We start from the raw sequence: 55,771 nt of genomic DNA, 5'->3' as shown, positions 1-55,771 counted from the left end.
GCGCAGGATCGGCAGCGACAAGAGGGTGCCGACCAGCAGCGCGATGCCCATCAGCTTCCAATAATCGGGGTTCTCGACCGGACCGGTCCAGGCGAATTTCGGCTCGCCGCTGGCGTTGAGGATGCCCCAATAGGGACCGACGCCGCCTTCGTAGAACTTCCAGGGCCGATCGATGGCTTCGACGATGTTGTAGTCCATGCCCATCGCTTCGGCGCGGCTGACGAAATTGCGTAAGGTCAGGGCCTGCTTGAATGGACCGGGGTCGGCATTGCGCAAGTTGTAGCCCGCGCTCGGCCAGCCGAACTCGGCAATCACGATGCGCTTGCCGGGAAACAACTTGCGCAGAAGTTCGTAACGATCGACCGCCTGATCCACAGCCTGGTCAGAGCGGAAGTTTTCCCAATAGGGCAGCACGTGAGCGGCGATGAAGTCGACGCTGGAGGCGAGGTCCGGAAAATCGCGCCAGATGTTCCAGATCTCGCCGGTGGTGACGGGAACGCGGACCGCGCTCTTGACCTTCTTGATCTTCTCGATGAGGTCCTCGACCTTCTGCTCGCCGCGGAAGATCACCTCGTTGCCGACCACGATGCCGATCACGTTGCTGTTCTTGCGGGCGAGCTCGATGGCGGCCTTGATCTCCCGCTCGTTGCGATCCTCGTCCTTGTCGATCCAGGCGCCTACGGTGACCTTGAGGCCGAACTCGGCGGCGATCGGCGGCACCAGCTCGCTGCCCTCCGTCGCGGTGTAGGACCGGATCGCTCGCGTGAGGGTCGAGAGCTTCTTCATGTCCGCGCGAATCTTGTCGGGGTCGACGTTGATGTCGACGACGTGTCCCGGTTCGAACGGCGTATAGGACAGACTCGGCACCAAGCCCTTGAAATCGGGCGCGGGTTCCTTGTCGCGGAGGACTCCCCACAGTCCCGCATGGAGCGCAGACACAAGCAACAGAACGGCGGCGACAACGCGCATCGCGGCTAACCAAAAGGGGCTGAGGTGGCAGGGAAGCGGATCCGACCCCGAGATCCGACCGAGTCCGCGGCAAAGGGAGCATACCTCTGCTGCGCGGTTTCACAACTGTCATGGCCTCATGTCCTTATGAGGGCATGGCCTTTTTCGAACGACGCGCGGCAGTGCCAACCGTGTCTTGGCCGATCGTTCCTGAACGACAGCTGAAACGACGCTTGGCTATTTCTGGGGCGCGGGCGTCGGGCTTGCCGCAGGCGAGGGGCTTGCGGCTGGCTGGGCGGCCTGCGCATTGCCCGGCGTCGGCGCTGGGGTTTGCGAGGCGCTCGCCGCCGCCTGCTGCGGCTGGGACGCCGGGTTGATCCAGCAAGCGTGCACGCGGCTATCCAGGGTCTCGGCGACCTTGGGATCGATTTGCCCGCCGAAGCGGGTCAGGCAGCGGAACGCAGCCTGGATGTGGCCGCCGGGGCAGCCGAAACGGTCGTAGAGGTCGAGATGGCGGAATGCAGTATCGAGATCATCCCGCCACATCAGCCGCACCACGCGCCGGCCAAGCCAGACGCATTCGGGATTGCCGGCGGGGCCGTTGATGACCTGGGCCGCTTCCGCGAATTCGTCGGTGCGGCGCTGGTTCTGGGCAGCGTCCTTGGCCGCGTCCGCGGGCTGGGCCGCGGCCTTCTGGTCGGGGGCGGGCGTGCCGCTCTGGGCGGAGGCGCCACCGAGGCCGGCGAGAACGAGAAGGGAGGAGACGGCCAAGGTGGCGGCGAACTGCCGCAGGACCGCATTTCGTAACTCGAACACCCGTTGCCGCATGAATTCCCCAATGTATCTGCTGGTCGTCCGCGTCAGGATCCCGCAGACGCGTCGGTGATGGCGTCCAAATGGGTCTCCAATGCGGCGGAAAAGTCTTTCCGAGTCCATGACCTGTATTTGGAATTTTGTCCAGCAAAGTCACAATCCTAGGCCCCGGTCGAACGGCCGCAGCCAGATTCCTGGGAGCAGCGGATCCACACCCGGGCGCACCCCCTTGGCAGACGGCGTGCAAGCAGGTAATCGACGGACCCTTCGCGGAGGACGGAACCGATTTCTCTTCGTACGCCACTGGCGCTTCTGCTCGTTTCACTGGGTGCGATTGCTGCCGTGTGGTGGTGGTTGGCGACGCCAATCACGCTCGCGCGCGCGCCGATCGATCCCGCCGAGAAGGTCCAATGCGTCTCCTACGCGCCGTTCCGCGGCGAGCAGTCGCCGCTGGAGACGTGGACCCATATCGAGGCGGACCAGATCGAGCAGGACCTGCGCCAGCTCAAGGAGATCACTGACTGCGTCCGCACCTATTCGATGGAGAACGGGCTCGACCAGGTGCCGGCGATCGCCGCCAAGGTCGGCGGCCTGAAAGTGCTCCAGGGCATCTGGCTCTCCAGCAACCGCACCAAGAATTTCGAGCAGGCCGCGCTCGCGGTTCGCCTCACCAAGGAATTTCCTTCCATCATCACCACGGTCATCGTTGGCAACGAGGTGCTGCTTCGCGGCGAGATGACGACGGCGGACCTCGTCTCCATCATCCGCTCGGTCAAGGCGCAGGTTAGCGTGCCCGTCACCTATGCGGACGTCTGGGAGTACTGGCTGAAGAATCGCGAGGTCTATGACGCCGTCGACTTCGTCACGATCCACATCCTGCCCTATTGGGAGGATTTCCCGGTGAAGGCGAAATTCGCCAGCGCCCATGTCGAGTCGATCCGCGAACGCATGGCGGTGGCGTTTCCGGGCAAGGAGATCCTGATCGGCGAAACCGGCTGGCCGAGCGAGGGACGTATGCGCGACGGCGCGCTGCCGTCGCGCACCAACCAGGCGCGGGTGGTTTCCGAGATCCTGAGCCTTGCGAAGGCACAGAAGTTCCGTGTCAACCTGATCGAGTCCTACGACCAGCCGTGGAAGCGCAAGCTGGAAGGCACCGTCGGTGGCTATTGGGGCCTGTATGATTCGGTGCGCCGCGGCCTGAAGTATCCGCCGGGCGAGCCGATCAGCAATTTCCCGTACTGGAAATGGTACATGGGCGCGGGCATGGGCCTCAGCGTGCTGGTGTTCGCGGTTGCCGGTCTCACGCTGCGCCGGCGGCCGTGGACGCCGCGCTTCTCGGCCTGGCTCGGCGTCGGCATCTCGGCGACGACGGCGGGCATCCTGCTCGGCATCGGCGCCGATAAGATGTATTACGAGAGCTACGGCATCGGCGGCTGGCTGCTCTGGGGCGCGCTGCTCCTCGCCGGCATCCTGTCGCCGATCTTCTGCGCGCAGGCGATGGTGATCGGCCGCAGCCTTCCCACCTTCCTCGATCTGCTCGGCCCGCGCGAGGGCCGGAAATGGTCCAAGCTCACCGCCGTGCTCGGCCTGACGCTGGCCGTGGCCGCGGTGATCGCGGCGCAGACCGCGCTCGGCTTCGTGTTCGACCCGCGCTACAAGGATTTTCCCTACGCCGCGCTGACGATGGCCGTGGTGCCATTTGCGCTGCTGATGCTGAACCGGCCGCAGATCGGCCAGCGTCCGATCGCGGAGGCGGTGTTCGCGGGCCTGCTGGCGCTGTCGGCCGTCTATGTGCTGTTCAACGAGGGCCGCGACAATTGGCAGTCGCTGTGGACCTGCGCGATCTACCTCTTGTTCGCGCTCACGCTGTGGCGGGCGCGGGCCGAGCAAATCCAAGAATGAACAGGCCAATCGCAAGGCCCGACAGCACGACATTGTAGAGCACGATGCCGAGGCCGGCGGCGATGACGCCGACGGTGAGCAGCACGATCGACGGCCGCATCAGGTTCAGCGTCGCAACCACCAGCGCGACGATCCCGAACACCGAATTCTTGAACAGCACGGTCGAGACCGAGCGCGCCTTGCAGAGCAGCGTCTGAAGGCCGGCATCGCAGGCGAGCGCGACTTGCGACAGTTCGATCGCGAGGTAGCGCAGATAAAGCGCATAGCCGACGGAGGCGAAGCCGACGACGATCAGGAACTGCACCTGGTAGGGCGTGAGGCGGAAGGGCTTTTTTGTCATGGCGGCAATATGGTCGGGATGGCACCGGCAGGCAACAGGGCAGGCGAAGTTTCTGCTGACCGCATCCCCCAGGAACACAAGAGGGGCGGGCTGGTTCTGATGTTGTGACGCCTAACGCATGATGTCTTCGAGGAGTGAGCATGGACAAGCCAACCCAGGAGCAGCTGAAAGAGCTCAAGAGGCTGAGCAAGGAAGCGCGGGTCGACGATTGGTCCGAGGTCGTACAGTCCAAGGATGAAGCGGAGATGCGTATTCGCGATCTGAAGGAAAAGGCGCGCATCGAATAGTGATTGCCTGCGCGGAGATCCATCAAGGTCAATTTTGCGCCTTTCGGCTCTGTTCTGAGGGACGGCGCTCGTATTTCTCGGCCAATGCGAGCAGCCCCTTAACGCGGAGCCGAGGGCCCAGCGCCAGGGTCCGCATTCCCATCGGCTTGTCGTTCATATCGCGGTCAATGCCGATCAGCAGACCTGTTCCCGCCGCGACGAGAAGCCTCAGCACGTGATCCAGTTCGTTCATCAAAGCACGCGAGGTTTCGGATGGGCGACTCTTGAGGCGGCGTTGGACGAGCGCGAACTTGCTGCGAAAGAGCGTCTCAGGTCCAAGCGTCCGATGGTCGCATGCGCGCGCAACGCCGGATTTCATCGCTGATCTTGCGGCGAGTCCGCGCGCCGCCCCCGACAAAGCGCCCGCGAATGTTTTGGCGCCTATCGCCTGAAGAACGAGGACAGCGTCGATCCTGCAGACGTTGACGCCGCCTCCGGCTTCGGCGGCGCGGGCTGCGCCGCAGGTGGGGGTGCAGGCGGCGGCTCCTCGCGCTTCGAGCGTTTCGAGGAATAGTTGCGCCGGCGCTTGTCCGGCTTTGCAATTGGCGCGGGCGCCGAGGCGCTCTCGGCCTGCGGCACCGCCTCTTGGCTCTTCTCGGCGTTCTTGTCTTGAACCCTGTCTTGAGTCTTCTCCGGCCCCTTTTCTTGAGCCCTCTCTTGACCGCCGCGCATCGATAAGCGCTGGCCGTCGAACACGGTGGTCTCGCAGTGGCGGTCGTTCTCGGTCAGGCCGGCGCACAGTTTTGCGGCGGCGGCGGCGTTGATCAGGGGCCCGGCACCCAAACGGAGCTGCATGCCGAGGCCCGCGGCGCCCTCCTTGATCATGATGATCGGCCGCAACGCTCCAACTTCCGGATGGGATTTGGTCACGCCGCGCCAGAGTGCGCGCAGGCCATCGATCGAGTTGGCGCCGCCGAGGTCGATGGCAAAGCGCGTCTGCTGGACTGCGATCGCGGGCGCTTCGGTCTCGGCTGCTTCCGGGGGCTTCGTTGCTGTCGCGACGACCTCGGTTGGAGTAGGAGCCGGCTCGGGCTTCTTCTCGGCGGCCTTCTCGGCTGCCTCAGGTTGAATCAGTTTCGACGCGGCTGTATCCGGCGGCGCCATGATCGACTTGGACGGCACCAGCGGAATGGTCGGCAGCGCCGAAGTCATGGCCGGTGACTGCTGCACGAGCGAAGCGGCGGCCGCCGTCTGCGGCGGCGGGCTCGACGGCTCCTTCGCAGTCTCCTTCGGCGTATCCTTCTGGGTATCCTTCTGGGTATCCTTGGCGGCTTCGGTGCGCGGCTTCTCGCTCGCCGGAGCTGGCGTCGAGACGACCGGCGCGACGCTGGGAGCTGCGGTCGCTGGCGCGACATCCTGCGGCTTGGCGCCTTGCGGCGGCGTGGCGTTCTGCTTGGCGATGGCACCGGTGACGGAATCCAGACCCTGCTCGAGCACCGTGACGCGTGAATAGAGCCGGTCGCGGTCGCTGTTCAGCGTCTCGATGGCGGCGGCGAGGCGGCGTGCCTCGTTCTGGCTGTCCTTGGTCAGCATTTGGAGCCGGTCGGCCTGGCGCGCGAGGTCAACGGAGGCAATTTGGTCACGGCGCCAGCCAATATGGGCCTGGTTGGCCACCACCGCGATGACGACGGCCCCGACGGCCGCGACGCCCCACGAGCCCAGCCGCCACATCATGCGGCGGTCGAACGCGCTTTCCTCGGCCAAAAGTCCGGAGAACAGCCCGCCGGTCTCCTTGGTGTCGAAGGCATCCGCCAGTGGGTCGGAATCCTTTGCCATGAACGTTAAGTGCCCAGCCCCGTCTGGCTTCCCCGAATCAATCAGGGAACATTAACAGGAAAAGCGTGCCGCACTTGAATTCCGGGCGTTTGCGGGGGTAGCAAGGCGAGAGCATCTGGGCGGCCTGCCGTCCGCCGCACCATTGATCCGGCCGTATCTGACAGGATTCCGATGACCGCCCGTTCCAGCCTTACGATCGTGCTCGCCGCCGGCGAAGGCACGCGCATGCAATCGAGCCTGCCGAAGGTGCTGCATCCCGTCGCGCATCAGACGCTGCTCGCCCATGTGCTCGCCGCCGCACCAAAGGGAACCGGCACGTCGCTCGCCGTCGTGATCGGTCCCGATCACCAGGCCGTCGCGGAGGAGGCGAGGCGCAGCCGCCCCGACGCACTCACCTACGTGCAAGCCGAGCGGCTCGGCACCGCGCATGCGGTGCTGGTGGCGCGCGAGGCGATCGCGCAGGGGGTGGACGATCTCTTGATCGCGTTCGGCGACACGCCGCTGATCTCGGCCGAAACCTTCGCGCGGCTGCGCGAACCGCTCGCCAGGGGCGCCGCCATCGCCGCGCTCGGTTTTCGCGCCGCCGATCCCACCGGCTATGGCCGCTTCATCGTCGAGGGCGATCACCTGGTCGCGATCCGCGAACAGGCCGACGCCAGCGAAGCGGAGCGCAAGATCGATCTCTGCAACGCCGGCGTGATGGCGATCGATGGTCGCCGCGCGCTCGAAATCCTCGGACAGGTCGGCAATGCCAATTCCAAGAGCGAATATTATCTGACGGACGCAATCGGCATCGTCCGCGACAAGGGATGGGAGTCCGTGGTGATCGAGACCAGTGAAGACGAGGTGCGCGGCATCAACACCAAGGCGCAGCTCGCCGAAGCGGAAGGCGTGATGCAGGCGCGCTTACGCAAAGCGGCGATGGAGGCCGGCGTCACGCTGATCGCGCCGGAGACGGTGTACCTGTCCGCCGACACCGTATTCGGCAAGGACGTCACAATCGAGCCGTTCGTGGTAATCGGCCCGGGCATCTCGATTGCCGACGGCGCGGTGATCCATTCCTTCTCACACATCGTGCAGAGTGCGATTGGCAAGAACGCGTCTGTCGGTCCGTTCGCGCGCATGAGGCCGGGCAGCTCGCTCGGCGAAGGCGCCAAAATCGGCAACTTCGTGGAGACCAAGGCCGCGACTCTCGAGGCGGGAGCGAAAGCCAATCATCTTGCCTACATCGGTGATGCGGTCGTCGGCGCCAAGTCCAACATCGGCGCCGGCACCATCACCTGCAACTACGACGGTTTTGGGAAGCACAAGACGGTGATCGGGCAGGGCGCCTTCGTCGGCACCAACTCCTCGCTGGTCGCGCCCGTGAAAATCGGCAACGGCGCCTATATCGGCTCCGGCTCGGTGATCACCCGCGATGTACCCGACGATGCGATGGCGCTGGAGCGCAACCAGCAGACCATCCGGGAAGGCGGCGCGGCGCGCTATCGCGAGATGAAGACCGGCGGCAAGACTCCCGAAAAGAAGCCGGAGACGTGAGCGAGGCTATTCGTCGTCGGCGAATTCGGAGAAGATGGCGCGGGTCAGGCGCCAGCCGCGCGGCTTGGCGCGCTTGGCCGGCTCGCCTTCGGGATGCTTGATGAAAAGCGGCTTGTTCTCCTTGCCGCGCAGGGGCGGCGGCCAATGCGCAAGGTGCGTGCCCGAGGTCTCGCTGGCGCGCAGATACATCGACGACCGGCCTTTGCGGTCGGATGAGCTTCTCATGGCCGTCTCTCCTGGGCGGGAATCGTTGGCCAAACATGTTGACAGTGAGTTAACGTGCGAGGTTAAAGGCCGGCCAAATCGACGCAGGCGGGGCTCGGTGTGATCGGTGCTGTCTCAATCAGCAATAATTATTGAGTACCTGGTTCCGTAGGAGTTTCGCTAAAACCAACCGCGTCGTTTAGGCGATTTTTCGGCGATTTGGGGGATAGTGATCCGCATGTGCGGGATTGTCGGCATTCTCGGGCGCGAACCGGTTGCAGAGCAATTGGTGGAGTCGCTCAAACGTCTCGAATATCGCGGCTATGATTCCGCGGGCGTCGCCACACTCGAAGGCAAGCACCTGGAGCGCCGCCGCGCCGAGGGCAAGCTGAAGAACCTGGAGAAGCGGCTCGAGGCGGAGCCGTTGCAGGGTACCACCGGCATCGGTCATACCCGCTGGGCCACCCATGGCAAGCCGACCGTCAACAACGCGCATCCGCACGCGACCGAACGCGTCGCCGTGGTCCACAACGGCATCATCGAGAATTTCCGCGAGCTGCGCGAGGAGCTCGAGACGAAGGGCACGGTATTCCACACCGAGACCGACACCGAGATCGTGGTGCACCTCGTCGACGATCTGCTCGCGCGCGGCAACAAGCCGGTCGAGGCGGTCAAGCTGACGCTGGCGCGCTTACGCGGCGCCTTCGCCCTCGGCTTCATCTTCGCCGGCGACGACGACCTCATGATCGGCGCCCGCAACGGCCCGCCGCTGGCGATCGGCTATGGTGACGGCGAGATGTATCTCGGCTCCGATGCCATCGCGCTCGGCCCCTTCACCGACACGATCAGCTATCTCGAAGACGGCGACTGGGTCGTGCTCACACGCAAGAGCGCTGATATCTTCGACAAGGACGGTCACGCCGTCCAGCGCGACAAGATCAGGCACGCGGCCTCGACCTCGCTGGTCGACAAGGCCAATTACCGCCACTTCATGGCGAAGGAGATCCACGAGCAGCCCGAAGTGGTTGGCCACACCCTCGCGCGCTATGTCGACATGGCAACCGAGCACGTCGCGCTGCCGGTCAAGCTGCCGTTCGACTTCAAGACGATCCAGCGCATCAACATCACGGCCTGCGGCACCGCGAGCTATGCCGGCTACGTTGCAAAGTACTGGTTCGAGCGTTTTGCGCGCGTGCCGGTCGAGGTGGACGTCGCCTCCGAATTCCGCTACCGCGAAGCGCCCCTGCGCAAGGGTGATCTCGCCATCTTCATCTCGCAATCCGGCGAGACTGCCGACACGCTGGCGGCGCTGCGCTATGCCAAGGCCGCGGGCGTGCACACGGTCGCCGTCGTCAACGTGGCGACCTCGACGATCGCGCGCGAGAGCGAGACCGTGCTGCAAACGCTCGCCGGTCCCGAGATCGGCGTCGCCTCGACCAAAGCCTTCACCTGCCAGTTGATGGTGCTGGCAAACCTTGCCATTGCGGCCGGCAAGGCTCGCGGTGAATTGTCCGACGAGGACGAGACCAAGCTCGTCCATGGCCTCGTCGAGATCCCGCGCTTGATGTCGGATGCGCTCACCACCGAGGTGGAGATCGAGCGTCTGGCGCGCGAGATCGCAAAGTCGCGCGACGTGCTCTATCTCGGCCGCGGTACCAGTTTTCCGCTGGCGCTCGAAGGCGCGCTGAAGCTGAAGGAAATATCCTACATCCACGCCGAAGGCTACGCTGCCGGCGAGCTGAAGCACGGACCCATCGCGCTGATCGACGAAGCCATGCCCGTCGTCGTCATCGCGCCGTATGACCAGGTGTTCGAAAAGACCGTCTCAAACATGCAGGAGGTCGCCGCGCGCGGCGGCAAAATCATTCTGATGACCGACGCCAAGGGCGCGGCGGAGGCGACCGTCGATTCTCTCGTCACCATCGTCATGCCTGACATGGCGGCGGCGTTCACGCCGATGGTCTATGCCGTTCCGGTGCAGCTGCTCGCCTATCACACGGCCGTGGTGATGGGCACCGACGTGGACCAGCCGCGCAACCTCGCAAAATCGGTGACCGTGGAATAGGCACAAGGGATATCGGTTGGTCGCAGTCTTCCCAAACCTGCTAGAAGCCCCTAGCTTGTGTGCTGCGACCCACCTGGAACCCTAATGACCCCCCGCGACGACGCGCCTGCGCCACCTGATCCCATTCCGGAACCACATACCGGCCTGATCGGCCGTTTCCGCAATTATTTTCTGACCGGCCTCGTCGTGACGGGGCCTATCGCGATCACGCTCTATCTGGTCTGGTGGTTCGTGACCTGGGTCGATGGCGTGGTGCGGCCGTTCGTGCCGCTGGCCTATCGGCCTGAAACATATCTGCCCTACGTCATTCCCGGATGGGGACTGGTTGTCGCGTTTTTCACGCTGACGCTGGTCGGCTTCCTCGCGGCCAACCTGATCGGCCGGACGCTGGTCGATGTCGGCGAGACCTTTCTCGGCCGGATCCCGGCCGTGCGCGCCATCTACCGCGGCCTCAAGCAGGTGTTCGAGACATTGTTCTCGGGCAAGGGCTCGAGCTTCCGGAAAGTGGGCCTGGTCGAGTTTCCTTCGCCCGGCATGTGGTCGATCGTGCTGATCTCGCAATCGCCGAACGAAGACATTGCGCGCAACCTGCCCGGACAGGAGGAACACGTCTCGGTATTCCTGCCGTGCTCGCCGAATCCGACCACCGGTTTCTTCTTCTATGTCCCCAAAAGCAAGATCATCGAGGTCGATCTCACCGCTGAGGACGCGGCCACGCTGATCATGTCGGCCGGCGTGGTTCAGCCGGGCTCGGCGCCAGATCCGAAGAAGGCCGCCGCGCTCGCGGGCGTCGCCAACGCCGCACGCATCGCGAATGCGTCTGCGCTCCAGCCTGCGAAAGTGGAGTAGGGCCATTCCGGCGGGATGGCCACATTCACGCAGGCGTTCGCGTCCTCTGCTAGTGTCGGGTCGACTGAGCGTATCGTTCGGAATTCGGCCTGGAGTGCATGATGTCCAAAACCATTGCGATCCTCGCGCCGGGTGCCATGGGCAGTGCCGTGGCTCGCCGCCTCAGCGAGAATGGCGCGCGCGTGCTGACGTCCCTGAAAGGGCGAAGTGAAGCCACACTGAAGCGCGCGGCGGACGCTGGCATGGTCGGCACCGAGGACGACGCGCTTGCTGAAGCCGACATCATCCTCTCGATCGTGCCTCCGGGCGAAGCAGTGGCGCTGGCTGAACGGCTGGCCGCGCTGATCATCCGGCGCGAGAAGAAACCGGTTGTGGTCGACTGCAACGCCGTCAATGTCGATACCGTGCAAAGGATCGCAGAGATCATCGGTTGGGCGCAGGCGCCATTCGTCGATGCCGGCATCATCGGCTTTCCGCCGCAGCCGGGGGGCAAGAGCCCGGCCTTCTACATGTCCGGCGAGTACGCCAAGGACGTCGCCGTTCTGAATGACCTTGGTCTCGATGTGCGGATCGTTGAAGGCCCGGTCGGCGCAGCCTCTGCGCTCAAGATGTCCTACGCCGGCATCGTCAAGGGTCTCGCCGGCATCGGCTCGGCCATGGTAATCGCGGCAACGAAAGCGGGCGCGGCCGAGGCGCTGCGCGACGAGCTCGCGCTCAGCCAACCCGCGATCCTGGCTCGGCTCGAGATCGCGCTGCCCGACATGATCCCGAAAGCCTATCGCTGGGTCGCGGAAATGCGGGAGATTTCCGGATTCCTCGGCCCCGATCATCCGGCCACCCAGATCTACGAGGGCTTTGCGCGGTGGTTCGAGCATCTCGCGGAGGACGCGAAGGGCGAGGCGGCGGATGCGGAGCTGTTGAAGGCGTTCGCCGCGCGCATCGCGCAGAAGAAATCCTGATCGCCTGATCTCACGTCACCACAATCATTCACTCGCCGTGCGCTGAAACGGATTCCAGAAAACCCTGGATATCCCGGTCGCGTCTCAGGCGCACGACCGGGACATCAGGGCCATATTGAATGCGCTCGGCCTCGATGGCGGGCACGCGCTCCGTGTTGTAGCGCCACGCCTCTTTCATCAGTTTCCAGTCGAACTGTTCCGGACATCCCTCGGGCAAATCGGGCCGTGCGGTAGCGCGATCGAAAGCCGAGCGCCAGAGAATACGCCATTGGCAAAGCCAGCGCGGACGGTCGATAACGACCAGCGTATCGGCGCGCGCGAGCGTGAGATCGAAGGCCAGCCCCGAGAAGCTGCCGTCGACGACCCACGCATCGCCCGCGATTGCCTCAGCGACGCGCGAGCGAAAGCTTGCCTTGTCGGATGGCTTCCAGCCCGGCCGCCAGTAGAGCACGTCGAGATGCACCACCGGCAGCTCGAGCTTTCGCCCGAGCTTCAGGGCGAGGCTCGTCTTTCCGCTTCCTTGGGAGCCAACGACGATGATCCGGCGCATGGCCGAAGGTTTTCACGAAAACGCTCGCAACGAAAGATAGCACTCTTGGCCGAGACCGAGGCGGCCGCATCCTTCGCTGCCGCGATAGCTCAGCCCGCCCCGATCAGCGGAATCGCCTCGTCCCGCTCATACAGATACAGCAGGCACCGCAACGCTTCGCCGCGCTCGCCCTTCAGCTTCGGATCGTCCTTCAGGATGCGCAGCGCCTCGTCGCGCGCCTGGGTGATGAGCTGGCCATGGACTTCCGAACGCGCGATGCGATAGCCGGGCAGGCCGCTCTGGCGCACGCCCAGCACGTCGCCTTCGCCGCGCAGCTTTAAATCTTCCTCGGCGATGCGGAAGCCGTCGGTGGTTTCGCGGATCACCTTCAGCCGCGCCTTCGACATCTCGCCGAGCGGCTCCGAATACAGCAGCAGGCAGGTCGAGGCTTCCGAGCCGCGCCCGATCCGGCCGCGCAGCTGATGCAATTGGGCAAGACCAAATCGTTCGGCGTTCTCGATCACCATGATGGTCGCGGCCGGCACGTCGACGCCGACTTCGACCACGGTGGTCGCGACCAGAAGCCCGATCTCGTGGGCAGCGAACTGGCCCATCACGCGGTCCTTCTCGGTGCCCTTCATCTGGCCGTGAACGAGGCCGACGCGCTCACCGAAGCGTTTTTGCAGGCTTTCGAAACGCTTCGTCGCGTTGGTCAGGTGCTCGGTGCCCTCGGCCTCGGATTCCTCGACCAGCGGGCAGATCCAGTAGACCAGCTTGCCGGATTGGAGCGCGCGGCCGATGCCGTCCATGACCTCCTCGATCCGGCTCACCGGCACTGCGCGGGTGTCGATCGGCTGGCGGCCGGCCGGCTTTTCGCGCAGCTCGGAGATGTCCATGTCGCCGAAATAGGTCAGCACCAGCGTGCGCGGGATCGGCGTTGCACTCAGCACCAGCACATCGACGGATTCGCCCTTCGAGGTCAGCGCGAGGCGTTCGCGCACGCCAAAGCGGTGCTGCTCGTCAACGATGCCGAGCGCGAGGTCCTTGAAGATGACATCGTCCTGGATCAGCGCATGCGTGCCGACGAGGAGGTCGATCTCGCCGGCTTCAAGCTGCGCCAACAGCTCCCGACGCTCCTTGCCCTTTTCGCGGCCGGTGAGGATCGCAACCCGCATGCCGGCGCGCTCGGCGAGCGGGGCGATGGTCTTGATATGCTGGCGCGCCAGGATCTCGGTCGGGGCCATCAGCGCGGCCTGTTTGCCGACCTCGGCGACCGCGGCGGCAGCTAACAGCGCCACCACGGTCTTGCCGGATCCGACGTCGCCCTGGAGCAGGCGCAGCATGCGCACGGGCTGTTTCAGGTCCTCGGCGATGGCCGCAGCAGCGCTGCGCTGCGACGGCGTGAGCGCGTAGGGCAGGGCGTCGATGATGTTGTTGCGCAGGTGCCCGTCGCCGGCATTGCGCACGCCGGCGGGGCGGCGCAATTGCGCGCGGATCAGGGCGAGTGCGAGCTGGCCGGCGAGCAGTTCGTCGAAGGCGAGACGCGACCAGAACGGCTGGTCCGGCAGGACGTCGGTGAGCTCGACCGGCTGGTGCACGCGCGTGAGCGCCTCGGTAACCGGAGGAAAATTGCAGCGGCGCATCACCTCCGGACTGATCCACTCCGGCAGGGCTGGCAGCTTTTGAAGGGCCTGCGCGATCGCGCGGCGCAGCGAGCCGAGCGCGAGGCCCTCGGTCAGCGGATACACCGGATCGATGCCAGAGAGCTTTGCAATCGCCTCTTCGTCGAGCACGCGATCGGGATGCACGATCTGCGGGATGCCGTCATACATCTGCAGCGTGCCGGAGACGTAGCGCTTCTCGCCTACCGGCAGCAGCTTTTCGACATAGCCGGGCTTGGCGCGGAAGAAGGTCAGCACGACCTCTCCGGTGTCGTCGCTGGCGTAGACGAGATAGGGCGCGCGCGCGTTGCGCGGCGGGGGCGGGCGATGGCGGTCGACGGTGACCTCCAGCGTCACCATGGTTCCCTGGACGGCGTCGCGGATTTTTGGCCGGGTCCGGCGGTCGATGACGTGGCTCGGCAGGTGCAGCAGCAGATCGACCAGCCGCGGCGTCTCGTTGCGGCTGAGCAGGTACTGCAACAGCTTGTCTTGCTTCGGACCGACGCCGGGCAGGCTGGTCACGGGAGCAAACAGCGGATTGAGCAGACTGGGGCGCATTCTCGCAACAATCGTCACGCGGGCTCAACCCGCGCATCCATCTATTCAAGAGGATGGATTGCCGGGTCAAGCCCGGCAATGACGACCACAAACAATTGCAACAACAAAGGGCTGACACGGCCGGTCCGAGTGGCTATATCCACCCCGCCCGGCACGTCCGGGCTTTCTGCGTTTGACTGGATTTGAGACATGACGGGAACGACACGATCGAGCAGCGGGCTCGACGACCGCCGCAAGCGGCTTCTGTTCCGCTGCTGGCACCGCGGCACGCGCGAGATGGACCTGATCCTCGGCCGCTTTGCGGATGCCGAGATCGGCAATTTGTCCGAGCCTGAATTGATCGAGCTCGAGCGCTTGCTCGAGGTCAACGATCCCGATCTCTATGCCGCGGTCACCGGCGACAAGGTGCTTCCGGCCGATGTCCCCGGCGCGCTGTTTGCCCGCATCAAGGCATTCCCGATCGCGGACGGCGACGCATGAAGCAGGGCATGAAATCACCGGCCGAGCTGCTGACGCCCGGCCGCGCGCTGACGCTTGCCAATGTCGCCGAGGGCGCCGAAGGCCTCGTCGTCTCCGATCTCGCCCGTGCCATCGCGGCGCGGCCGAAGAAGCCGGCGGTCAGCCTTGCGGTGGTCTGCCGCGACGGTCCGCGCATGCAGCAGCTCGAACGGGCACTGCAATTCTTCGCGCCCGATCTGCCGGTGCTGACCTTCCCGGCCTGGGACTGTCAGCCCTATGACCGCGTCTCGCCGCATGGCGGCATTTTGGCGCAACGCCTGACGACGCTGGCGCGGCTGGCTTCGCTCGCCGGCAGCGACAAGCCGCTGATCGTGCTGACCACGGTGAACGCCGTGGTGCAGCGCGTGCCTGCGCGCGACCTCGTCGCGGCGCAGGCGCTGTCGGTTGCGCCAGGCAACGTGGTGCCGATGGACACCATCGTCGCCTGGCTCGAGCACAACGGCTACAACCGCTCCTCGACCGTGCGCGAGCCCGGTGAATACGCCGTGCGCGGTGGGATCCTGGACCTGTTTCCGGCCGGCCTCGATCAGCCCGTGCGCTTCGACTTTTTCGGCGACAGCCTGGAGTCGATCCGCTCGTTCGACGCCGAGACGCAGCGCACGCTGCTCGACATGCGCGCGCTCGACCTCGTGCCGATCTCGGAATTTCAGCTCGTCACCGACACCATCCGCCGTTTCCGCATGGGCTATGTCGCCGAGTTCGGCGCGCCCGAGCGCGAAGACGCGCTGTACGAGGCGGTCAGTGAAGGCCGCCGCCATCCCGGCATGGAGCACTGGCTTCCCCTGTTCCAGGACCGGATGGACACGCTGTTCGACTATCTGCAAGGCGCGGCCGTCGCGATCGAGCCGCAGGCCGAGGATGCCGTCCGCGAGCGCTTCAAGCAGGTCCTCGACTATTACGAGGCCAGACGCGAGGCGCTGGAGCATCCCGGTGGCGGCGCCATCTACAAGCCGCTGCCGCCCGACCGGCTCTATCTGACCGAGGAGGAGTGGGGCAAACGCCTCGGCGACGTCCCGGTGGCGCGGCTGACGCCGTTCTCCGTGCCGACCGACGGCACGAGTGTCGTCGATGCCGGCGCGCGCAAGGGCCGCGACTTCGCGCCGGAACGCAATGACACCACCGTCAATGTGTTCGAGTCCGTCGTCGCGCATGTGATGGCCTTGCAGGCCCAGCGCAAGAAGGTCGTGATCGCGCTGTGGACCGAAGGCTCGCGCGACCGCATGACCTCGATGCTGCGCGACCACAAGCTGGCCCACACAACCAGCGTCAACAGCTGGCGGACGGTGCAGGCGACGCCGCGAAACGAGACCATGCTCGCCGTGCTCGGCCTCGAAAGCGGCTTCGAGACCGACGAGATCGCACTGATCAGCGAGCAGGACATCCTCGGCGACCGTCTGGTGCGGCCGCGCAAGGCGAGCCGCAAGCTTGACAATTTCATCTCGGAAGTGACGAGCCTCGCCGCCGGCGACATCGTCGTCCACGTCGATCACGGCATCGGCCGCTTTATCGGCCTGCAGACCCTCGACGTCGCGGGCGCGCCGCACGACTGTCTCGAGCTGCATTATGCCGCCGAGACCAAGCTGTTCCTCCCCGTCGAGAACATCGAGCTGTTGTCGCGCTACGGCTCCGACCAGACCACCGTCGAGCTCGACCGCCTCGGCGGTTCGGGCTGGCAGACTCGCAAGGCCAAGCTGAAGAACCGCATCCGCGAGATCGCTGGCGAGCTGATCAAGATCGCGGCCGAACGCATGCTGCACGAGGCGCCGAAGCTGCCGGTGCAGCAGGGCCTCTACGACGAGTTCTGCGCGCGCTTTCCCTATGACGAGACCGAGGACCAGCTGGGCGCGATCGAGTCCACTCTGAAGGATCTCGAAAAGGGCCGCCCGATGGACCGCCTGATCTGCGGCGACGTCGGCTTCGGCAAGACCGAGGTGGCGCTGCGCGCGGCCTTCGCCGTGGCACTCGACGGCAAGCAGGTCGCGGTCGTGGTGCCGACCACGCTGCTCGCCCGTCAGCACCACAAGACTTTCTCCGAGCGGTTCAAGGGTTTTCCGGTCAACGTGGCGCAGGCCTCACGCCTCGTCCCGACCAAGCAGCTTAACCAGGTCAAGAAGGGCCTCGCCGACGGCTCCGTCGACATCGTCGTCGGCACCCATGCGCTGCTCGGCAAGGCGATCAAGTTTCGCGACCTCGGCCTGCTCATCGTGGACGAGGAGCAGCATTTCGGTGTCAGCCACAAGGAGCGGCTGAAGGCGCTTCGCGCCGAGGTGCACGTGCTGACATTATCGGCGACCCCGATTCCGCGCACGCTGCAATTGGCGCTCACCGGCGTGCGCGAGCTCTCGATCATCGCCTCGCCCCCAGTCGATCGGCTCGCGGTCCGCACCTTCGTCGCCCCGCACGATCCCTTGATGATCCGCGAGGCGCTGTTGCGCGAGCGATATCGCGGCGGCCAGGCGTTCTACGTGGTGCCGCGCATCGACGACCTCGCCGAGGTCAAGGATTTCCTCGACAAGAACGTGCCGGAGATGAAGGTCGCGGTCGCGCACGGCCAGATGCCGCCCGCCGCGATCGAGGACATCATGACGGCATTCTACGACGGCAAGTTCGACATCCTGCTGTCGACCACGATCGTGGAATCCGGCCTCGACATCCCCAACGCCAACACGCTGATCGTGCACCGCGCCGATATGTTTGGCCTGGCCCAGCTCTACCAGCTCCGCGGCCGCGTCGGTCGCTCCAAGCTGCGGGCGTACGCACTGTTCACGCTGCCGGCGCAGCAGAAGATCACCGCGCAGGCCGAGCGCCGGCTCACCGTGCTGCAATCGCTGGAGACCCTCGGCGCAGGCTTCCAGCTTGCCTCGCACGATCTCGACATCCGCGGCGCCGGAAACTTGCTCGGCGAGGAGCAGTCCGGCCACATCAAGGAGGTCGGCTTCGAGCTGTATCAATCGATGCTGGAGGAGGCGATCGTCAACCTCAAGGCCGGCGTCTCCGAACCCGCCGCCGACCGCTGGTCGCCATCGATCACGATCGGCATGCCCGTGCTCATTCCGGAGGACTATGTCAACGACCTCTCGGTGCGGCTGTCGCTGTATCGGCGCCTCGCCGATCTCGACACCGAGGAGGAGATCGAGAATTTTGGCGCCGAGATGCGCGACCGCTTCGGCGTCTTGCCCGACGAGGTCCGCTATCTGTTCAAGGTCGCCGCGATCAAGGCGTTCTGCCGCCGGGCCAATGTCGAGAAGATCGATGCAGGTCCCAAGGGCGCCGTCATCGCCTTCCGCGACAATTCCTTCGCCTATCCCGATCGCCTGGTGACGTTCATCCGCAGCCACGGCAAGGCCGCGAAGGTGCGGCCCGACATGAAGGTGGTGTTTCTCCAGGACTGGGAGACGCCCGAAGAGCGTCTCGCCGGCACCACGGAGATCATGCGCCAGCTGGCGCAGCTCGCGCAGAGCAAGAAGGCGGCGTGAACCTCCGGTCTCTCCGCGTCATTGCGAGGAGCCCTTGCGACGAAGCAATCCAGAATCGCTCCGCGGAGAGAGCCTGGATTGCTTCGCGGAGCCTGTCATCGGGCCGCGCTTCGCGCGGACCCGTTGGCTCGCAATAACGGGGCTTGTTGAAGCGGCTCGCTAAAAACTACGACGCCGCCCGCGACGCATCGGCGGACAGCCGCCCAAGGAGCGAGCGCGCCGTATCCGATGCCGACAGCGAATCCACGCTGACCACGGGATCGCTGCGCATCTCGTGCTTGCCGTTCGCGGTGTGCCGCATCACCGCCGACAGACGACGCGCGATCATATGCGCGGTGCGGAAGTCGGTCTCCGCGAACACCACGATCACCGAACCGTCCTTCTGCGCCGCGCCAAAATCCATCTGCCGCATCAGGCGGCTGAGGATCCGCGCGGCATCGAGCTGGGCACGGGGATTATTGGGATCGAAGGCGAAGCGGGCAACAGAGAGGCCGCCGCCGCGGGCCAAGGTCTGTTCGACCGCCTTGGCAAAATCTCGGGCGAAGGCTTCCACGGTGAGTAGGCCGCTGCGTGGATCGATCCAGCCGCCGGCGTCGATCGAGCGCAGCGTGCGGCTCAGCTGTGCTTCCATCGCATGCTGGCGGATCAGTGGCAGTGCATTGGCAGCGACCCTCACCGGCTCGCCGGAGATCAGTTCGAGATTGGGCAGATCGTAACTTTGCGCGAGCTGGTGTGCGGTGACGACGACGGGCAGGCTACGGAAGCGGGTGTCCTCGGCGAGCACCGTCAGGAAGGCATCGGTGACGCGCGCCGTAAAGCCTTCGGCGAGCACGACGCCATCGAGGTCGCGGGTGTTGAGATGCTTGGCGGCGGCTTCGATCGAGAGCGCGCCGATGACGCCGATGCGTTCGCCGAGCGCGACCGACAGCGCAGGATAGGCCGCGCCGCGGCCGATCAGGAGCACGGTGGCATCGCGTGCGGGATCGGCCGCCGGCAACGGGACCGTCGCTTCCGGCAGCCGGCGCAGCACGGTGGCGTGAAGGGTGCGCACACGCAGCGCGGCGCGGAGCCGCGCGATCAGGCGGTCGGGATTGGCGCCGCGTGAGGCGAAGGGCAGGGCGTTGTGCGGCAGCGTGCCCGCGGCATCCATGGCTACGAAGGGAAGGTAGGGTGACTGGCTCGCAATCTTCTTCGCGAGCGGAGCCATGTGCGGCTCGTGTCCGGCATGCATCGCCGCGAGAACGGCGGCCGGCTGCACCTGCTCGACCGCGCGTGCGACGCTGGCCCAGTCGGTGTCGACCACGGGAAAGAGCCGGGCCTCGTCCAGCGCCGCAATGAAGGGCGGCCGTTCGGCATTGGACACAAACAGGATCGGGCCCGCCTGGGACATTGCAAACTCTGATCACGCGACAGATGCCGCACAATCTAGTTTGGCTGCCTTAATGCAGCGTCAACGGAACGGCTGAAACTGATCCTAGACCTGCCCCGAGCGGTCGCGAAAAGCCTCGACCATCAGGGGGTTGAGCCCGAGCTCGCTGAGCGCGTCGCGGGCGCGGGCGTTGTCGTGGGCCCGGCCTGCCAGCCGATGGCCGGAGAGGCGGTCGGGCAGGGCGGTGAGCAGGGCACCCTGACCGAGGCGGCGAGCCCATTCTTGGAGATCGTTGGAGAGGAAGCGGTAGCCGCCGACGGCCATGATGCCGGAGGGCGGCGCGGTGATGCAGATTGCGCCGCTCGGACGGTCGAGCCGCGCGGCATAGCCGGTATCGACATAGTCGCGCGGCGGCTGCGCGACCAGCGTGTCGCCGACCGGCTGCGGCGGCGCGTAGGCTGCGATCGGCACCATCGGCCCGCGCAGGCCGAGCGTGCCCTTCGGGGTCAGCAGGATCTCGCCCGCGATGGAGGAGCCGGACTGCTCGCGCGGGGCGCCGTGCGGCCCCGGCATCACCGCGACAGGCATGCCGTCCTCGCCGCGGCGGGCGCCGAACAGGCCAGCCTCGCCGAACAGATAGACATCCGTCAGCCGCGCATGCGGCGCTATCCAGGCATCGCTTGCGGCGACCTGCTCGGGCGCGCGCCAGAGGCCGATGACGTTGCGCAAGGTCGGCATCCGCGCGGCGAGATCGGAATCGCCGAGGCGTAGCGCGAGCTGGGCAGGCGCGATCAGCACCTCGCATTCGTGCTGGTTGATCTGCTGCTCCAGCACCTCGCTCTCGAAGGGATGATGCAGCGCCAGCGTGCCGCCCGAGAGCAGCCAGACCGCCAGCGAAGAGGCTAGCCCCGCGAACGACATCGGCGCGAACGCCGCCATCACGGTCGCGCCCTGCTTGACGTCGGCCTCGAGCGACATCGCGAGGCCACCGGCGATCAGGCTGAAATGCGGCCGCGGCACCGGGCGAAAACCTTCCGCGGTGACGTCGAAAGAGATCATCGCCGCCTTGCGGCCGTCCTGGATCACGGTGCGCGTGCTGCCGGGCGGGCGGGCCAGCACGTCGTCGAGCGAAGCCATGCCCTCGGGCAGATCGGTGCCGAAGCCGCAGACGTGACGGATCGAGAATGCTTCTGCCGCTGCTTGCATCGCCAGGTCGGCATAGCTGACGCCATCGACCGTGCTCATGGTGACGATGGCGCGCGCCGCGGTGCGGTTGAGCGCGGCGGTCAGTTCCGCATGCCGCCACAGCAGCGGCAGCACGGCGACGACGAGGCCCGCGCGGTGGGCGGCGAGCACCGTCAGCACGAATTCGACCGTGTTGGGCAGCTGGATCGCGATGACGGTATTGGCCGGCAGGCCGGATTCGACGAAATGCGCCGACAGCGCCTCGATCGCCGTATCGGCCTCGGCGTAGCTCATCCGCCGCGGCTGGTGCCCGGTCACGTGCGTCTTGTTGAGGGGATCGAGCAGAGCCGGCGCGTGCGGCTGCCGGGTCAGCGTGCGCTGAAACAGCGTGTCGAGCGTCGGCGATATTGCTGGCTGGTTCACGGCGTCACTTTGCTTGATGAGCTTCCGGCTGCCCCTTCGACCACCAGGTCTCCGGCAGATAGCCGGACAGCGAAGTGGCCTTGGGCCGTTCTATCCGATTCCAGCGCGCGATCCATTGCTCGGATACGTTAAACAAGGGGATTGTGTAGAAGCCCGCGACCAAGGAGCGGTCGAGCGCGCGCACCGCCGAGACGAAATCCGCATGTTCACGGGCCTCCAGCAGAGCGGCTATCATGGCATCGACGGCGGGATCCCTGGCGCCCATGTAGTTGCGGGTCCCCGGATTGTCGGCGGCAGCGCTGCCCCAATAGAAATACTGCTCGTTGCCGGGGGACAGCGACTGGTCCCAGCGGTTCTGGATCATGTCGAACTCGTAAGCGAGTCGGCGCTGATCGAACTGCACGGGATCGACCGAGCGCACGGTCGGCTCGATGCCGGCGCGCTTGAGGTCGCGCTGGAAGGAGAGCGCGATGCGCTCCTGGTCGCGGGTTGTGACCATGATCTCGAAGGTGAAGGGCGCCTTGGTCGCGCGGTTGCGCAGCACGGTTCCGTCGAGATCGTAGCCGGCCTCCGACAACAGTTTCAGCGCGGCGCGCAGTGTCGCGCGGTCGCGACCCGAGCCGTCGGTGACCGGCAGGCGGTAGCTGCCGTCCATGATGTCGGGCGGGATCCCGGCGGCGAAGGGATTCAGCAGCTCACGCTCACGCGCATCCGCAGGCCGGCCGTAGGCCGATAGTTCCGAGCCGGCGAAATAGCCGGCGACGCGCGAATAGAGGCCGAAGAAATAATTGCGGTTGACCAACTCGAAATCGAACAGCAGCGTCAGCGCCTTGCGCACGCGGATGTCGGCGAAGATCGGTCGGCGGGTGTTGAATACCAGGAATTCGGAAGGCTGCGGCACCCCCGGCTTGACGGTATCGCGGATCACTTCACCGCTTCGTGCAGCGGGAAAATCATAGCCGTCGTGCCAGCGCAGCGGCTCGTGCTCGACACGGAAATCATAGAGGCCGCGCTTGAAGGCCTCGAACTGGCCGTTGGCCTCGCGAAAATAGTCGAGCCTGATCTCGTCGAAATTGTAGAACCCGCGATTGATCGGCAAATCACGGCCCCAATAGTCGGGATTGCGGGTCAGCGTCACGCTGGCGCCGGGCCTCACCGCCGTGACGCGATAGGGGCCCGAGCCGATCGGGCCCGTCAGCGTTGTCTCCTCGAAGCTGGCGAGGTCCACCGCATGCTTGGGCAGGATTGGCATCAGGCCGAGGATCAGTGGCAACTCGCGGTCATTGGCGCCAGAGAGGTCGAAGCGGACGGTGAGGGGGTCGGGCGCCTCGGCCTTTGCGACCTTGGCGTAATATTGCCGGTGATTGGGACGGCCGTGGTCGCGCAGGAGCTGCCAGGAGAAGAGCACGTCTTCAGCCAGCACGGGTTTGCCGTCGGAGAAGTGGGCGCGCGGATCGAGGTGGAACGTGACAAAGGTCCTGTCGTCGTTGGTTTCGACGGTCCTGGCGAGCAGGCCATAAAGCGTGAACGGCTCGTCCTGGCCGCGCGCGAGCAGGCTCTCGACCAGGTAGCTCCGCACCTGCTGCACGGCCAACCCCTTCACGATGAAAGGATTGAGGCTGTCGAAGGTGCCGAGAACGCCCCACGTCATGCGTCCGCCTTTGGGGGCATCCGGATTGACGTAGGGCATGTGGGTGAAATCGGCAGGTATCGCCGGCTTGCCGTGCATGGCAATGGCATGGGCTTCCTCGGCACACGCGCCGCCTGCCGACAATCCGACGGAGAGGGCCAAAACGAGGGCCGGGGCGAGACGGCAAAGGCGGAGTCCGGGGCCCTCGAAGAGGCGCTGGAACATGAACATCGGCACACGTTGATTCGAGGACCGGCAGGCCTGAATCCTATCACAGGGAATTTCCCCTGGGCGCAGCTGTGGGTGTGGCCAAAGATGGCTGTCGGCATTGATCTTTTCGTCGGCCACGTTAAGAAGGCGGTCAATCGCGCAAGAGCGCCGAGCCCGTCACTTATCCGCCTCAATTGACGGGAAGAGAGCCGCGCCCAAGGCGGCCAGGTTCGGCGCTTCGGAGCGGTTCGGGCACTTCCCGTTCAGAAAGGGTTTTCCGCAATGAATTTCCGTTACTTGGCCGCGTCCGTCCGGCCGCGCGGGCGACTTCTCGCCCTGTTGACGGCGACGGCGTTGGCCGTTCCGTTTGCCGCTGAGGCCCAAGCTCCCGCACCAGCTCCTGGCGCGCCCGCGCCCAAGGCGACTCCGGCCCCGAAAGCGGCGCCGAAGGCTGCCCCCAAGGCTCCGGCGCCGGCGGCCTCACCGCAGGCCCAGCAGGCTCCGGCGCAGGGCGGCCAGCAGCAGGGCGCAGCCCAGCCGGCCGATCAGCAGATCCAGCTGATCTATGCCCCCTGGACCAAGTTCTGCCTGAAGGGCCAGGACGCCAACGCCAAGCAGGTCTGCTTCACCGGCAAGGACGGCCGCATCGAGTCGGGCCAGCCGGTCATCGCCGCCGTGATCATCGAGCCCGAAGGCGAACCCAAGAAGATTCTGCGTGTGACGCTGCCGCTCGGCATGCAGCTCGTGCACGGCACCCGCATCATCGTGGACAGCAACGCGCCGCTGCAGCAGCCCTACGTGATCTGCTTCCAGAACGGCTGCATGTCCGATTACGAGGCCACGCCCGAGCTCATCAACAGCATGAAGAAGGGCCAGAACCTCGTTGTCCAGGCGATCAATGCCAACGGCGCGCCGCTGACCCTGCCGCTGCCGCTCGCCGGCGAATTCCAGAAGGCCTATGACGGTCCGCCGACCGACCCGAAGGTGTTCGAGGAAACCCAGAAGAAGCTTCAGGAAGAGCTTCAGAAGAAGGCGGAGGAGCAGCGCAAGAAGCTCGAGCAGCAGGGCATGCCTCCCGGCACAGCTGCGGCTGGTCAGAAGTAATCGGGACCACATCCCAAACACGAAAAAGGCGCTCGGTTTGAGCGCCTTTTTTGCGGGCCGCTTGCTGGCGGCGAATTTCAGTTCAGCGACGGATTGCGCGGGCGATAGCCGCCGGCTTTGTCCTTGATGAAGATCTCGGCAACCTGTGAATGCCGGACCGGCTCGCCGGAATCGTCGGGCAACAGATTCTGCTCCGAGACATAGGCGACGTATTCCGATTCCGCGTTCTCCGCGAGCAGGTGATAGAACGGCTGGTCCTTGTGGGGCCGCACCTCCTCGGGAATCGAGAGCCACCACTCCTCGGTGTTGTTGAATTCCGGATCGATGTCGAAGATCACGCCCCGGAACGAGAAGATCCGGTGGCGCACGACCTGTCCGATCTGGAATTTGGCGGTCCGCGCTTTAATCATCCCCCGTCGATAGACCAGGATTGTGGCCGATGCTAGTGGCGTCACCGGAATTAACCTTCGCGTCAGGGACGGGTAGCCCCCAAGTCTTCAGAAAACACTTCATCAATGCTCAATATCCTCAATCTGGCTCTGCCTTATTTCGGCTTGATCTTCGTCGGATTCGCGTGCGGCAAGGCCAAGTCCCTGCCGGAATCGGGCCTCGCCTGGATGAACTTCTTCCTGCTTTACGTCTCGCTGCCAGCGCTGCTGTTCGCGATCATGTCGAAGACGCCGTTTGCGGAGCTGAATAATCCACCGTTCCTGATCGCGACCACGCTGGCGACGGTTGCGGCGTTCACGCTCGCGCTGGTCGCCGGCAAGGTTCTCGGCCGGCTGACGCTGCGCGAGGCGACGCTTGCGGGCCTCTCCGGCGGCTACGGCAATATCGGTTATATGGGGCCGGGCCTGGCGCTCGCAGTGCTTGGGCCGAAGGCATCGGCGCCAACCGCGCTGATCTTCTGCTGCGACAGCATCTTCCTGTTCACGATCGTGCCGCTCTTGATCGAGTTGTCCGACCGCGACCATCCCTCGCTCGTCCACGCCTTCGGCGTCGTGCTGAAGCAGATCGTGCTCAACCCGCTGATCATGTCGGCCTGTTTTGGTGCAGCGGTTGCAGCGCTGCATATCGAGCTGCCGGTTGCGCTCGACCGCACCATCACCTTCCTCCAGAACGCAGCTGCGCCGACCGCGCTGTTCGTGCTCGGCGTGACCGTGGCGCTGCGCCCATTCGACCGCGTGCCTTGGGAGGTGCCGGGCGTGATCGCGGTCAAGCTCCTGATCCATCCGCTCACGGCATTCGGCCTGATGCTGGCGTTCGGTCCGTTTGCGCAGCCCTGGGCCGCGACCGCTGTACTGATGGCTTCACTGCCACCGGCCCTGAACGTGTTCGTGATCGCTCGGCAGAACGATGCCTGGATCGAATCCGCCTCCGTTGCGGTACTGCTCGGCACCTTCGCATCGGTGGTCACGCTGACCAGCGTGATGTGGGCGATCCAGAGCGGCCGGCTGGCGCTCCCGTGAGGCGGCTTACCTTCGCCATGTCGGCGCCAGGCCCTCGCGCATCGCAAAGCGACGGAGCGGGCCGATGGCGCCGAGCAGGCGCATGCCAACGGCGCGGACCGGCTGCAGCGGCAGGAAATCGTTGAGCAGGGAGCGGTTGGCGATGTCGATCGCAAAGGTCCGGCTCAAGACGTCCGGACGCCGCGCCCGGTCGTAGCGCTTGAGCACGTCGCTCGCGCCCGGATCCCGGCCCGCTGCGAGGGCCTCGCCCGCGACCCGGGCGATGTCGGCGGCATCGCGCAGGCCGAGATTAAGGCCCTGGGCGCCGATCGGGGGAACCACATGGGCCGCTTCTCCGACGAGCGCGATACGGTCACGGCCGAAGGATCTTGGACGCTCGATCGCCAGCGGGAACAGGTTGCGGCCGGGCTCGACCGTCATGCGTCCCAGAATCGAATGCGACTGCTTCTCGATCGCGGCGGACAACTCCTCGTCGCTCAGGCCGCGAAGCCGCTCGGCCTCCGCCGGCGCCGCGACCCAGACGATGCTGGAGCGATCGCCGGGCAGGGGCACGAACACGCAAGGACCGTGCGGCGTGTGGAACTCGGTCGAGACATTGCGATGCGGCCGTGCATGGCAGACGTTGAAGGTCAGTGCGGTTTGCGTCAGCTCGCGCCGCATCACCGCGATGCCGGCAGCCTCGCGGCATAGCGAATGCCGACCATCGGCGCCGACCACGAGCCGGGCCGAGAGGAATTGTGCCGCGGCCGTGCGAATGGCGACCGCGTCGGCTTCGATCAAGACGCTTTCCGCCTCGTCGTCGCAACGGACGAGGTGGGGGAGTTCGGCCGCGCGTTCTTCGAGCGCCAGCATCAGCGAACGATTGTCGATGTTGTAGCCGAACGCGTCGAGACCGATTTCGTGACAGGAGAAGCGGACCTCCGGGGCACGGAAAAGCCGGCCGGTGTCGTCGACGAGGCGCATCACCTCGAGCGCGGCCGCCTTTTCCTTGCAGTGCGACCAGACGCCGAGGCTCTCCAGAAGATCGACGGAGGCCCCCAACAGTGCGGTGGTGCGGTTGTCTGCATAGGGCACGCGGCGCGCCACCAGCGCGGTCCGCGCACCCGCCTGCGCCAACGCGATCGCCGCTGCAAGTCCTGCCGGTCCGCCGCCGATCACGGCGGCGTCATGGAGTGTCGATGCGTCTGTCATGGAAGGACAATTGACACGCCCCGCGGCAAATTCAAGCCCGCTGATTTTGCCTGATTTTATGACGAATTGTGCAACGGCGCGCCGCAATGGCGGATGTGCAAATCGGTCTCATTCTGGTAGCAGAAGCCATGGACAGCCAAGAGGATTCCCTGAAGCCCAGCCCCGCGATCCGCGCCGCGGCGTTCTCGGTCCACATCTTCACCGCGTTCGGTGCGGCGATCGCGCTGCTGGCGATGCTGGAGGCCGTGCGCGAGCACTGGGCAGCGATGTTTCAGTGGCTGGGCGTTGCCCTGATCATCGACGCGATCGACGGTCCGATCGCGCGCCGGCTCGACGTCAAGAAGGTGCAGCCGAACTGGTCGGGTGACGTGCTCGATCTCGTGGTCGACTTCGTCACCTATGTCTTCGTGCCGGCTTACGCGATCGTGGCCAGCGGGCTGTTGCTGCCGGTCGCAGCTCCCTTGCTCGGCGTCGCCATCATCGTCACCAGCGCATTATATTTCGCCGATCTGCGCATGAAGGCGGACGACAATCATTTCCGCGGCTTCCCGGCACTGTGGAATGCGGCGGCGTTCTATTTGTTCCTGCTGCACTGGCCGCCGCTCTGGTCGACGTTGCTGGTCGCCGTGCTCGTGGTGCTGACCTTCGTGCCGTTTCACGTGCTGCATCCGGTCCGCGTCGTGCGGCTGCGCTGGCTGACGATGTCGTTGATCGCTATCTGGGCGCTGCTCGGCCTCTATGTGCTGCAGATGGATTTCCGCGTCGGCACCGGCGTGACAATAGTGCTTTGTGCCATCGCGCTCTGGATCAGCTTCAGCGATGCCCTGATACGACTGGTGAGATCCTTCGCATGATCGATCTCCTCACCAGTCCCGAAGCCTGGGCTGCGCTGCTGACATTGACGGCGCTCGAGATCGTGCTCGGCATCGACAACGTCATCTTCCTGTCGGTGATCGTCTCGCGCATTCCGGAGAAGCAGGCGCATCGCGCCCGCCAGATCGGGCTGGCGCTGGCGCTGCTGTTCCGCATCGTCCTGCTCAGCCTCCTGGTCTGGCTGATCGGGCTGACCGCGCCGGTGTTCGCCGTCAAGGGTTACGACTTCTCCTGGCGCGATCTCATCCTGATCGCCGGCGGCCTGTTCCTGATCGCCAAGGCGACGCACGAGATTCACGGCGAGGTCGAAGCCGATGACGGCGAGGGCGACGAGAAGTCCGCCGGCAACGCCTTCTTCTGGGTGATCGTCCAGATCGTGATCATCGATGTCGTGTTCTCGCTGGACTCGATCATCACCGCGATCGGCATGGCGCAGGACATCGAGATCATGATCGCGGCCGTCGTGATCGCCTGCCTGATCATGTACATTTCGTCGGGGCCGGTGTCGCGATTCGTCGCGGAGCATCCGACCACCAAGATGCTGGCGCTGGCATTCCTGGTGCTGATCGGCGTCGCGCTGGTCGCGGACGGATTCCAATTCCACATTCCGCGCGGCTACATCTATTTTGCGATTGCGTTCTCGGCGGCGGTCGAATTCTTCAACGTGCTGGCCAAGCGCAACCGCAGGAAAGCCGGCACGCCGTCCGTCTAGCCGTTCCTAACTGGGTCGAGTTGACAAGGCGGGCGCGATGCCGTTCGCTGAGCCGCGAGAAGAGGAGGTCAGGTGATGACCAAAGCCGTCCGTGTGCACAAGGTCGGAGGCCCCGAAGCCCTGGTCTATGAGAGCGTCGACGTGCCGGCGCCCGGGCCCGGCGAGGTGCGCATCCGCCAGCACGCGGTCGGCCTGAACTTCATCGACGTCTATTACCGTACCGGCCTCTACAAGGCGCCGGGATTGCCTTTCATCGCCGGCAACGAGGCCTCGGGTGAGGTCGTCGCGGTGGGACCGGGCGTCACCAATTTCCATCCCGGCGACCGCGTGGCCTATTATCACAATCTCGGCGCCTATACCGGCGAGCGCAACATCCCCTGGGAGAAGCTGGTCAAGCTGCCCGACCACATCACCCACGAGCAGGGCGCCGTGCTGATGCTGAAGGGGCTCACGGTCTGGTATCTCCTGCACAAGACCTTCAAGGTCGAGCCGCATCATCGCGTGCTGATCCACGCAGCCGCCGGCGGCATCGGCTTGCTTGCCTGCCAATGGGCGAGGGCGCTCGGGGCCCACGTCATCGGCACGGTGGGTTCGCGCGAGAAGGCCGAGCTTGCGGAGGCCAATGGCTGCGACCACGTTATCCTCTACAACGAGGAAGACTTCGTCGCGCGCGTCAAGCAGATCAGCCGCAACGAGGGTTGCGACGTGGTCTATGACGGCGTCGGCAAAGCGACCTTCCCGGGCTCGCTGTCCTGCCTGAAGCCGCGCGGCATGTTCGTCTCGTTCGGCAATGCCTCCGGTCCCGTGCCGCCGTTCTCGATCGCCGAGCTCAACAATCACGGCTCGCTGTTTGCGACGCGGCCGAAGCTCAACGACTATGTCGGCAAGCGCTCGGAATTGCTGGAAGGCGCCGACACGCTGTTCGCCGCCGTCATCAATGGCAAGCTGCACGTGCCGATCAACCACGCCTACGCGCTCAAGGACGCCGCGAAGGCGCATATCGAGCTGGAAAGCCGCAGGACGACGGGCGCGTCGATCTTGAAGCCGTAGTTTCTTCCGTCATCACCTGCTCCGGGGTCCCGGACAAGCTGCAGCGCGCAAGCGCTGCGGCGTAGATGCGCACCATGCAGAGAGATGGGGCCCCGGCTCTGCAGCGCATCGCCGAAGGGGCGCTGCGCTGCGTCCGGGGCACGAGACGTGTCTTACGCCACCCGCCGTGCCGCGCCGGCCTTGGTCAGAATCGCGTCGAGACAATCGATCATCTCGGCGATCTCAGCCCGCGTGACGTTCAGCGCCGGCATGAAGCGCAGCGTGTCGACCTGCGGCGCGTTCAGGAGCACGCCGGCCTCGAACGCCTGCGCGACGATCCCCGGCGCGATCGGCAGCTTGAGGTCGAGCGCCAGCAGCAAGCCTCGGCCCCGCACGCCGCCAAGCCCGTGCCGGGCCGAGACTTTCTGCAGCTCGCTTTCGAGCAGCAGCCCGGTCTCGATGACCGACTTCAAAAAGTTCGGCTTGCTGACCGCTTCCAGCACCGCAAGCCCCGCCGCGCACATGATCGGGTTGCCATTGAACGTGCCGCCCTGATCGCCATGCGCGAAGCAGGAGGCGCGTTCGGCCGCAAGCAGGGCGGCGAGCGGCACGCCGCCGCCGATACCTTTGCCGAGCGTCATGATGTCGGGCGAGATCCCGGTGTGCTCGTGGTGGAAAAGTTTTCCGGTCCGGCCCATGCCGGTCTGGATCTCGTCGAAGATCAGCAGAAGACCGTGCGACTCGGTGAGCGCGCGCAGCTCTTGCAGGAACTGATCACTCGCCGGCCACACGCCGGACTCGCCCTGGATCGGCTCGAGCATCACAGCGACGGTGTTGTCGTTGATCAGCTTCTCGACGGAGGCAATGTCGTTGAGCTTGGCCTTCTTGAAGCCAGCGACTTTTGGCTCGAACAGCGGCTCGAACGCCTTCTTGCCCGAGGCCGACATCGTCGCCAGCGTCCTTCCGTGGAAGCTGCCTTCGAAGCTGATGATCTCGAACGCACCGCCCTTGTGGAGGCTGCCGTATTTTCGCGCCAGCTTGATGGCGCCCTCGTTGGCTTCCGCGCCTGAATTGGCGAAGAACACCTGGTCGAAAGCGCTGCCTTCGACCAGAGCCTGGGCGAGCCTGAGGCTCGGCTCATTGTAGAAGGCCGGGCTGGGCGTCAGCAGCCGCTTGGCCTGCGCGGCGAGCGCATCGACGATCGCAGGCGGCGAATGGCCGAGGCAGTTCACGGCCCAGCCCTGCACGAAATCGAGATAGCGCTTGCGGCTGTCGTCCCAGAGATAGGAGCCGGCGCCCCGGACGAACACGGCCTTGGGTCGTGCCGTGATGTCCATCAGCGCGTCATACGGATGGGTGGCGGTGGTCATGTCGAACTCCTCTGGAGGCGGATGGAAAAGACGCGCGAAAGCAAGAAGGCCGCACTTTGCGGGTGCGGCCTTCTCGAAAACTCTGCTGAATTCAGGCGATCAGCGGCGTCGTCGGACATGGCGCAACCCATCATCGTCGCGGGTGCGACGACGGAAAGCTGCGCGGCGGTGGGTCCGAGAGTTGATCATGGGGCGCGTCCGTACAGCCGAACGGCTGGACTTGTCAAGCAGACGTTCTAAAAAAACACGCGCCTGGCGTGTATCGGTCAGGTACGAAGCGCGGCTTCCTCGCTGCTTCCGGACGCAGGTCAAGTTTTGACGAGCCGTCAGAATCCCGCGACGCTGCCGTACAGATCGTATGCGTCGGCGCGCTCGATCTTGGCGGTGACGATCTCGCCGACGCGCAAGGGGCGGCGGCTGGAGAGATAGACGGCGCCGTCGATCTCGGGCGCATCCGCCTTGGAGCGGCCCTTTGCCACCGTCGGGCCGACCTCGTCGATGATGATCTGCTGGCGTGTGCCGACCTTGCGCTTCAGCCGCCGTGCCGAGATCTTCTGTTGGCGGGCCATCAGCGCATTGTAGCGCTCCTGCTTGATCTCTTCCGGGACCGGGTTCTCGATCGCATTCGACGTGGCGCCCGCGACCGGCTCGTATTTGAAGCAGCCGACGCGGTCGATCTCCGCTTCATCCAGCCAGTCGAGCAGATAGGCGAAGTCGGCATCGGTCTCGCCGGGGAAGCCGACGATGAAGGTGGAGCGCAAGGCGAGATCGGGACATTCCTCACGCCAGCGCTTGATGCGCGCCAGCGTCTTGTCCTGCGCCGCCGGGCGCTTCATCGCCTTCAGCACCTCGGGGCTCGCGTGCTGGAACGGGATGTCGAGATAGGGCAGCACCTTGCCCTCGTTCATCAGCGCGATGACATCATCGACATGCGGGTAGGGGTAGACATATTGCAGCCGGACCCATGCTCCGAGCTCGCCGAGCTCGCGCGCGAGATCGAGGAATTTGGCACGGACCTGGCGATCCTTCCACGGGCTCTCGGCGTATTTGAGATCGATGCCGTAAGCGGACGTGTCCTGCGAGATCACCAGCAGCTCCTTGACGCCGGCGCCGACCAGGCGCTCGGCCTCGCGCAGCACGTCGTTGGCGGGGCGCGAGACGAGATCGCCGCGCAGCTTCGGGATGATGCAGAAGGTGCAGCGGTTGTTGCAGCCTTCGGAGATCTTCAAATAGGCATAGTGCCGCGGCGTCAGCTTGATGCCTTGTGGCGGCACCAGGTCGAGATGCGGATTATGGGCCGGCGGCAGCGCGCGATGCACGGCGTCGAGCACGCTCTCATATTGCTGCGGGCCGGTGATGGAGAGCACGCCCGGATAGGCCTGCTCGATCTGCTCGGGTTCCGCGCCCATGCAGCCTGTTACGATCACCTTGCCGTTCTCGGCCATGGCCTCGCCGATCGCCGAGAGCGATTCCTGCTTGGCGCTGTCGAGGAATCCGCAGGTGTTGACGATGACGATGTCGGCCCCGTCATGCTTGCGGGCGAGCTCGTAACCCTCGGCGCGCAGGCGCGTGATGATGCGCTCGGAATCCACCAATGCCTTGGGACACCCGAGCGACACGAAGCTGACCTTGGGCGCAGCCGTCTGATCCATATCTGAACTGCCTGATTGACCGGCCTGAGCTAGTCCCAATTGCCCACAATTACAACCCTTTGCAGGGCGTTCCGGCGTGCTATGGATGAATCACTGGTGGTGAGTGAGCTATGAGCGCCGAACAGTCGCCCAAAATCGTGATCGTCGATGAAAGCCCGATCCGGGCTGCGATCCTGGAGGAAGGATTGCGGGAGGCCGGATTCACGCAGGTCGTCCATATCCGCGAGATGCAGAGCCTGCTTGCCCGTATTTATGCGGTCGACCCCGACATCATCCTGATCGATCTGGAGAACCCCAGTCGCGACGTGCTGGAGGCGATGTTCCAGGTCAGCCGCGCCGTGAAGCGGCCGATCGCGATGTTCGTCGACCAGAGCGATTCCGCCTCGATCCAAGCCTCGGTCGAGGCGGGGGTATCCGCCTACATCGTCGACGGGCTGAAGAAGGAGCGCATCAAGCCGATCCTCGACCTCTGCGTGTCTCGCTTCAACGCTTTCGCCAAGCTCCAGGAGGAGCTGGAACGCACCAAGTCGCAGCTCGAGGACCGCAAGATCATCGAACGCGCCAAGGGCATCCTGATGAAGGTGAAGGGCCTCACCGAAGACGAAGCCTATGTGCTGCTGCGCTCCACCGCGATGCGCGAGAAGAAGAAAATCGGCGAGATCGCGCAGTCGATCATCACCGCGTCGGAGATGCTGAAATGACCGCGCCCCTTCGCATCGGGTTCATTCCGCTGGTTGATGCCGCCGCCCTGATCGTCGCCGTCGACAAGGGCTTTGCCGCTGCCGAAGGGCTCGAGGTCGAGCTGGTGCGCGAGGTGTCCTGGTCCAACGTCCGCGACAAGCTCAATATCGGCCTGTTCGACGCCGCGCATCTGCTCGCGCCCGTCGCGATCGCGTCCTCGCTCGGGCTCGGCCACGTCAAGGTGCCGATCGCCGCGCCCTTCAATCTCGGCATCAACGGCAACGCGATCACGGTGTCGCCGGCGCTCCACGCCGCGCTGATGGAGGAGATCGACGGCGACCGCTTCGATCCGCTTGTCACCGCCAAGGCGCTGGCGAAGGTGGTCGCCAAGCGCCGCAAGGCCGGGGCCGATCCACTGACCTTCGGCATGACCTTCCCGTTCTCGACCCACAATTACCAATTGCGGTTCTGGATGGCGGCGGCCGGCGTCGATCCCGATGAGGACGTGCGCCTTGTCGTGCTGCCGCCGCCCTACATGGTCGACAGTCTCAAGAGCGGGCACGTCGACGCATTCTGCGTCGGTGCGCCCTGGAACTCGATCGCGGTCGATCTCGGCATCGGCCATATCCTGCATTTCGTCTCCGACATTTTGGTGCGCGCGGCGGAGAAGGTCCTGGCCGTCCGCCAGGTCTGGGCCGACAAGAATCCGGACGTGGTCGCCAGCCTCGTGCGCGCGGCGGTGAAGGCGGCCGAGTTCATCGAGCATCCGGAAAACCGGATCGAAGCGGCGCGGATACTGGCGCAACCCGAGCGGATCGGCGTCGATGCCGAAGTCATCCAGCGCACCCTCACGGGACGTCTGAAGATTTCGCCGGACGGGACGTTCCGCGAGAGCGGCCGCTATCTGCTGGTTGGGCGCGAGGAGGCTGGGCGCCCCGATCCGGTTCAGGCCGCCTGGCTCTATGCGCAAATGGTACGTTGGGGGCAGGCGGCGTTGAGCCCGGACGGCGCCAAGACGGCGATGGCGGTGTTCAGGTCCGACCTCTACGATGCCGCCCTCGGCCGCCGCCCGCCCGACGAAGCCCCGGCGGCATTTGGGGCCTTCGCCGGGCCGGCGTTCGATGCTGACAACATCCTGCAACATCTAGAGGCCTTCGACGTGGGGCGTTGGAAGGCCTGATCGTCTCTGCATAATTTTAAGGCAATCCATCTCATCGACTAAATTTTGAGCTGACTGCTCGAATTTCATGAGGTGATCCGCGACCGGAATGTTCCGGAGCTGCTGCTAAGTGATTGAATTCTCAATTTTTCTTATTTCGTCGAAGCTGGCACGCAACTTGAATGTTGCACTGCGGCCAGCTTGTCACAGGTGCCTGCTGAGCCGAAACCCGCAGCAACGAAGCTGATCGGACCGCTGGGTCACGAGGCCGGCTCTTGGAGCCAGCCGAGATACCTCGCGGGTCGTGCCAATTTCCGTCGATACCACCTCGGTGGCCGCAGGAGCTTCGTTACCGACCATGAAAATCGATACGCTCGCAGTCGACTTTACCGACGAGCAGAAACGCTATCTCGAAGGCTTCACGACCGGTCTGCAGATCAGCCGCGTCGGTCGCGGTCTCGGCGGCGGCGCCGCCAAGGCGAGCGCCGAGCCCACCGGTCCCGATGCCGTGCACATCAAGGCGCAGGACAAGGTGATCGCGTCGGGCAAGAAGCTCGCCGACCAGGAGAAGTTCAAGCGCGAGGAGCATCCTTTCGATGCTTATTCGCGCTTGCGTCAGCAGGCGCTCGACAACGCGCCGCCGAGCCCGGCGGACAATTTCCGCTGGCGCTATTACGGCATCTTCTATGTCGCGCCGACGCAGGATTCCTACATGAGCCGCCTGCGGATTCCCAACGGCATCATGAAGCACTGGCAGCTGTCCGGCCTTGCCGATCTCGCCGACGAACTCTGCGGCCCCTACAGCCACGTCACCACGCGCGCGAATCTCCAGCTTCGTGAGATTCCGCCGAAGAACGCCGTGAAGCTGATCGAGGGCATCCAGGACCTCGGCCTGTGCTCGCGCGGCTCCGGCGCCGACAACATCCGCAACGTGACGGGAACGCCGACGGCGGGCATCGATCCGCAGGAGCTGATCGACACGCAGCCTTATGCGCGCGAGTGGCACTATCACATCCTCAATGACCGCTCGCTCTACGGCTTGCCGCGCAAGTTCAACGTCGCCTTCGATGGTGCCGGCAGGATCGCGGTACTCGAGGAGACCAATGACATCGCATTCACCGCGTACGAGGTGAAGGACGGTTTCGGCGTCGAGCCCGGAGTCTGGTTCCGTCTCGGTCTCGGCGGCATCACCGGCCACAAGGATTTCGCCAAATATTCCGGCATCATCGTCAAGCCGGAGCAGGCGACCGCGGTCGCCGACGCAATCGTGCGCGTGTTCATCGACCATGGTGACCGCACCAACCGCAACAAGGCGCGTCTGAAATACGTGCTCGACAGCATGGGCCATGACGGCTTCCTCAAGCTGGTCGAGGAGCGATTGAAGACACCGTTCACGCGCGTGCCCGGAGAGGCCTTTGCGCCTCGGCCGGCCGCGGACCGCATGGCGCATGTCGGCGTGCACAAGCAGAAGCAGGACGGTCTCAACTGGATCGGCGTGTCGCTGACACTCGGCAAGCTCACCTGCGATCAGATGCGCGGCCTTGCCAAGATCGCACGGGATCTCGGCGACGGCGAGATCCGCCTCACGGTCTGGCAGAACCTTCTGATCTCGGGCGTGCGCAACGAGAATGTCGAGCTTGCCATCGCGGCGATCAAGCAGATCGGGCTCGCGGTCGAGGCCTCGCATATCCGCGCCGGCCTGATCGCCTGCACCGGCAATGCGGGCTGCCGCTTCGCCGCGGCGAACACCAAGCGCCATGCCGAAGAGATCGGTGACTGGTGCGAGCCGCGCGTTCCGATGGACAAGCCGGTCAACATCCATGTCACCGGCTGTCACCATTCCTGCGCGCAGCACTACATCAGCGACATCGGTCTGATCGGGGCGCGCGTGCCTGTCAACGAGGAGGACACGGTCGAGGGCTATCACCTTTTCACCGGCGGCGGGTTCGGCCCTGACGCGGACGTCGGGCAGGAGGTCTATCACGACCTCAAGGCCGAGGATGCGCCGAAGACGGTCGAAGGACTGCTCAAGGCCTATATCGCCCATCGTTCGTCTCCCGATGAAACCTTCCTGTCCTTTGCGCGCCGCCATGACGGCGAAACGCTGCGCAAGCTCGCCGATGCACAGGTGTCCGCATGAACCAGATCACGCCTCCGCCGAAACTCGACATCATTCCCGCCAGCGCACCGTTCTCCGATGCGCAGCGTTCCTGGCTGAACGGCTTCTTTGCCGGACTGTTGTCGCCTGACGCCGCCGCGCCGCTGTCGGCGGAGCAGGGCGCCGCCGTCATGCAAGGCGCCGCCGGCGACGGCGACGACGGCGAAGCGCCGTGGCACGACCAGACCTTGCCGATTGCCGAGCGGATGAAACTCGCCGAGGGCCGTCCCCTGCGCCGCAAAATGATGGCGGCGATGGCGCAGCAGGATTGCGGCCAGTGCGGCTACAATTGCCACGATTATTCCGAGGCCATCGCGAGCCGCAGCGAAGCACGGCTCAACCTCTGCGTTCCCGGCGGCAAGGAAACCGCGCGAATGCTGAAGTCGCTGTACGAGGAGCTCGACAAGGCCCCGGCGGCCAAAGCGGCGGACAAGCCGGACACGGCCGCGCCAGCGGTGACCGTGACCATCGCAGAGCCGGGCCGCTCGCGCGACAACCCCGTGACCGCGACTTTCCTGTCGCGCCGTCTTCTCAACAAGGGAAAGTCGGAGAAGGAGACCTACCACATCGAGTTCGATCTCTCCGAGAGCAGGCTCGACTACGTCGTCGGCGACAGTTTTGGTGTGTTCGCGCGCAACGATGTCGGCCTCGTCGACCAGATCATCGCGCTGCTCGGCGCCTCCCACACCACCAAGGTCAACGGCAAGACGTTGCGCGAGGTGCTGATCGAGGACGTCTCGCTGTCGCCGGCGCCGGACACGCTGTTCGAGCTGATCTCCTTCATCACCGGCGGTGCGGCGCGCGAGAAGGCGCGGGCGCTGGCGCAGGGCGAGGATCCCGATGGCGATGCGGCGACGCTCGACGTCATGGCCGCGCTCCAGAAGTTTTCGGGCACGCGGCCGCATCCGGAGGCCTTCGTCGAGGCGCTGGAGCCGCTTCAGCCGCGGCTCTATTCGATCTCGTCCTCGCACAACGCGACGCCCGGAAAGCTATCGCTGACGGTCGATTCGGTGCGCTACGTTGTCGGCAAGCGCAAGCGCCTCGGCGTCGCCTCGACCTTCCTCGGCGAGCGTATCAACGAGGGCGAGAAGCTCAATGTCTATGTGCAGAAGGCACACGCCTTCGGCCTGCCGCAGGACCCGAAGACGCCAATCATCATGGTCGGCCCCGGCACCGGCATCGCGCCGTTCCGCGCCTTCCTGCTCGACCGCAAGGCTACCGGCGCGCCCGGCAAGAACTGGCTGTTCTTCGGGCACCAGCGCAGCGATTGCGACTTCTTCTACCAGGAGGAGCTCAACGCGATGAAGACCTCGGGTCTGCTCACGCGACTGTCGCTGGCCTGGTCGCGCGACGGTGAGAAGAAGTTTTACGTGCAGGACCGCATGCGCGAGGTCGGCCGTGAGGTGTGGACGTGGCTTGCCGAAGGCGCGCATCTCTACATCTGCGGCGATGCCAAGCGCATGGCCAAGGACGTCGAGCGCGCGCTGGTCGACATCGTCGCCCAGTTCGGCGCACGTTCGACCGACGAAGCCGTCAGTTTCGTCGCCGAGCTCAAGAAGACCGGCCGATTCCAGGCTGACGTTTATTAAAACGCGAGAACATCGGGATGAGTCGTCCGGTTGATCGGACGGCCTTCCCAGGGTTTGGCCTGGCCATCATCCCTTGCGAGCCGGTTCCGGCTGCCTCGGAATTTAACGAATGAGATTCTCGGAACCTTCGCTTGCGGAGAATATGCATCTGCAATGAGCCTCCTATGAAGAAGCTCATCGCTTTTTCTGTCGACGTCTTGCCGGCACCCCCGGTTGATCCATCATAATCCCGCAAATGGGGCACTGGAGATCGACCATGCGCGAATTATCGGCCGAGGCCAGACTGCACTTCTACGCGCGCTCGCTCTCGCGTCGGACCGGGACGAGCATGCATCATGTCGCGCTCTATAGCGCGTTCGCCGTCATCGCGGCGATCGTGTTCGGCACGTTGTCGGTGCATCCGTTCTGATCACGCCCCGCGCTTGAACGGCGCGACCTCGATCCCCGCATTCTTCAACGCCTGACGCACACCGCGCGCGATCTCGACGGCGCCAGGCGTATCGCCGTGGATGCAGACCGTGTCCGTGCGCATCTTGATCACCTTGCCGGTGACAGAGACCACCGCGCCGTCCTGCACCATGCGCACGACGCGATCGGCGATCGCCGTGGCATCGTGCAGCACCGCGCCGGGTTTCTTGCGCGAGACAAGATTGCCGTCGTCCTCATAGGCGCGGTCGGCGAACACCTCGTGCACCATCGGCAGATTGGCCGCTTCGCCGGCCTTCACCAGCTTCGAGTTCGCGAGCACGACGAAGATCAGGCTGGGATCGACCGCCTTGATGCCGGCGGCGATCGCCTTCGCCGTCATGTCGTCCTCGCAGGCGACGTTGGAAAGCGCGCCATGCGCCTTCACATGCGTCACCTTGTACCCGGCTGCGGTCGCGATCGCCTGCAACGCGCCGATCTGGTAGGCGACGAGGTTCTCGATCTCGGATGCCTTCAGCCCCGCGATCGGATGCCGGCCAAAGCCGTGCAGATCGCGGTAGCCGGGATGCGCGCCGACCGAGACGCCGCGCGCTTTCGCGAGCTCCACCGTGCGGCGCATGATGTCAGGGTCGCCGGCGTGGAAGCCGCAGGCGACGTTGACCGAGCTTGCCAGCTCGATCATCGCCGCGTCATTGCCCATCTCCCACGCGCCAAAACCTTCGCCGAGGTCGCAATTGAGATCGACTGTCTTCATGGGTGCTCTCCGCCTCTGGTCTTGTTGCCGTTCACGGTTCCGCGGCGACCTGCCACGTCCCGGCATCGACGGCGCTCACGGCATAGCCCGCAACGTTAGCATCGCTGAGCGCCTCGATGTTGAGCGAGGTGGTGTCGGCAGGGCGCAGGCGATCGGGCAGGCTGCGGATCAGTTGCGCGAACTTGCGCGCCTCGTCCTGCGCCTCGGCCATGCTGACCGCCTTGAAACGGAACGCGGTTCCCGCCGAAGTCTGCGCGAGCCGGCCGACATCGGCCGTGATGACGGTTGCGATCTTCGGATAACCGCCCGAGGTGCCGCGATCCATCATCAGCACGATTGGCGCGCCATTGCCGGGCACCTGGATGCTGCCATTGACGGTGCCGTCGGAGACGATGTTGTGGCCGTGCAGATGCTTGATGGCGGGGCCCTCGAGGCGGTAGCCCATCCGATCGGAGGTTGCCGAGATCTTCCACTCGCTGTCCAGGAACAGCGCCTTGTTGGCGTCGTCGAATTCGTCGTCCTGCGGGCCCAGCAGAACACGGATCGGGCCGCTCACGGGCTTCGGCAACTCGATCCGCAGCTCGCTCGCGCCGCTTGCGGCATCAATGTTGAATTCGTCGCCGGCCTGGAGCGGGCGCGGGTAGGGGCTGCCGAGGCCCGCGCGCGCATTCACGGCGAGGCTGCCGAACACCGGCTCGCCCTTGATGGCGCCCTCGATCGCGAGATAGGTGAAGGCGCCGCCGCGGGCAAAGCCCAGCGTCAGAGTCTCGCCATCCTTCAAGATCACCGATGTGTCCATGGCGATCGGATTTCCGGCGACGTCCGCATTGCGCGGCGCGCCCGATATCGCGATGCGCACGGCGCCATCACGTGCGGTGAAGGAGGCGCCGAACGGGCCGATCTCGACGGCGGCCGCAAACGGCCCGTTGCCGACAAGCGTGTTCGCCGCAGCAAGCGACAGCCGGTCCATCGCCCCGCTCACCGTCAGTCCATAGCGCTGCGCGCCGTGGCGGCCGCCATCCTGAACGGAGCTTGCGGGCCCGATGCTGGTGACGACGAGCCGGCTCATGCGACCACCTGGTCGGCGACGATTTCGCCGGCTTCAGCAGCGCGGTCCAATTCTTCGAACGTCTTGTGGTCGATGGCGTAAAACGTCACGCGATCACCGGGTTCGGTGAGGAAGGTCGGATTGCGGTGGAGCTGATAGGTCCGCACCGGCGTGCGGCCCAGAAGGTGCCAGCCGCTCGGGGCGGCCAGGCATTGGATTCCGGCCTGGACGCCGCCGATCGAGATCGTGCCGGCGGGCGTCAGCACGCGCGGATTCTGTCGCCGCGACATGTGGAGAAATTTATCCAGCCCGCTGAGATAGGACCAGCCCGGCGTAAAGCCGATCATGGCGACCTTGTAGTCGCCGGCGACGTGACGGGCGACGATGTCGTCGGGGGTGGTGTTGAGCGCCTTGGCGACATCCTCCAGGTCGATGCCGTGCTCGCCGCCATAGGCGACGGGAATGCGCCAGCGGCGAGCCTTGGTTGCCGGAGGCAGCTTCTGGCTCGCGAGCGCGAGCAGCTTCTCGCCGAGCGCGTCGAAACCGATCTTGCCGGGATCGTAGTGCACCAGCAGCGAGCGATAAGTCGGCACGGCCTCAGTGATGCCGTCGATCGGGCTTGCGACAAGCGCCTTGTCGAGCGCCAGCACGCGCTGGTTGGCATCATCGTCGATGGTGCGGCTGAACTCGACCGTGACGGCGCTGTCGCCACTGGGCAAAAGGCGGGGCGGGGGAAGCGTCGAGGCCATGAGCTGTCGAAATCGGACTTCTGAAGAATGCGGTCCCCAGCGTTCGAGTTCCGCTTCGTCCTGCTTCGCGTAAATGCGCCCGCAAGTCCAATAAATTAATGCAAGGGGACACGATAAAGCCTTGTTATCGCGTCGCATAATAGCCCGGCGGCCCTGCGTTATTGCTAGCCTCTTGGCCCTTGACGCAAGGCGCCCGGCTCGCAAGATGCGCGCGTTCTTTCCCGCCCATCCGGAGCTCGTCTGTTTCCATGTCGCTGTCCCCCGAAGCCCGCAAAACCCTCGTCGGCATCACCACCGCCACCATCACCACGGTCCTGCTGAAGAAGGGCCTGCGCAATGTGTGGATGCGCGGCGCGCGTCCGTTGCGACCGGGCCTGCCGCGCCTGGTGGGTCCGGCCTTCACCCTGCGCTTCGTGCCTGCGCGCGAGGATCTGGCGACGCCGGAATCCTGGTCATCGCCGATCTCGACCCGCACCGCGATCGAGGCAATGCCCGAAGGCTGCATCGCCGTGGTCGATGCCATGGGCATCACCGATGCCGGCATCTTCGGCGACATCCTCTGCGCGCGCATGGTCAAGCGCGGCGTGACCGCGCTCGTCACCGACGGCGTGGTGCGTGACGTCGAGGGCGTGCTTGGCACCAATCTTCCGGTCTGGTGCGACGGCTATGCCGCGCCGCCGTCGGTTGCGGGCCTCACCTTCGTCGGCTGGGGCGAGCCGATCGGCTGCGGCGGCGTCGCGGTGTTTCCCAACGACATCGTGGTCGCCGACCAGGACGGCTGCGTGCTGATCCCGCAGGCGATGCTCGATCACGTGCTCAACGAGGGTGTCGAGCAGGAGCGGATGGAAGCCTGGATCGTCAACGAGGTGAACAACGGCGCCGTGCTGCCTGGCCTCTATCCCATGAATGCCGAAACCAAGGCGCGCTACGCCGCCAGCAAGAAGTAACCGGGAAGGAACGAGGTAATCCCCATGGAGATCACTATTGCAGGCACGCGGCCGACCCGCCGTGCGCCGAAGGAAAACTTCACCGGCACCGTGTGGCAGGACCCGGTCATCATGGCGCCCGCGCCGGCACGGCTGAACTGCTCGCGCGTTGCGTTCGAGCCGGGCGCGCGCACCAACTGGCACCATCATCCGCTCGGCCAGACGCTCTACGTCATCTCCGGCGTCGGGCGCGTGCAGTCCAAGGGCGGCCCGATCCGCGAGATCCGCCCGGGCGACACCGTCTGGATTCCGCCGGGCGAATTGCACTGGCACGGCGCATCGCCGACCAACGGCATGTGCCACATCGCCATGCAGGAAGCGCTCGATGGCGTCTATTCGACCTGGCTGGAGCCGGTCACCGACGCCGAATATGGGGCAGCGGTCGGCTAAGGCGCTCGCGTGCGGGGCAAGGTGTATCGCCCCAGGGCGATGCATCGCCGATCCCGAGACCGGAAATTTGGGACTACCCGAGCGCTGGGTTCCGGCTCTGCGCAGAGACGCCGTAGCGCGTTTACGGGCGTCCTGGCTGCTTGTCCCCGCGGCACCATCACATTCTTTCCGCCGTCCACGTCCCCCTGCACATGGCGCCACGCCAGGTGCCGGAGCCGGAAGTGCCGGTGAGCCGGCCGAAACCGACGGCGCGCTTGATGCCGGTGCTCAGCGTGACGTTGATGTTGCCGGCATCGGCGACGCGGCCCGACGCCGTCACCGCGGCGCTGCTCGATGCGATGTGACCATTGTTGATTCCGATCGAGACGGTCGCGCCGTCGCCGCAGGCCTGGATCGAGGAGGCGATGCGGACATTCCATGCACCGTCGAAGGCGGAGCCCGCAGCATCGGCCTGCGCGAGCGGGAAGGCGATAGTGACAATGGTGGCGAAGAGAGCCTTGCGAAAGCCGTTCATGACACGCCCCTGTGGTTGACCGTTCGGGGATCGTGACATGGACCGGGAACCGGCGATGTGAGGGCTGTCACGTGTGCAGGAGGTTGAGTGAGGTTGCTCACCTCGCAACAGAAGGGCGCGTAAAAACAAAGGGACCCGCATCGGGGCCCCCTTGCATTGGTCAGAACGATCAGTCCGATCTCAGTTCACCCGCGTCCAGGTCTGGCCGCCGCAGAACATGCCGCCGAAGGCGCAGCCCTGCACGCGCAACCGGTCGGTGCCCTTCATCGCGATCGTCGAGTCGTAGGTCGAGCCGGAATTGGGGTCGAGGATGCGGCCTGACCATTTCTGGTCCTTGCCGGGCTTCATGTTGATCAGGACCTGCTCGCCGTTCTGGTTCGATTTCGAATCGACCGAATAGCCGCAGAGATTGGTGCCGCATTGCTCGATGCGGACCTTGCCTTCCTTCTCCTCCGTGAGCCAAACGCCGAGCGGCGAATTCAGATCGCGCGTGGGCGCGGCTGCCGGAGCAGGCGTGGCTGCAGCCGCCTGAACGGGAGCGGGGGCAGGCGCCGGCGCGGGTGGCGGAGGCGGCGCCGGTGGTGCGGCAGCCACGGTCGGGGCGGGCGGTGGCGTCACAGCGGGCGCCGCCTGCTGCTCGACGGGAGCAGCGGCCGAAGGCGGCGCAGGGGGCGGCGCCACGGCCGTGTCGGCGGGCGTGTTGTTGGCGGTGGCCGGTGACGGAGCGGGTGGTTGCGGCGCTGCGGGCGGCGCTGCTGCGGCGGCGGGTGCAGGCGCCTGCACGGCCGCGGGCGGCGCGGCGGCGGGAGCGGGGGCAGGTGCCGGAGCAGCAGCCGGCGCTTGCGGATCCACCGTGGCCTGCTGCGGCGCCTGCTCGTTCTTCTTGGCCTTCTTGGCCTTGCCCTGGCCGGTGTTGTCGTACACGCCGGGGATCTGCACCGTGCCGCGGTCGGGATCGATGCGGATGGTGCGCCCGCCATATTCGAAAGTGTATTGTGCCTGAGCAGCCGTGCTCGCCAACAGGAATGCGGCCGTAGCCAACAGCTTCCTCATTTCGCATCTCCTGAACAGATGGTCCCCGGACTGACGCATACGCTCCGGTTCGATCGCAAAAAGTGATCTAGATCACTTTCATCCGTATGAGTCGTGCTGCAATGCGTTCGGGTTCAATACGCCCGGAACCCGTCCACAGTTTGGCCGAAGCGAGCGACAGGGCGACGCAGCCTAGTTGAACCAGGCGGCATAGATCTTCTTGTAGCTGCCGTCTTCCATCGAGATGTGCAGCCATTGGTCGACGAAGGCTTTCAACGCGACATCGCGCTGCAGCCAATAGGCCTTCTCCGAAAAATCGAACGGCTTTTCAGGGTGCACCGCGCAGAGCACGCCGGCATGCTGCTTCTGCTGGTATCGCGTCTCGGAGGCGTCGGTCATCATCAGATCGGCGTTGCCCTTGGCGATCTCGTCGAAGATCACGGTGTTGTCGGCAAAGACGGTGATCTCGGCATCCTTGATGTTGGCGCGCGCGAAGCGTTCGTTGGTGCCGCCCGGATTGACGATGATTCGGGTGCCCTTCTTGTCGATGTCGGCGATGCTCTGGTACTTGGCCGTGTCGGCGCAGCGCGCGATCGGCGTCTTGCCCTCCCGCATGATCGGCGTGGAGAAGAAGCCTTTCTTCTGCCGGTCGAGCGTGACGGAGACACCGCCCATGGCGATGTCGAACTGGTCGGCCTCGAAATCCTTCATCAGCTTCGGCCAGGCCGTCGGCACGAATTCGACCTTGACGCCGAGCGCCTTGCCAAGGGCCTGCGCCATGTCGACGTCGAAGCCGCTGAATTGCTGCGTGGTCTTGTCCAGATAGGTGAAGGGCTTGTAGTCGCCGGTCATGCCGACGCGCAAGGTGCCGCGCTTGACTATCTCGTCGAGGCGCGAGGGCGCCTGCTGCGCGTGCGCCGAGAGATTCACCAGCAACGCCACGGCCAAAGCTGCCCAGATTCGAACGATCATCTCTTTTCCACCCGTGCCCGAGCTGTCATTGTGCGGGGTGGATTTAGACCAGATGCCCGTCGCTGGCGAGGCGGAATTGAAGGGAATTCAGAGGTGACGATCTCGATGTACGAGGCCTCGGTAGGCCTCTTCGTGCCGTACTTGCGCAACCTGTCCGGATTGCTCGACAAGGGCGTGGCCTATGCCGAGACCCGCAAGTTCAATCCGGCGGTTCTGCTCGGTATGCGCCTGGCGCCGAACATGTACGATCTGGCGCAGCAGGTCGGCGAGGCCTGCCGCCATGGCGTGGTCGCCCCGGCCTTGCTGGCGGAGCGCGAACCGATCACGCTGCCGGTGCTGGAGCACGACATGGCCGGACTTCAGGCACGCATCGCGACGTCGATCGAGTTCATCGAAAGCCTGCCGCGCGCCGAGATAGACGCGTCGGCCGAACGCAATGTGTTCTTCAAGCTGAAGAACGGCACCGAGCTGCCATTCACCGGACGAACGCTGCTGCTGACCTTCAGCGTCCCGCAGTTCTTCTTTCACGTGACGACGGCCTACGACCTGTTGCGGCACGCCGGCGTCGAACTCGTGAAGAAGGATTATCTGGGAAGGAAGTAGATGCTCGGCCTTCACCTCTCCCCGGCGGGGAGAGGTGTACAGCGACGTAAACCTACGCTTCGCCCTTGCGCTCGAATTCGGCGAGCGAGCTGCGGCCGGCAATTTCGCTGCGCAGCTCTTCGAAACGCCGATGCGCTTCGTGCTCCTGCGCGTCGACGAAATGCACGGCGGCTTCGCTCGTCATCGGGCCGCTAACCACGGGCGCCGACTGCTCGCCGATGGTCTCGTGGACGTAGAATTGGCCGTCGTCGCCGCGATGGACTGTCCATTTGAGGCGGATCGCCACCATCGGGCCCGGGCCGACCTTGCTGTAGCCATCCGCATCAGTGTGCTCCGGCACCAGCGGCTGCTCCTCGACCACTGGATGCTCGTCGACAATTGGCTGCTCGTCGGCGGCGATGTGCTCACGTTCACCAGCGACCATCATTTCGGTCTCGGTCTCCCGTACGACGAGAACGGGCTCGGGGTGCTCTAAAATGCTGGCGATGGTCGCCAGCGCGTGGTCGGTCGGGTCGATCTCTGCCAAGGGTCCATCCTCCAGCTCGACGCGGCCGGCTGGTCTGTCCCACTGCCGGTGCGCCCTGGCTCATTACGCGCGTTTGATTAAGGCTGAGTTGGGGCTCGATCTGCACCAAAATGGGACGGTTTTTGGTCGTCCCAAGCGAGCGCCTGCGCCGCCCGCCCGGAGTTCGGCTCAGCCCAGCACGTCCTGGTTGATGACGTTCTGCCGGATGGGATCGCCGTCCAGCGCACTCAGGATGTTGCGCGCGGTCTGCTCGCTCATGCGGCTCACGGCCTCGATGGTAACGCCGGCAACATGCGGGGCCATGATGACGTTGGGCAGGGCAAACAGTGCGTTGCTGAGCGGCGGCGGCTCCACCTCGAACACATCGATACCGGCACCGGCGAGCTTGCCGGAGACCAGCGCGTCATAGAGCGCGGCCTCTTTCACGATGCCGCCGCGCGCGGTGTTGATGAGGTAGGATTTCGGCTTCATCCCGCCGATCCGTGCCGCATCGAACAGGCCGACCGTCTCCGGCGTCTTCGGACAATGGATGGTGACGAAATCGGCATGAGGCAGCGCGGCATCGAAATCGGCGACGGGCTCGCAGCCGGCGGCCTTGATATCGGCAGCCGGCTTGTAGGGATCATAGACCTGTACCTTCATCTCCATCGCTAGGCAGCGCTTGGCGGTGCGACTGCCGATACGGCCGAAGCCGATGATCAGCACGGTCTTGCCGTAGAGATCGAACGGCAGCATGCCGAGCCGGTCGGCCCATTTGCCGTCCTTGACGCAAGCGTGCAATTCCTGCGCGCGCTTCGCCAGCGTCAGCATCATGAACAGCGCGGCTTCCGCGACCGAGGGCGAGTTGGCACTGCCAGCGACCATCAGCGGCACCTTGCGGCGGGAGAGGGCGGGCACGTCGACGGCGTCGTAGCCGACGCCGATGCGGGTCACCACCTTCATGTCCTTCGCGGCGTCGAGCTCGGTCTCGCCAAAGGCGGTGGCGCCGAGCGCGACGCCATGGACCGGTGCATGGCTCTTGAGCAGAGCCTCGAAGTCCTTGGCGGAGATCAGGTTCGGAAACTCGACGAGCTCGATATCGTCCCGCTGGGTGAGGAGGGCGCGTGCCCCTTGCGACAAAGTTTGCGTAACGAAAATCTTCTTCTTGTTGGTCGCCATCGTCTCCTGCCTGCGCGAGTTTCTTGGACCGGCATCACAACACGACGCCGGACGCCTCGTTTAGCAGGTGCATGTTGTTGAGGTCCATCGCCAAACGCATGGGTGCCCCGTCCTTGGCGCCGGCATTGGGATCGACGCGGCCGCAGACCGGCGTGCCGTCGAGCCCGAAATAGACCAGCGTCTCCATCCCCATCGGTTCGGTCACGTCGAGCACGGTCTCGAAGGTTTCGACGCCGGGCGCGAGATGCGCATGCGACTCGGTGAGGTGCTCGGGGCGAAGGCCCAGCAGCAGCTTCTCGGTGCGCGGCAGAGTCTTGTAGCGTGCGGCGCGGGCTGGGGGCAGCGGGAAAGCGATGCGGTCGGTGAGACGGATCTGGAGCGTGCCGCCGACGTCCTCGAGCCGGCACGGAATGAAGTTCATCGCGGGCGAGCCGATGAAGCCCGCGACGAAGCGTGTGGCCGGCTTGTGGTAGAGCTCGTTCGGCGTGCCGATCTGCTCGATACATCCCTTGTTCATCACAACGACGCGGTCGGCCAGCGTCATCGCCTCGACCTGGTCGTGGGTGACGTAGACCGTGGTGGTGCGCACCTTCTGGTGCACCTTCTTGATCTCGATCCGCATCTGCACGCGCAGCTTGGCGTCGAGATTGGACAGCGGCTCGTCGAACAGGAACACCTTCGGATTGCGCACGATGGCGCGGCCCATCGCGACGCGCTGGCGCTGGCCGCCGGATAGCTGCTTCGGCTTGCGATCGATCAGGTCGGTGATGTCGAGGAGCCGGGCGGCCTCGGTCACTCGCGCCTTGATCTCAGCCTTGGGATAGTGCTTCAGGCGCAGGCCGAACGACATGTTCTCCGCGACCGTCATGTGCGGGTAGAGCGCGTAATTCTGGAACACCATGGCGATGTCGCGGTCCTTCGGCGGCACGTCATTGACGACGTCGCCGCCGATCATGATGTCACCGTCGGTGATGTCCTCGAGCCCTGCGATCATGCGCAGCGTCGTCGACTTGCCGCAGCCGGAGGGGCCCACCAGCACGATGAATTCATGATCGGAGATATCGAGATCGATGCCGCGCACGGCTTCGACATCGTCGTAACGCTTGATCACCTTACGCAGGGAAACGTCGGCCATTGCACTTCAACCCCTCAATTTCAACCCTTCGTCGCGCCGGCGGTCAGGCCGGCAATGTAATAGTCCATCAGGAAGGCGTAGATGATCAGCGGCGGCGCGGCGCCAAGCAGCGCGCCGGTCATGATCTGTCCCCAGTTGAAGACGTCGCCCTTGATCAGTGTGGTGGTGATGCCGACCGGCAGCACGAGCTGATCGATCGAGGTCGTGAACACCAGCGGATAGAGGAACTGGGCCCAGGACACCGTAAAGGCGAAGATGGTCGCCGCGATCAGCCCGGGCAATGCAACGGGAATGAAGATCCGGGTCAAGGTCTGGAGCCACGAGGCGCCGTCGATGAGGGCGGCTTCATCGAGCTCCTTCGGGATCGAGGCGAAATAGCCGATCATGATCCACGTGCAGAACGGCACCGTCAACGTCGGATAGATGAACAGCAGCACGTACCATCGGTTGAGCAGCGTGATGCCGGTGTAGTCCTGGACGACCCCGAGCATCTTGAACAGCGGGATGAAGAGAAGACTGTCCGGGATCAGGTAGGTAAGAAAGACACCGGTGGCCAGCGTCGCTGAGCCCCAGAACTTCATCCGCGCCAGCGCAAAGGCCGCGGGGATGCTGATCAGCATCGTGATGATCACGACCACGATCGACACGATCGACGAGTTCCAGAAGAAGCGCAGAAACTGGTTCGAGCTCAGCAGCTCGACATAGTTCGACAGCGTCGGGTGGAACACCCACCAGGGATTGGTTGCCGCCGATATCTCCGCGCTGCTCTTGAGCGAGGTGATCAGCATGTAGATTGGCGGCGTCAGGAAGAAGATCGCGAACAGCACCAGGAAGAAATAGGACCAGCGCAGCGCCCAGGCGCGGTCGCGGCTCATGCTGCCATACTTGATCTTGCGGGAGGGGCCGGCCTTGTCGATTGCGAGCGTGCTCATCAGGCTTCGTTTCCGCGTTTGTTGACATCGCGCAGGATGAAGATCGCAGCGACCGCCAGGATCGGCACCATGAACAGCGAGACACAGGCGCCGAGCGGAATGTCGCTGCTCTGGATGCCGACCTGGAACGCCCAGGTGGCGAACAGATGCGTCGTATCCAGCGGACCGCCTGAGGTCAGGATGCGCACGATGTCGAAATTGGCGAAGGTGACGATCAGCGAGAACAGCGTGGTGATGGCGATGATGTTGCGCATCATCGGCAAGGTGACGTACCAGATCCGCTGCCACCAATTGGCGCCATCGATCGCGGCGGCCTCGTAGAGTTGATCGGGGACGGATTTCAGCGCGGCCAGATACATGATCATGAAGAATGGCGCGCCGTACCAGATGTTGACGAGGATGACGGAGAAGCGTGCCCAGAAGGTGTCGCCGAGCCAGGGGATCGGGCCGACGCCGAAGAAGGACAGCGTGTAATTGAAGGCGCTGTAGGAAGGGTCGAACAGCCACAGCCAGGCCAGCGTGCTCATCGCCGGTGGGATCACCCAGGGCACCAGCAGCATGCCGCGCCATTTGCGCTGGCCCTTGGCCGGAATGTTGTGGACGAAATGCGCGACGATGAAGCCGATCAGCGCCTTGAAGATCACGGCCGTGATCGCGAAGATGCAGGACTGCTGCACCACCATCCAGAACGTCTCGCGCTTGAACAGGAAGGTGAAGTTGCCGAAGCCGACGAACTTCGTCATCGACTTGTTCAGCGTCGCCAGATGAACGGAATAGAAGGCGGGGTAGAGCACGAGCAGCGCGATCAGGAGGATCAGCGGCAGCGTCAGGAAAAACGCCACCGTCGATTTGCGCCCGAGCGCATTGCGCAGGCTCGATCCCCTGCGGGCGCCCGCCGCACGGGCGACGCGACCTCGCTCAACGACGACATCGGCCATGTCAGATTCCTTGGATTAGTCTTTCTCTATGCTCTTATGCTGTCCAACCGTGAAGCCGGCCATGCGGCTTCACGGTCAAGCGGATTGAAGCATGCAGCCCGGGCAGCTCACGCACGTGACGCGAGCCGCCCTGTCAGCAGGCCCCGGCCTAGCTCCGCATGAAGCCTTCGCACTCGCCCTCGGCCCAGGCGAGCGCCTGCTCCAACGTCTCGCCCCGCGCATAACGCAGTGCCATTTTGGTCAGCGTCGCCTGGAAGTAGATCTGCTGTGCGATCTTGGGCGGCGCCGGCGATGCCGCGATCGACAGCGTCTGATGCTTGTGCGGGTCCGGATAGTGATAGAGCGTTCCCTTCGGCGGCGCTTCTTCCGCCCAGGTCTTGAACTTGGTCATGTTCGCATACGCCGGCAGATCATAGCCGCCGCTCACCGCGACGAACTTCTCGATCGATGACGGCGCGGACAAGTGAACGAGCAGGCTCTTGGCCGCCTCCTTGTTCTTGCCGAAGCTCCAGACGCCCCAGAAGTACGGCAGGTACGGCGCAAACCGGCCCTTCGGACCGGACGGGAAGCCGTGCGTCCAGCACTGCTCGGCGACCTGCGGCGCATCGCGCTTGGCAACAGCCCAGGCGCTCGGCGGATTCAGGATCATCGCACCACGGCCGGAGATCAGCCATTTGTTGTTCGAAGCGTCGTCCCAGGAGGGTGCATCCGGCGGCAGGAACGCGATCAGCTTCTTGTAGAATTCCATGGCCTGGCGAACCTGATCGGTCTTCACCGTGATATCGCCCTTGGCGTTGACGAGCTCGGCCCCGAAGGACTGAAAGATCGCGCCGGCGGTATCCACGCTGTCGGTGGTCTCGCCGAGGCCGATGCCGAATGCAAAGCCAGCCTTCTGGCAAGCCTCGGCTGCCTTCAGGAAGGTCTCCATGGTCCAGTTGTCCGCCTTGGGCGGGCTGCCGGCCGGGTACATCTCCTGTACGTCGATGCCGGCGTGCTGCTTCATCAAATCGATGCGGGAGCAGGGCCCCTTGATCTGGCTGCCGGGGGTCGCGGGCACCGCGAGCCATTTGCCGCCCGAATTCCCGAGATATTTGACGGTGCCGTTCACCTCGCCATTCTGCTTGAGGAGCGGCTCCACGACGTCGTTGAGCGGCTCGAGATTCTCGGCATAGGCCTGCGGCCACCAGCTCGGCATCTGAAGAATGTCATGACCCGACTTGGCCTGGGCTTCGGCCGCGGCGGTCAGCTCGATCTTCTTGTTGTTGCTGGTGATGTAGTCGATGGAGACTTCCACCTTCTCCTTCGCGGCCCATTCGTTGACGAGATCGGTCGAGGCCTTGTTGGCGCCGGGCACCCAATGGTCCCAGAACCCGATTGAGAGCTTGCCGGCGGCGTAAGCGCCTCTGACATAAGGCGCCGTGATCAGCGCCGCGGAGGACATTGCAGTGGCAGCCACAAATTGACGTCGCGTCAGTGTCTTGCGTGACATCTCGTTTCCTCGCTTGGGTGTTGTTGTTGGAGTTTCCTCTGAGAGACTTCTTTCTTGAGTTCTCGTTGTTGGATTTTCTTATTGGTGCCGTCGGCCCGCGTCGGCATTTCACGCGAGGTCGCAGCAAATTGGTAGCGCGATCAGATCATGATTGATCGCGTCTGTCGAGAAAGCCGAACGGCTCCTCGTCTAGAACTATTGGTGTGCCCGGCAGGATCGCGAGCGCATTCACGACCGTGTGCTGCAGGCAAACCGCGGACGTTCATTTTTGCGGCGCACACTTCGCGCAAGCGAGCCCTCGAACGATCTGTGCGCAATTACGCCGCAGTTTCGAATAAGCCTGCATAACCGCTTCGCGCGAAAGACTTTTCGGGCGTGGACGGCGATTGGTGGCGTCTGGACCTCGGCGCGGCGGAAACGATAGAGTTGCAATTGTCATGGGCCTTTCGCCGGAGAGGCCAGCCAGATCGACGATGGAGACGAGAATGATCAAACCGGTGCTGCCAGCGCGGCTTCACCTGCGACGATGGTTTGCGCTGGGGTCCGTGCTCGCGCTGCTGCTGGGCGTCGCCGCGGTGGCGAACGCCCAAGGTCTGGTCAAAGGCGTTCAGGAGGGCGCGGCGGCCGGAAACAAGGCGGCAGGTCCGGTCGGCGGCGTGCTTGGCGGCGCCATCGGCGGCGTGGTGGGCGTCTTCACCGGCGTGCTCGGCGTCGGCAACAATGGCAATCAGGCGCCGCCGCCCAAGGAGGCCAGCAAGGATGCAAGCAAGGATGCCAAGCAGCCGGGCGGCAAGGACAAGGACGCCAAGAGCGCCAAGGCGGGGAAGGGCTCCAAAGCGAGCAAGGAAGCGAAGAACGCCCCGCAGAATGGCAAGGACAACAAAGAAAATAAGGATGTCACGGTTCTCACCCAGACCGGCGCTCCGCAGCAGAGCGCGGAACAGATCGTTGCCAACAGCGATGCCTATATCGAGCGGATCAAGACCGAACTGAACCTCACGCCCGATCAGGAGAAGCACTGGTACGGCTTCTCGAGCGCCATGCACTACCTCGGGCATAATGGTGCAGAGCGGCTCAACCTTCGGGTCGCGCGCGCCAAGCGCGATCCGCCCGACGACATCATCGAGCAGATGCGCAACGAGGCGCAGTTCCTGATCGACCGGGCGGCCGACCAGCGCAACGTGGCCGACGCGGCCGAGCCGCTCTATTCGAGCCTCGATGACAAGCAGAAGCAGGTGTTCATTCAGGAGATGGTGCGCCTGAGCCACGAGCGAGGACTGGATTGATCAAGTTGAATCGGATCGGGCGCGTCTGAATTAAGGGCGGCGGCCACGAATTCGTGTATCCTCTCCGCAATTCGGTTATGGTTAGCTTCGTAAGGCTGACTGCGGGGTTGATATGGCGGACGGACTCTCCGTTTTCCTGGTCGAAGACGAGGCGTTGATCCGGATGATGATCGCCGACATGGTGGAGGAGCTCGGCCACCGCGTCGTCGCGGAAGCGGACAATGTCCGCGACGCCAGCGCCTTTGCCATGACCGCGCAGTATGATCTGGCCATCCTCGACATCAATCTGATGGGCGTCTACGTCGATCCCGTCGCCGATCTGATCGAGCGACGCGGAAAACCGTTTCTGTTCGCGACGGGTTATGGACCGGAGCTGCTGCCGTCCTTGCTGCGGCGAAGGCCGATCCTGCGCAAGCCGATCGCGATGGATCAGCTCAAGGCGATGATCGATTCGATGTTTCCGGAAGCCACAGAGAAGGCGCCGCACTGAGTGATGGCGTGGACGCCTCCCTGGTGACGGCGTAGACGCCGCACTGGTGACGGCGAGACGCCGCACTGAGATCGCCAAACGAAAATGGCCGCCCGTCGGGGGGGCGGCCATTTGGCGAAACAGCTCGGCGCGCTGTCAGATCAGGCCGGCGCTGAGATCGATGCCACGCGCGATCAAGCCGAACGAGACGGCCAGGCCCGTGCAGCAGAACAGCAAGATGGTCTTGAACGAAGAAACGGCGAACCGCGCTTCGACGGCGGCCGGCATCACGGCGAGCGAGATCATGCTCATGTTCACTTCCCCCCTTATGGGTTATTGACCCTGATTTGCCTCAGGTGGGGGAACTCTTAGAGCAAAAAGTTTGACGCCAGATTGCGAGGCATCGTTAATGAAGTCGCAATCGCCTCGTGTTCTCACGCGCCGGGACGAGCTCGCAAGCCTCAGTTGCGACCGTTTCTCAGCACCGTGGCAATGGTGTGCGCCGTCATGGCGGCGCGATCCGAAGCGCGCTGGGCGGCCAGCCGGTCCCTTGCCTTTTCCTCGATCAGGAGCTCGATCAGGGCCAGCCGCTTGTCTTCGTTGTCCGCCTCCCGCAGCAGGCGGTGATAGCGGTGATAGTCGAAACCGAAATCCTGTTTACGCATGCCACGCCCCCGCAACTACGCCACACACAGACAGGATTGTTTCGCATCGGAAACGCGCAGGCAAGCACGATCCCGCGCGGAATCGGGTGTACGCGGCAATCAGTTGTGAATTGCTGGACCGCGAGAGGGCGCTTCCTCCGCTCAATTTAGTCAATTTGGATTGTGCTGGGCGAACATCTTGAGGCCGACGAAGCTCGCATCAGGCTTGATCACCAGCCTGGTCGGGATGTTGCGCAAGTAATCCTGGAAGCGTCCCTTGGCCTCGAAGCGTGCTCGGAATGCGGACGCCGCGAGGAACTCGGGAAAACGCGGCACGATCCCGCCGGCGATATAGACGCCGCCGCGGGCGCCGAAGGTCACCGCGAGATTGCCCGCGACCGAGCCGAGGATGGCGCAGAACATGTCGAGCGTCGCACGGCTGACGGGGCAATTGCCCTCCAGCGCGGCCTTGGTGATGGCGGCAGGATCCCGATGTGGTACCTGGGCGCCATCGACCTCCGCGAGGGCCTCGTAGAGGCTTTGCAGGCCAGAACCTGAGAGCGCGCCGCGCTCGATGGAGACATGGCCAAGGCGCTTGCGCAGACAGGCGATCACGCGTTCCTCGCGCTCGTTCTCCGCCGGCAGGGTGGCGTGACCGGCCTCGGTCACGACCGCCAGCCGTGCGCCATGGCGCTCGACCAAACAGGACACCCCAAAGCCGGTTCCGGGCCCGACCACCAGCAGGGGCTCTCCGGGCAGGCCATCCTGCCCGCCAAGCGGAATGAGGTCGGCAGGCTGCAAGGCGGGAAGAGACCAGGCCACCACTTCGAAGTCGTTGAGCACGTGGACGCTGTCGAAGCCGAGCGCAGCTTGCAGCTCGTTGCCGTCGATGACCCACGGACTGTTGGTCATGACGCAGCGATTGTTGGTGACAGGGCCGGCCACCGCCAGCACAGCTCTTCGGGGCTGCCCGCCGGAGAACCTGCGAGCGAGAACATCGACGATGGCCTCCCGAACGGTCGGGAAGTCGGCGACCTTGACGTAGTCGATCGGTCCGGTCGGATCGCTGTTACTCGATTCAGCCTGGCTCAGCGCGAAGCGCGCATTGGTGCCGCCGATATCGGCGAGTAGAATTTGTCCTGTCTTGCCGATCGTCATGGCCATATGGCTGCCGCAGCCGCACGGGCTGCGGGAACCGCTTCCTCCGCTCTCTGATCGCAAATTGCGAACGGCTGTCAGAATCCGTCCCTGGGTGCAGCTAGTCAACACGGTTGATGTCAAACCGTTGCACCCTGAGCGCCTTTCCGGGACCAATTCGCGGGTGCTTCCTCACGGACCAACGGTTGCGCAGCAGCGCGGGAAGGCGGACACTAGGGGAAGCGCGCCTGGCGCCTTCGCGCCGGCAGATGCAACGAGACCAGCGATGAAGATTTCCGACCGCGACGTGCTGCT

Annotated in this window: 54 protein-coding genes (2 of these 54 only partly in view); 24 read left to right on the top strand and 30 right to left on the bottom strand. The window is 64.7% G+C overall.

Annotated features, from left to right (window positions below):
* Positions 1–969, bottom strand: the beginning of a protein-coding gene (locus IVA91_RS35855) for a glycosyltransferase (protein WP_247275672.1). 1,695 nt of this gene lie to the left of the window's left edge; only the first 969 of its 2,664 coding nucleotides appear in the window; its start codon is at positions 967–969; the stop codon falls past the left edge of the window.
* A 216-nt stretch (positions 970–1,185) separates the two neighbouring features.
* Positions 1,186–1,776, bottom strand: a complete 591-nt coding sequence (locus tag IVA91_RS35850) for a beta-1-3, beta-1-6-glucan biosynthesis protein (protein ID WP_247275671.1) — start codon at positions 1,774–1,776, stop codon at positions 1,186–1,188.
* A 327-nt stretch (positions 1,777–2,103) separates the two neighbouring features.
* Here IVA91_RS35850 and IVA91_RS35845 point away from each other — a divergent pair, with 327 nt between their 5' ends.
* Positions 2,104–3,663 (top strand): beta-(1-6) glucans synthase, encoded by a 1,560-nt coding sequence (locus IVA91_RS35845; protein ID WP_247275670.1) that lies wholly within the window; start codon positions 2,104–2,106, stop codon positions 3,661–3,663.
* Here IVA91_RS35845 and IVA91_RS35840 read toward each other — a convergent pair.
* Positions 3,623–4,003, bottom strand: a complete 381-nt coding sequence (locus tag IVA91_RS35840; protein WP_247275669.1) for a hypothetical protein — start codon at positions 4,001–4,003, stop codon at positions 3,623–3,625. The two genes, IVA91_RS35845 and IVA91_RS35840, sit on opposite strands and share 41 nt — an antisense overlap.
* 140 nt (positions 4,004–4,143) lie before the next feature.
* Between IVA91_RS35840 and IVA91_RS35835 the strand changes: the two genes are divergently transcribed.
* Positions 4,144–4,290, top strand: a complete 147-nt coding sequence (locus IVA91_RS35835; RefSeq protein ID WP_247275668.1) for a hypothetical protein — start codon at positions 4,144–4,146, stop codon at positions 4,288–4,290.
* A gap of 28 nt (positions 4,291–4,318) precedes the next feature.
* On the opposite strand, the gene IVA91_RS35830 is transcribed toward IVA91_RS35835, so the two are convergent.
* Together IVA91_RS35830 and IVA91_RS35825 are read right to left on the bottom strand one after the other, a co-directional pair.
* Positions 4,319–4,648: an MgtC/SapB family protein gene (locus tag IVA91_RS35830; RefSeq protein ID WP_247275667.1), complete on the bottom strand. Its 330-nt coding sequence runs from the start codon at positions 4,646–4,648 to the stop codon at positions 4,319–4,321.
* Between the two features lie 62 nt (positions 4,649–4,710).
* Complete coding sequence (locus tag IVA91_RS35825; protein WP_247275666.1) at positions 4,711–6,105, bottom strand: hypothetical protein; 1,395 nt, start codon at positions 6,103–6,105, stop codon at positions 4,711–4,713.
* A 171-nt stretch (positions 6,106–6,276) separates the two neighbouring features.
* Between IVA91_RS35825 and glmU the strand changes: the two genes are divergently transcribed.
* Complete coding sequence (gene glmU / locus IVA91_RS35820; protein ID WP_247275665.1) at positions 6,277–7,644, top strand: bifunctional UDP-N-acetylglucosamine diphosphorylase/glucosamine-1-phosphate N-acetyltransferase GlmU; 1,368 nt, start codon at positions 6,277–6,279, stop codon at positions 7,642–7,644.
* Positions 7,645–7,650: 6 nt separating this feature from the next.
* Here glmU and IVA91_RS35815 read toward each other — a convergent pair whose 3' ends face one another.
* Positions 7,651–7,869 carry a hypothetical protein gene (locus IVA91_RS35815; protein WP_247275664.1) on the bottom strand — a complete coding sequence of 73 codons (219 nt, stop codon included), beginning with the start codon at positions 7,867–7,869 and terminating at the stop codon, positions 7,651–7,653.
* Between the two features lie 217 nt (positions 7,870–8,086).
* On the opposite strand from IVA91_RS35815, the gene glmS reads away from it, so the two are divergent.
* The 3 genes from glmS to IVA91_RS35800 all read left to right on the top strand — a co-directional run bounded on the left by glmS (position 8,087) and on the right by IVA91_RS35800 (position 11,721).
* Positions 8,087–9,913 carry a glutamine--fructose-6-phosphate transaminase (isomerizing) gene (gene glmS, locus IVA91_RS35810; protein WP_247275663.1) on the top strand — a complete coding sequence of 609 codons (1,827 nt, stop codon included), beginning with the start codon at positions 8,087–8,089 and terminating at the stop codon, positions 9,911–9,913.
* An 84-nt stretch (positions 9,914–9,997) separates the two neighbouring features.
* Positions 9,998–10,762 carry a DUF502 domain-containing protein gene (locus tag IVA91_RS35805; protein WP_247275662.1) on the top strand — a complete coding sequence of 255 codons (765 nt, stop codon included), beginning with the start codon at positions 9,998–10,000 and terminating at the stop codon, positions 10,760–10,762.
* Between the two features lie 101 nt (positions 10,763–10,863).
* Positions 10,864–11,721 carry an NAD(P)-dependent oxidoreductase gene (locus tag IVA91_RS35800; RefSeq protein WP_247275677.1) on the top strand — a complete coding sequence of 286 codons (858 nt, stop codon included), beginning with the start codon at positions 10,864–10,866 and terminating at the stop codon, positions 11,719–11,721.
* Between the two features lie 28 nt (positions 11,722–11,749).
* Here IVA91_RS35800 and IVA91_RS35795 read toward each other — a convergent pair whose 3' ends face one another.
* Entirely contained in the window at positions 11,750–12,271 is a 522-nt protein-coding gene (locus tag IVA91_RS35795) for an AAA family ATPase (protein ID WP_247460714.1), read from the bottom strand.
* Between the two features lie 89 nt (positions 12,272–12,360).
* The gene (gene recG / locus IVA91_RS35790; RefSeq protein WP_247275660.1) at positions 12,361–14,469 is read right to left on the bottom strand and encodes an ATP-dependent DNA helicase RecG; all 2,109 of its coding nucleotides are present in this window, start codon (positions 14,467–14,469) and stop codon (positions 12,361–12,363) included.
* Positions 14,470–14,658: 189 nt separating this feature from the next.
* Between recG and IVA91_RS35785 the strand changes: the two genes are divergently transcribed.
* The gene (locus IVA91_RS35785; protein ID WP_247275659.1) at positions 14,659–14,949 is read left to right on the top strand and encodes a succinate dehydrogenase assembly factor 2; all 291 of its coding nucleotides are present in this window, start codon (positions 14,659–14,661) and stop codon (positions 14,947–14,949) included.
* Positions 14,946–18,464 (top strand): transcription-repair coupling factor, encoded by a 3,519-nt coding sequence (mfd, locus tag IVA91_RS35780; RefSeq protein ID WP_247275658.1) that lies wholly within the window; start codon positions 14,946–14,948, stop codon positions 18,462–18,464. The genes IVA91_RS35785 and mfd overlap by 4 nt, the downstream gene beginning before the upstream one ends.
* Before the next feature lie 166 nt (positions 18,465–18,630).
* On the opposite strand, the gene IVA91_RS35775 is transcribed toward mfd, so the two are convergent.
* The 3 genes from IVA91_RS35775 to IVA91_RS35765 form a co-directional block, all read right to left on the bottom strand.
* On the bottom strand, positions 18,631–19,854 hold the full coding sequence (locus IVA91_RS35775) for a GGDEF domain-containing protein (RefSeq protein WP_247460712.1): 1,224 nt from the start codon (positions 19,852–19,854) through the stop codon (positions 18,631–18,633).
* An 84-nt stretch (positions 19,855–19,938) separates the two neighbouring features.
* A complete protein-coding gene (locus IVA91_RS35770; RefSeq protein WP_247275656.1) occupies positions 19,939–21,441 on the bottom strand; it encodes a class I adenylate-forming enzyme family protein in 1,503 nt (500 codons plus the stop codon).
* 4 nt (positions 21,442–21,445) lie between these two features.
* Positions 21,446–23,302 (bottom strand): extracellular solute-binding protein, encoded by a 1,857-nt coding sequence (locus IVA91_RS35765; RefSeq protein ID WP_247460724.1) that lies wholly within the window; start codon positions 23,300–23,302, stop codon positions 21,446–21,448.
* Positions 23,303–23,563: 261 nt separating this feature from the next.
* On the opposite strand from IVA91_RS35765, the gene IVA91_RS35760 reads away from it, so the two are divergent.
* A complete protein-coding gene (locus IVA91_RS35760) occupies positions 23,564–24,385 on the top strand; it encodes an invasion associated locus B family protein (RefSeq protein WP_247275655.1) in 822 nt (273 codons plus the stop codon).
* 77 nt (positions 24,386–24,462) lie between these two features.
* On the opposite strand, the gene hspQ is transcribed toward IVA91_RS35760, so the two are convergent.
* Positions 24,463–24,795, bottom strand: a complete 333-nt coding sequence (hspQ, locus tag IVA91_RS35755; protein WP_008564941.1) for a heat shock protein HspQ — start codon at positions 24,793–24,795, stop codon at positions 24,463–24,465.
* 105 nt (positions 24,796–24,900) lie between these two features.
* Between hspQ and IVA91_RS35750 the strand changes: the two genes are divergently transcribed.
* Complete coding sequence (locus IVA91_RS35750) at positions 24,901–25,854, top strand: AEC family transporter (protein ID WP_247275654.1); 954 nt, start codon at positions 24,901–24,903, stop codon at positions 25,852–25,854.
* 6 nt (positions 25,855–25,860) lie between these two features.
* On the opposite strand, the gene IVA91_RS35745 is transcribed toward IVA91_RS35750, so the two are convergent.
* Positions 25,861–27,045: a UbiH/UbiF family hydroxylase gene (locus IVA91_RS35745; protein WP_247275653.1), complete on the bottom strand. Its 1,185-nt coding sequence runs from the start codon at positions 27,043–27,045 to the stop codon at positions 25,861–25,863.
* A gap of 86 nt (positions 27,046–27,131) precedes the next feature.
* On the opposite strand from IVA91_RS35745, the gene pcsA reads away from it, so the two are divergent.
* From pcsA to IVA91_RS35730, 3 genes are all read left to right on the top strand, one after another.
* Entirely contained in the window at positions 27,132–27,899 is a 768-nt protein-coding gene (pcsA, locus tag IVA91_RS35740; protein WP_247275652.1) for a phosphatidylcholine synthase, read from the top strand.
* The gene (locus IVA91_RS35735) at positions 27,896–28,630 is read left to right on the top strand and encodes a TerC family protein (RefSeq protein ID WP_247275651.1); all 735 of its coding nucleotides are present in this window, start codon (positions 27,896–27,898) and stop codon (positions 28,628–28,630) included. Before pcsA ends, IVA91_RS35735 begins: the two co-directional genes overlap by 4 nt.
* A gap of 75 nt (positions 28,631–28,705) precedes the next feature.
* Positions 28,706–29,680 carry a quinone oxidoreductase gene (locus IVA91_RS35730; RefSeq protein ID WP_247275650.1) on the top strand — a complete coding sequence of 325 codons (975 nt, stop codon included), beginning with the start codon at positions 28,706–28,708 and terminating at the stop codon, positions 29,678–29,680.
* 152 nt (positions 29,681–29,832) lie between these two features.
* Here the strand turns inward: IVA91_RS35730 and IVA91_RS35725 are convergent, their stop codons facing one another.
* Together IVA91_RS35725 and rimO are read right to left on the bottom strand one after the other, a co-directional pair.
* Positions 29,833–31,029 carry an acetylornithine transaminase gene (locus IVA91_RS35725; protein WP_247275649.1) on the bottom strand — a complete coding sequence of 399 codons (1,197 nt, stop codon included), beginning with the start codon at positions 31,027–31,029 and terminating at the stop codon, positions 29,833–29,835.
* 326 nt (positions 31,030–31,355) lie between these two features.
* On the bottom strand, positions 31,356–32,681 hold the full coding sequence (gene rimO / locus IVA91_RS35720; RefSeq protein WP_247275648.1) for a 30S ribosomal protein S12 methylthiotransferase RimO: 1,326 nt from the start codon (positions 32,679–32,681) through the stop codon (positions 31,356–31,358).
* 110 nt (positions 32,682–32,791) lie between these two features.
* Between rimO and IVA91_RS35715 the strand changes: the two genes are divergently transcribed.
* The 5 genes from IVA91_RS35715 (at position 32,792) to IVA91_RS35695 (ending at position 38,677) form a co-directional block, all read left to right on the top strand.
* Positions 32,792–33,382, top strand: coding sequence for an ANTAR domain-containing protein (locus IVA91_RS35715; protein WP_008564898.1), 591 nt, complete (start codon positions 32,792–32,794; stop codon positions 33,380–33,382).
* On the top strand, positions 33,379–34,542 hold the full coding sequence (locus IVA91_RS35710; protein ID WP_247275647.1) for a CmpA/NrtA family ABC transporter substrate-binding protein: 1,164 nt from the start codon (positions 33,379–33,381) through the stop codon (positions 34,540–34,542). Before IVA91_RS35715 ends, IVA91_RS35710 begins: the two co-directional genes overlap by 4 nt.
* A 337-nt stretch (positions 34,543–34,879) precedes the next feature.
* Positions 34,880–36,661: a NirA family protein gene (locus tag IVA91_RS35705; RefSeq protein ID WP_247275646.1), complete on the top strand. Its 1,782-nt coding sequence runs from the start codon at positions 34,880–34,882 to the stop codon at positions 36,659–36,661.
* Complete coding sequence (locus IVA91_RS35700) at positions 36,658–38,268, top strand: sulfite reductase subunit alpha (protein WP_247275645.1); 1,611 nt, start codon at positions 36,658–36,660, stop codon at positions 38,266–38,268. The genes IVA91_RS35705 and IVA91_RS35700 overlap by 4 nt, the downstream gene beginning before the upstream one ends.
* Positions 38,269–38,524: 256 nt before the next feature.
* Entirely contained in the window at positions 38,525–38,677 is a 153-nt protein-coding gene (locus IVA91_RS35695; protein WP_212025333.1) for a hypothetical protein, read from the top strand.
* Here IVA91_RS35695 and IVA91_RS35690 read toward each other — a convergent pair whose 3' ends face one another.
* The 3 genes from IVA91_RS35690 to pxpB are packed head-to-tail and all read right to left on the bottom strand — an operon-like array spanning position 38,678 to position 41,245.
* Positions 38,678–39,448 carry a 5-oxoprolinase subunit PxpA gene (locus IVA91_RS35690; protein WP_247275644.1) on the bottom strand — a complete coding sequence of 257 codons (771 nt, stop codon included), beginning with the start codon at positions 39,446–39,448 and terminating at the stop codon, positions 38,678–38,680. It abuts the gene before it with no gap.
* Positions 39,449–39,479: 31 nt separating this feature from the next.
* The gene (locus IVA91_RS35685; protein WP_247275643.1) at positions 39,480–40,517 is read right to left on the bottom strand and encodes a biotin-dependent carboxyltransferase family protein; all 1,038 of its coding nucleotides are present in this window, start codon (positions 40,515–40,517) and stop codon (positions 39,480–39,482) included.
* Positions 40,514–41,245, bottom strand: coding sequence for a 5-oxoprolinase subunit PxpB (gene pxpB, locus IVA91_RS35680; RefSeq protein WP_247275642.1), 732 nt, complete (start codon positions 41,243–41,245; stop codon positions 40,514–40,516). Before pxpB ends, IVA91_RS35685 begins: the two co-directional genes overlap by 4 nt.
* Positions 41,246–41,493: 248 nt before the next feature.
* Here pxpB and IVA91_RS35675 point away from each other — a divergent pair, with 248 nt between their 5' ends.
* Together IVA91_RS35675 and IVA91_RS35670 are read left to right on the top strand one after the other, a co-directional pair.
* Positions 41,494–42,192: a ribonuclease activity regulator RraA gene (locus IVA91_RS35675; RefSeq protein ID WP_247419471.1), complete on the top strand. Its 699-nt coding sequence runs from the start codon at positions 41,494–41,496 to the stop codon at positions 42,190–42,192.
* Positions 42,193–42,216: 24 nt separating this feature from the next.
* Positions 42,217–42,621, top strand: coding sequence for a cupin domain-containing protein (locus IVA91_RS35670; RefSeq protein ID WP_247275640.1), 405 nt, complete (start codon positions 42,217–42,219; stop codon positions 42,619–42,621).
* Positions 42,622–42,778: 157 nt separating this feature from the next.
* Here the strand turns inward: IVA91_RS35670 and IVA91_RS35665 are convergent, their stop codons facing one another.
* The 3 genes from IVA91_RS35665 to IVA91_RS35655 all read right to left on the bottom strand — a co-directional run bounded on the left by IVA91_RS35665 (position 42,779) and on the right by IVA91_RS35655 (position 45,139).
* A complete protein-coding gene (locus tag IVA91_RS35665) occupies positions 42,779–43,135 on the bottom strand; it encodes a hypothetical protein (RefSeq protein WP_247275639.1) in 357 nt (118 codons plus the stop codon).
* Positions 43,136–43,315: 180 nt separating this feature from the next.
* Positions 43,316–44,188, bottom strand: a complete 873-nt coding sequence (locus tag IVA91_RS35660) for a DUF2147 domain-containing protein (protein WP_247419473.1) — start codon at positions 44,186–44,188, stop codon at positions 43,316–43,318.
* A gap of 171 nt (positions 44,189–44,359) precedes the next feature.
* Positions 44,360–45,139, bottom strand: a complete 780-nt coding sequence (locus IVA91_RS35655; protein ID WP_247275637.1) for a transporter substrate-binding domain-containing protein — start codon at positions 45,137–45,139, stop codon at positions 44,360–44,362.
* Between the two features lie 105 nt (positions 45,140–45,244).
* Between IVA91_RS35655 and IVA91_RS35650 the strand changes: the two genes are divergently transcribed.
* A complete protein-coding gene (locus IVA91_RS35650) occupies positions 45,245–45,742 on the top strand; it encodes a DUF1993 domain-containing protein (RefSeq protein WP_247275675.1) in 498 nt (165 codons plus the stop codon).
* Between the two features lie 52 nt (positions 45,743–45,794).
* On the opposite strand, the gene IVA91_RS35645 is transcribed toward IVA91_RS35650, so the two are convergent.
* The 6 genes from IVA91_RS35645 to IVA91_RS35620 form a co-directional block, all read right to left on the bottom strand.
* Positions 45,795–46,268: a hypothetical protein gene (locus IVA91_RS35645; RefSeq protein WP_247275636.1), complete on the bottom strand. Its 474-nt coding sequence runs from the start codon at positions 46,266–46,268 to the stop codon at positions 45,795–45,797.
* Positions 46,269–46,436: 168 nt separating this feature from the next.
* Positions 46,437–47,426 (bottom strand): hydroxyacid dehydrogenase, encoded by a 990-nt coding sequence (locus IVA91_RS35640; RefSeq protein WP_247275635.1) that lies wholly within the window; start codon positions 47,424–47,426, stop codon positions 46,437–46,439.
* Positions 47,427–47,460: 34 nt separating this feature from the next.
* Positions 47,461–48,561 carry a sn-glycerol-3-phosphate ABC transporter ATP-binding protein UgpC gene (ugpC, locus tag IVA91_RS35635; RefSeq protein WP_247275634.1) on the bottom strand — a complete coding sequence of 367 codons (1,101 nt, stop codon included), beginning with the start codon at positions 48,559–48,561 and terminating at the stop codon, positions 47,461–47,463.
* Positions 48,562–48,581: 20 nt separating this feature from the next.
* Positions 48,582–49,493 carry a carbohydrate ABC transporter permease gene (locus IVA91_RS35630; protein WP_247275633.1) on the bottom strand — a complete coding sequence of 304 codons (912 nt, stop codon included), beginning with the start codon at positions 49,491–49,493 and terminating at the stop codon, positions 48,582–48,584.
* Complete coding sequence (locus IVA91_RS35625; protein WP_247275632.1) at positions 49,493–50,431, bottom strand: sugar ABC transporter permease; 939 nt, start codon at positions 50,429–50,431, stop codon at positions 49,493–49,495. The genes IVA91_RS35630 and IVA91_RS35625 overlap by 1 nt, the downstream gene beginning before the upstream one ends.
* 148 nt (positions 50,432–50,579) lie before the next feature.
* Positions 50,580–51,920: an extracellular solute-binding protein gene (locus tag IVA91_RS35620; protein ID WP_247460710.1), complete on the bottom strand. Its 1,341-nt coding sequence runs from the start codon at positions 51,918–51,920 to the stop codon at positions 50,580–50,582.
* A gap of 485 nt (positions 51,921–52,405) precedes the next feature.
* On the opposite strand from IVA91_RS35620, the gene IVA91_RS35615 reads away from it, so the two are divergent.
* The gene (locus tag IVA91_RS35615; RefSeq protein WP_247275630.1) at positions 52,406–53,206 is read left to right on the top strand and encodes a Spy/CpxP family protein refolding chaperone; all 801 of its coding nucleotides are present in this window, start codon (positions 52,406–52,408) and stop codon (positions 53,204–53,206) included.
* A 112-nt stretch (positions 53,207–53,318) separates the two neighbouring features.
* Entirely contained in the window at positions 53,319–53,696 is a 378-nt protein-coding gene (locus IVA91_RS35610) for a response regulator (RefSeq protein ID WP_247275629.1), read from the top strand.
* A 135-nt stretch (positions 53,697–53,831) separates the two neighbouring features.
* On the opposite strand, the gene IVA91_RS35605 is transcribed toward IVA91_RS35610, so the two are convergent.
* The 3 genes from IVA91_RS35605 to glk all read right to left on the bottom strand — a co-directional run bounded on the left by IVA91_RS35605 (position 53,832) and on the right by glk (position 55,477).
* On the bottom strand, positions 53,832–53,987 hold the full coding sequence (locus IVA91_RS35605) for a hypothetical protein (RefSeq protein WP_247275628.1): 156 nt from the start codon (positions 53,985–53,987) through the stop codon (positions 53,832–53,834).
* A 149-nt stretch (positions 53,988–54,136) separates the two neighbouring features.
* Positions 54,137–54,340, bottom strand: coding sequence for a hypothetical protein (locus IVA91_RS35600; RefSeq protein WP_247275627.1), 204 nt, complete (start codon positions 54,338–54,340; stop codon positions 54,137–54,139).
* A 150-nt stretch (positions 54,341–54,490) separates the two neighbouring features.
* The gene (gene glk, locus IVA91_RS35595) at positions 54,491–55,477 is read right to left on the bottom strand and encodes a glucokinase (RefSeq protein WP_247275674.1); all 987 of its coding nucleotides are present in this window, start codon (positions 55,475–55,477) and stop codon (positions 54,491–54,493) included.
* 265 nt (positions 55,478–55,742) lie between these two features.
* Here glk and pncA point away from each other — a divergent pair, with 265 nt between their 5' ends.
* Positions 55,743–55,771 carry the 5' end (the start) of a bifunctional nicotinamidase/pyrazinamidase gene (gene pncA / locus IVA91_RS35590; protein ID WP_247450259.1) on the top strand. The gene runs 598 nt beyond the window's last position, so only the first 29 of its 627 coding nucleotides appear in the window; the start codon lies at positions 55,743–55,745; its stop codon lies off the right edge, out of view.

Origin of the sequence: Bradyrhizobium sp. 153, assembly GCF_023073835.1 — a bacterium.
In the GTDB taxonomy this organism is placed as follows: Bacteria; Pseudomonadota; Alphaproteobacteria; order Rhizobiales; family Xanthobacteraceae; genus Bradyrhizobium.
This window is presented reverse-complemented; position numbering and strand designations above follow the sequence as displayed.

Coding starts and splice junctions, on each gene's coding strand:
- IVA91_RS35850 (WP_247275671.1), bottom strand. CDS start 1,776: ATGCGGCAACGGGTGTTCGAGTTACGAAATGCGGTCCTGCGGCAGTTC.
- IVA91_RS35840 (WP_247275669.1), bottom strand. CDS start 4,003: ATGACAAAAAAGCCCTTCCGCCTCACGCCCTACCAGGTGCAGTTCCTG.
- IVA91_RS35835 (WP_247275668.1), top strand. CDS start 4,144: ATGGACAAGCCAACCCAGGAGCAGCTGAAAGAGCTCAAGAGGCTGAGC.
- IVA91_RS35830 (WP_247275667.1), bottom strand. CDS start 4,648: ATGAAATCCGGCGTTGCGCGCGCATGCGACCATCGGACGCTTGGACCT.
- IVA91_RS35825 (WP_247275666.1), bottom strand. CDS start 6,105: ATGGCAAAGGATTCCGACCCACTGGCGGATGCCTTCGACACCAAGGAG.
- glmU (WP_247275665.1), top strand. CDS start 6,277: ATGACCGCCCGTTCCAGCCTTACGATCGTGCTCGCCGCCGGCGAAGGC.
- IVA91_RS35815 (WP_247275664.1), bottom strand. CDS start 7,869: ATGAGAAGCTCATCCGACCGCAAAGGCCGGTCGTCGATGTATCTGCGC.
- glmS (WP_247275663.1), top strand. CDS start 8,087: ATGTGCGGGATTGTCGGCATTCTCGGGCGCGAACCGGTTGCAGAGCAA.
- IVA91_RS35805 (WP_247275662.1), top strand. CDS start 9,998: ATGACCCCCCGCGACGACGCGCCTGCGCCACCTGATCCCATTCCGGAA.
- IVA91_RS35800 (WP_247275677.1), top strand. CDS start 10,864: ATGTCCAAAACCATTGCGATCCTCGCGCCGGGTGCCATGGGCAGTGCC.
- IVA91_RS35795 (WP_247460714.1), bottom strand. CDS start 12,271: ATGCGCCGGATCATCGTCGTTGGCTCCCAAGGAAGCGGAAAGACGAGC.
- recG (WP_247275660.1), bottom strand. CDS start 14,469: ATGCGCCCCAGTCTGCTCAATCCGCTGTTTGCTCCCGTGACCAGCCTG.
- IVA91_RS35785 (WP_247275659.1), top strand. CDS start 14,659: ATGACGGGAACGACACGATCGAGCAGCGGGCTCGACGACCGCCGCAAG.
- mfd (WP_247275658.1), top strand. CDS start 14,946: ATGAAGCAGGGCATGAAATCACCGGCCGAGCTGCTGACGCCCGGCCGC.
- IVA91_RS35775 (WP_247460712.1), bottom strand. CDS start 19,854: ATGTCCCAGGCGGGCCCGATCCTGTTTGTGTCCAATGCCGAACGGCCG.
- IVA91_RS35765 (WP_247460724.1), bottom strand. CDS start 23,302: ATGTTCATGTTCCAGCGCCTCTTCGAGGGCCCCGGACTCCGCCTTTGC.
- IVA91_RS35760 (WP_247275655.1), top strand. CDS start 23,564: ATGAATTTCCGTTACTTGGCCGCGTCCGTCCGGCCGCGCGGGCGACTT.
- hspQ (WP_008564941.1), bottom strand. CDS start 24,795: ATGATTAAAGCGCGGACCGCCAAATTCCAGATCGGACAGGTCGTGCGC.
- IVA91_RS35750 (WP_247275654.1), top strand. CDS start 24,901: ATGCTCAATATCCTCAATCTGGCTCTGCCTTATTTCGGCTTGATCTTC.
- IVA91_RS35745 (WP_247275653.1), bottom strand. CDS start 27,045: ATGACAGACGCATCGACACTCCATGACGCCGCCGTGATCGGCGGCGGA.
- pcsA (WP_247275652.1), top strand. CDS start 27,132: ATGGCGGATGTGCAAATCGGTCTCATTCTGGTAGCAGAAGCCATGGAC.
- IVA91_RS35735 (WP_247275651.1), top strand. CDS start 27,896: ATGATCGATCTCCTCACCAGTCCCGAAGCCTGGGCTGCGCTGCTGACA.
- IVA91_RS35730 (WP_247275650.1), top strand. CDS start 28,706: ATGACCAAAGCCGTCCGTGTGCACAAGGTCGGAGGCCCCGAAGCCCTG.
- IVA91_RS35725 (WP_247275649.1), bottom strand. CDS start 31,029: ATGACCACCGCCACCCATCCGTATGACGCGCTGATGGACATCACGGCA.
- rimO (WP_247275648.1), bottom strand. CDS start 32,681: ATGGATCAGACGGCTGCGCCCAAGGTCAGCTTCGTGTCGCTCGGGTGT.
- IVA91_RS35715 (WP_008564898.1), top strand. CDS start 32,792: ATGAGCGCCGAACAGTCGCCCAAAATCGTGATCGTCGATGAAAGCCCG.
- IVA91_RS35710 (WP_247275647.1), top strand. CDS start 33,379: ATGACCGCGCCCCTTCGCATCGGGTTCATTCCGCTGGTTGATGCCGCC.
- IVA91_RS35705 (WP_247275646.1), top strand. CDS start 34,880: ATGAAAATCGATACGCTCGCAGTCGACTTTACCGACGAGCAGAAACGC.
- IVA91_RS35700 (WP_247275645.1), top strand. CDS start 36,658: ATGAACCAGATCACGCCTCCGCCGAAACTCGACATCATTCCCGCCAGC.
- IVA91_RS35695 (WP_212025333.1), top strand. CDS start 38,525: ATGCGCGAATTATCGGCCGAGGCCAGACTGCACTTCTACGCGCGCTCG.
- IVA91_RS35690 (WP_247275644.1), bottom strand. CDS start 39,448: ATGAAGACAGTCGATCTCAATTGCGACCTCGGCGAAGGTTTTGGCGCG.
- IVA91_RS35685 (WP_247275643.1), bottom strand. CDS start 40,517: ATGAGCCGGCTCGTCGTCACCAGCATCGGGCCCGCAAGCTCCGTTCAG.
- pxpB (WP_247275642.1), bottom strand. CDS start 41,245: ATGGCCTCGACGCTTCCCCCGCCCCGCCTTTTGCCCAGTGGCGACAGC.
- IVA91_RS35675 (WP_247419471.1), top strand. CDS start 41,494: ATGTCGCTGTCCCCCGAAGCCCGCAAAACCCTCGTCGGCATCACCACC.
- IVA91_RS35670 (WP_247275640.1), top strand. CDS start 42,217: ATGGAGATCACTATTGCAGGCACGCGGCCGACCCGCCGTGCGCCGAAG.
- IVA91_RS35665 (WP_247275639.1), bottom strand. CDS start 43,135: ATGAACGGCTTTCGCAAGGCTCTCTTCGCCACCATTGTCACTATCGCC.
- IVA91_RS35660 (WP_247419473.1), bottom strand. CDS start 44,188: ATGAGGAAGCTGTTGGCTACGGCCGCATTCCTGTTGGCGAGCACGGCT.
- IVA91_RS35655 (WP_247275637.1), bottom strand. CDS start 45,139: ATGATCGTTCGAATCTGGGCAGCTTTGGCCGTGGCGTTGCTGGTGAAT.
- IVA91_RS35650 (WP_247275675.1), top strand. CDS start 45,245: ATGTACGAGGCCTCGGTAGGCCTCTTCGTGCCGTACTTGCGCAACCTG.
- IVA91_RS35640 (WP_247275635.1), bottom strand. CDS start 47,426: ATGGCGACCAACAAGAAGAAGATTTTCGTTACGCAAACTTTGTCGCAA.
- ugpC (WP_247275634.1), bottom strand. CDS start 48,561: ATGGCCGACGTTTCCCTGCGTAAGGTGATCAAGCGTTACGACGATGTC.
- IVA91_RS35630 (WP_247275633.1), bottom strand. CDS start 49,493: ATGAGCACGCTCGCAATCGACAAGGCCGGCCCCTCCCGCAAGATCAAG.
- IVA91_RS35625 (WP_247275632.1), bottom strand. CDS start 50,431: ATGGCCGATGTCGTCGTTGAGCGAGGTCGCGTCGCCCGTGCGGCGGGC.
- IVA91_RS35620 (WP_247460710.1), bottom strand. CDS start 51,920: ATGTCACGCAAGACACTGACGCGACGTCAATTTGTGGCTGCCACTGCA.
- IVA91_RS35615 (WP_247275630.1), top strand. CDS start 52,406: ATGATCAAACCGGTGCTGCCAGCGCGGCTTCACCTGCGACGATGGTTT.
- IVA91_RS35610 (WP_247275629.1), top strand. CDS start 53,319: ATGGCGGACGGACTCTCCGTTTTCCTGGTCGAAGACGAGGCGTTGATC.
- IVA91_RS35605 (WP_247275628.1), bottom strand. CDS start 53,987: ATGAGCATGATCTCGCTCGCCGTGATGCCGGCCGCCGTCGAAGCGCGG.
- IVA91_RS35600 (WP_247275627.1), bottom strand. CDS start 54,340: ATGCGTAAACAGGATTTCGGTTTCGACTATCACCGCTATCACCGCCTG.
- glk (WP_247275674.1), bottom strand. CDS start 55,477: ATGACGATCGGCAAGACAGGACAAATTCTACTCGCCGATATCGGCGGC.